Origin of the sequence: Hydrogenophaga taeniospiralis CCUG 15921 (assembly GCF_001592305.1) — a bacterium.
In the GTDB taxonomy this organism is placed as follows: domain Bacteria; phylum Pseudomonadota; class Gammaproteobacteria; order Burkholderiales; family Burkholderiaceae_C; genus Hydrogenophaga; species Hydrogenophaga taeniospiralis.
Genome location: NZ_BCWR01000014.1, coordinates 1 through 41,360, shown reverse-complemented (window position 1 = coordinate 41,360; position 41,360 = coordinate 1). Strand labels below are relative to the sequence as shown.

The 41,360-nt window shown below is 66.3% G+C and carries 39 protein-coding genes; 21 read left to right on the top strand and 18 right to left on the bottom strand.

Translation table 11 applies throughout. The annotated features are described in order from the left end of the window. Positions 1–133 precede the first annotated feature (133 nt). From HTA01S_RS25365 to HTA01S_RS25360, 3 genes are read left to right on the top strand one after another with little or no spacing between them, the layout of a single operon-like run. Positions 134–538: a hypothetical protein gene (locus HTA01S_RS25365; RefSeq protein ID WP_157572154.1), complete on the top strand. Its 405-nt coding sequence runs from the start codon at positions 134–136 to the stop codon at positions 536–538. 39 nt (positions 539–577) lie between these two features. Further along, entirely contained in the window at positions 578–1,036 is a 459-nt protein-coding gene (locus HTA01S_RS16820; protein WP_068173897.1) for a DUF2846 domain-containing protein, read from the top strand. 43 nt (positions 1,037–1,079) lie between these two features. Continuing rightward, positions 1,080–1,745, top strand: a complete 666-nt coding sequence (locus HTA01S_RS25360) for a hypothetical protein (RefSeq protein ID WP_157572153.1) — start codon at positions 1,080–1,082, stop codon at positions 1,743–1,745. A gap of 276 nt (positions 1,746–2,021) precedes the next feature. On the opposite strand, the gene HTA01S_RS16815 is transcribed toward HTA01S_RS25360, so the two are convergent. The 3 genes from HTA01S_RS16815 to flgA form a co-directional block, all read right to left on the bottom strand. Then, positions 2,022–2,387: a hypothetical protein gene (locus tag HTA01S_RS16815; RefSeq protein WP_068173896.1), complete on the bottom strand. Its 366-nt coding sequence runs from the start codon at positions 2,385–2,387 to the stop codon at positions 2,022–2,024. A gap of 35 nt (positions 2,388–2,422) precedes the next feature. Beyond that, complete coding sequence (gene flgM, locus HTA01S_RS16810; RefSeq protein WP_068173895.1) at positions 2,423–2,764, bottom strand: flagellar biosynthesis anti-sigma factor FlgM; 342 nt, start codon at positions 2,762–2,764, stop codon at positions 2,423–2,425. A 126-nt stretch (positions 2,765–2,890) separates the two neighbouring features. Further along, complete coding sequence (gene flgA / locus HTA01S_RS16805; protein ID WP_084236193.1) at positions 2,891–3,655, bottom strand: flagellar basal body P-ring formation chaperone FlgA; 765 nt, start codon at positions 3,653–3,655, stop codon at positions 2,891–2,893. 249 nt (positions 3,656–3,904) lie between these two features. On the opposite strand from flgA, the gene flgB reads away from it, so the two are divergent. The 16 genes from flgB (at position 3,905) to HTA01S_RS16730 (ending at position 19,263) form a co-directional block, all read left to right on the top strand. Further along, complete coding sequence (flgB, locus tag HTA01S_RS16800; RefSeq protein ID WP_068173894.1) at positions 3,905–4,306, top strand: flagellar basal body rod protein FlgB; 402 nt, start codon at positions 3,905–3,907, stop codon at positions 4,304–4,306. Positions 4,307–4,318: 12 nt separating this feature from the next. Then, entirely contained in the window at positions 4,319–4,723 is a 405-nt protein-coding gene (gene flgC / locus HTA01S_RS16795; RefSeq protein WP_068173893.1) for a flagellar basal body rod protein FlgC, read from the top strand. Between the two features lie 14 nt (positions 4,724–4,737). Beyond that, complete coding sequence (locus HTA01S_RS16790) at positions 4,738–5,400, top strand: flagellar hook assembly protein FlgD (RefSeq protein WP_068173892.1); 663 nt, start codon at positions 4,738–4,740, stop codon at positions 5,398–5,400. A 43-nt stretch (positions 5,401–5,443) separates the two neighbouring features. Next, positions 5,444–6,658 (top strand): flagellar hook protein FlgE, encoded by a 1,215-nt coding sequence (gene flgE / locus HTA01S_RS16785; RefSeq protein WP_068173891.1) that lies wholly within the window; start codon positions 5,444–5,446, stop codon positions 6,656–6,658. A 113-nt stretch (positions 6,659–6,771) separates the two neighbouring features. Then, positions 6,772–7,509 (top strand): flagellar basal-body rod protein FlgF, encoded by a 738-nt coding sequence (gene flgF, locus HTA01S_RS16780; RefSeq protein WP_068173890.1) that lies wholly within the window; start codon positions 6,772–6,774, stop codon positions 7,507–7,509. Between the two features lie 23 nt (positions 7,510–7,532). Further along, on the top strand, positions 7,533–8,315 hold the full coding sequence (flgG, locus tag HTA01S_RS16775; RefSeq protein WP_068173889.1) for a flagellar basal-body rod protein FlgG: 783 nt from the start codon (positions 7,533–7,535) through the stop codon (positions 8,313–8,315). A 17-nt stretch (positions 8,316–8,332) separates the two neighbouring features. Further along, positions 8,333–9,037 (top strand): flagellar basal body L-ring protein FlgH, encoded by a 705-nt coding sequence (locus HTA01S_RS16770; RefSeq protein ID WP_068173888.1) that lies wholly within the window; start codon positions 8,333–8,335, stop codon positions 9,035–9,037. Positions 9,038–9,083: 46 nt separating this feature from the next. Then, entirely contained in the window at positions 9,084–10,259 is a 1,176-nt protein-coding gene (locus HTA01S_RS16765) for a flagellar basal body P-ring protein FlgI (RefSeq protein WP_084236194.1), read from the top strand. Continuing rightward, entirely contained in the window at positions 10,256–11,161 is a 906-nt protein-coding gene (gene flgJ / locus HTA01S_RS16760; RefSeq protein ID WP_068173887.1) for a flagellar assembly peptidoglycan hydrolase FlgJ, read from the top strand. Before HTA01S_RS16765 ends, flgJ begins: the two co-directional genes overlap by 4 nt. A 36-nt stretch (positions 11,162–11,197) precedes the next feature. Then, complete coding sequence (gene flgK, locus HTA01S_RS16755; RefSeq protein ID WP_068173886.1) at positions 11,198–13,111, top strand: flagellar hook-associated protein FlgK; 1,914 nt, start codon at positions 11,198–11,200, stop codon at positions 13,109–13,111. A gap of 26 nt (positions 13,112–13,137) precedes the next feature. Then, positions 13,138–14,358, top strand: coding sequence for a flagellar hook-associated protein FlgL (gene flgL / locus HTA01S_RS16750; RefSeq protein ID WP_068173885.1), 1,221 nt, complete (start codon positions 13,138–13,140; stop codon positions 14,356–14,358). Between the two features lie 27 nt (positions 14,359–14,385). Continuing rightward, positions 14,386–15,609, top strand: coding sequence for an HDOD domain-containing protein (locus tag HTA01S_RS16745; protein ID WP_068173884.1), 1,224 nt, complete (start codon positions 14,386–14,388; stop codon positions 15,607–15,609). Between the two features lie 37 nt (positions 15,610–15,646). Beyond that, on the top strand, positions 15,647–16,387 hold the full coding sequence (gene queC / locus HTA01S_RS16740; RefSeq protein WP_068173883.1) for a 7-cyano-7-deazaguanine synthase QueC: 741 nt from the start codon (positions 15,647–15,649) through the stop codon (positions 16,385–16,387). Between the two features lie 105 nt (positions 16,388–16,492). Continuing rightward, positions 16,493–16,966: a YajG family lipoprotein gene (locus HTA01S_RS25355; RefSeq protein WP_157572152.1), complete on the top strand. Its 474-nt coding sequence runs from the start codon at positions 16,493–16,495 to the stop codon at positions 16,964–16,966. Positions 16,967–17,231: 265 nt separating this feature from the next. Next, positions 17,232–17,987, top strand: a complete 756-nt coding sequence (locus HTA01S_RS16735; RefSeq protein WP_068173882.1) for a hypothetical protein — start codon at positions 17,232–17,234, stop codon at positions 17,985–17,987. Between the two features lie 208 nt (positions 17,988–18,195). After that, positions 18,196–19,263 (top strand): serine hydrolase domain-containing protein, encoded by a 1,068-nt coding sequence (locus HTA01S_RS16730; protein WP_157572151.1) that lies wholly within the window; start codon positions 18,196–18,198, stop codon positions 19,261–19,263. 43 nt (positions 19,264–19,306) lie between these two features. Here HTA01S_RS16730 and HTA01S_RS16725 read toward each other — a convergent pair whose 3' ends face one another. The 6 genes from HTA01S_RS16725 to HTA01S_RS16700 form a co-directional block, all read right to left on the bottom strand. Continuing rightward, positions 19,307–20,236, bottom strand: coding sequence for a LysR family transcriptional regulator (locus HTA01S_RS16725; protein WP_068173880.1), 930 nt, complete (start codon positions 20,234–20,236; stop codon positions 19,307–19,309). Between the two features lie 92 nt (positions 20,237–20,328). Then, a complete protein-coding gene (locus tag HTA01S_RS16720) occupies positions 20,329–21,027 on the bottom strand; it encodes a Rossmann-fold NAD(P)-binding domain-containing protein (protein WP_157572150.1) in 699 nt (232 codons plus the stop codon). Between the two features lie 3 nt (positions 21,028–21,030). Continuing rightward, positions 21,031–21,837 carry an oxidoreductase gene (locus HTA01S_RS16715; RefSeq protein ID WP_068173878.1) on the bottom strand — a complete coding sequence of 269 codons (807 nt, stop codon included), beginning with the start codon at positions 21,835–21,837 and terminating at the stop codon, positions 21,031–21,033. Positions 21,838–21,878: 41 nt separating this feature from the next. Next, positions 21,879–24,947 carry an efflux RND transporter permease subunit gene (locus tag HTA01S_RS16710; protein ID WP_068173877.1) on the bottom strand — a complete coding sequence of 1,023 codons (3,069 nt, stop codon included), beginning with the start codon at positions 24,945–24,947 and terminating at the stop codon, positions 21,879–21,881. Beyond that, the gene (locus HTA01S_RS16705; protein WP_068173876.1) at positions 24,944–26,068 is read right to left on the bottom strand and encodes an efflux RND transporter periplasmic adaptor subunit; all 1,125 of its coding nucleotides are present in this window, start codon (positions 26,066–26,068) and stop codon (positions 24,944–24,946) included. The genes HTA01S_RS16710 and HTA01S_RS16705 overlap by 4 nt, the downstream gene beginning before the upstream one ends. Before the next feature lie 81 nt (positions 26,069–26,149). Then, positions 26,150–26,767, bottom strand: coding sequence for a TetR/AcrR family transcriptional regulator (locus tag HTA01S_RS16700; RefSeq protein ID WP_068173875.1), 618 nt, complete (start codon positions 26,765–26,767; stop codon positions 26,150–26,152). An 89-nt stretch (positions 26,768–26,856) separates the two neighbouring features. Here HTA01S_RS16700 and HTA01S_RS16695 point away from each other — a divergent pair, with 89 nt between their 5' ends. Together HTA01S_RS16695 and HTA01S_RS16690 are read left to right on the top strand one after the other, a co-directional pair. Next, positions 26,857–28,317, top strand: a complete 1,461-nt coding sequence (locus HTA01S_RS16695) for an efflux transporter outer membrane subunit (protein ID WP_068173874.1) — start codon at positions 26,857–26,859, stop codon at positions 28,315–28,317. 281 nt (positions 28,318–28,598) lie between these two features. Beyond that, the gene (locus HTA01S_RS16690) at positions 28,599–29,876 is read left to right on the top strand and encodes a glycerophosphodiester phosphodiesterase family protein (protein ID WP_084236192.1); all 1,278 of its coding nucleotides are present in this window, start codon (positions 28,599–28,601) and stop codon (positions 29,874–29,876) included. A gap of 4 nt (positions 29,877–29,880) precedes the next feature. On the opposite strand, the gene HTA01S_RS16685 is transcribed toward HTA01S_RS16690, so the two are convergent. From HTA01S_RS16685 to HTA01S_RS16645, 9 genes are all read right to left on the bottom strand, one after another. Then, positions 29,881–31,656: an ABC transporter ATP-binding protein/permease gene (locus HTA01S_RS16685; RefSeq protein WP_068173873.1), complete on the bottom strand. Its 1,776-nt coding sequence runs from the start codon at positions 31,654–31,656 to the stop codon at positions 29,881–29,883. A gap of 123 nt (positions 31,657–31,779) precedes the next feature. After that, positions 31,780–32,676, bottom strand: coding sequence for a 5'-nucleotidase (locus HTA01S_RS16680; protein WP_068173872.1), 897 nt, complete (start codon positions 32,674–32,676; stop codon positions 31,780–31,782). A 173-nt stretch (positions 32,677–32,849) separates the two neighbouring features. After that, positions 32,850–34,079, bottom strand: coding sequence for a type II secretion system inner membrane protein GspF (gene gspF, locus HTA01S_RS16675; RefSeq protein ID WP_068173871.1), 1,230 nt, complete (start codon positions 34,077–34,079; stop codon positions 32,850–32,852). Positions 34,080–34,245: 166 nt separating this feature from the next. Next, positions 34,246–35,688 carry a type II secretion system ATPase GspE gene (gene gspE / locus HTA01S_RS16670; protein ID WP_068173870.1) on the bottom strand — a complete coding sequence of 481 codons (1,443 nt, stop codon included), beginning with the start codon at positions 35,686–35,688 and terminating at the stop codon, positions 34,246–34,248. 10 nt (positions 35,689–35,698) lie between these two features. Continuing rightward, positions 35,699–37,909, bottom strand: coding sequence for a type II secretion system secretin GspD (gene gspD / locus HTA01S_RS16665; RefSeq protein WP_084236191.1), 2,211 nt, complete (start codon positions 37,907–37,909; stop codon positions 35,699–35,701). 36 nt (positions 37,910–37,945) lie between these two features. Next, the gene (gene gspN / locus HTA01S_RS16660) at positions 37,946–38,740 is read right to left on the bottom strand and encodes a type II secretion system protein N (RefSeq protein WP_068173869.1); all 795 of its coding nucleotides are present in this window, start codon (positions 38,738–38,740) and stop codon (positions 37,946–37,948) included. Continuing rightward, a complete protein-coding gene (gspM, locus tag HTA01S_RS16655; RefSeq protein WP_068173898.1) occupies positions 38,740–39,273 on the bottom strand; it encodes a type II secretion system protein GspM in 534 nt (177 codons plus the stop codon). Before gspM ends, gspN begins: the two co-directional genes overlap by 1 nt. 5 nt (positions 39,274–39,278) lie before the next feature. Next, on the bottom strand, positions 39,279–40,586 hold the full coding sequence (gspL, locus tag HTA01S_RS16650) for a type II secretion system protein GspL (protein WP_084236190.1): 1,308 nt from the start codon (positions 40,584–40,586) through the stop codon (positions 39,279–39,281). A gap of 94 nt (positions 40,587–40,680) precedes the next feature. After that, positions 40,681–41,214, bottom strand: coding sequence for a type II secretion system protein GspK (locus HTA01S_RS16645; RefSeq protein WP_068173867.1), 534 nt, complete (start codon positions 41,212–41,214; stop codon positions 40,681–40,683). Positions 41,215–41,360 lie beyond the last annotated feature (146 nt).

The following is a 41,360-nucleotide window of genomic DNA, read 5'->3' as shown; positions in this document are numbered from 1 at the left end:
ATCAAAATCGGCAGTTGTTCACACACCCAAAGAGTGGAGCTTCAATGTGGAGCGGAACTACACCTTCAGGGGTCAAGGTTGAGGGTTACCTTTCTCCAAACACAACTGTTTACCCGATCAAATAAAGGCCATCATGGATTTTGAGCTAAATTGGATTAGGGATGATCGAAGGAGTGTGTCAGTTATTCCTGTTTTTGGAGGGGGCTTGATTCCAGATTCAGATCCAAGGTTGTTTGTTGGCTTTCTTGAGGATACTGGAGGCTGTGACTATGATGTTAATATACCAGGCTTTATCGAATTAAAAAATAAAATCCATGAGTCGAAGTATGATGATTCGGTTGTTAAATCCTATTGCACCGAATCGTGGTGCGCCGAAGTCAAAGGTGATGTGACCAATATCTCGTTTGCCTACGATGAATCTTATTGCGAAAACATGGATACAGAACTTTTCTACAGAGTTCTGTGCGAATGGATCGATTTTGTCCAGCAAGGGCCGGGCGAAGATGGAGATTCACCCATCAGGAAATTTACCGTTTGAATAGCAACGACACCATTTTTTAACCCAAGGGAGTCCCTCATGAAATCTTCCCCCACCCGTCTTTCCTTCCTGGCCGCAGCAATGCTGGCCGCCAGCCTCGCCACCGGCTGCGCCTCAGTCAACATGGCCGACGCCACACAAGACGCTGCGCGCAAGACCTTCACCGCGCCAGCAGACAAAGCCGGCATCTACATCTACCGCAACGAAACCATGGGCGCGGCCGTCAAGATGCCGGTGACGGTGGACGGTCAGATGATTGGCCAGACGGCGGCCAACACCTACCTGTACAAGGAAGTGGCGCCGGGCAAACACAAGGTCGAGTCGCTGACCGAAGGCTCCGAGAACAAGATGGAAGTCGACGTGAAGGCCGGTACCCTGACCTACATCTGGCAGGAAGTGAAGATGGGCATGTGGGCTGCAGCGTCCAAACTGCACTTGGTCTCACCCGAGCAAGGGCAAAAGGGGGTCATGGAAACCAAGCTGGCGGTGACTCAATGACATTCTTTGAATCGTGCGTGCTTTGAATTGAAAAATATTGGATATGAAAAATTCACTGAGTCTTCTTTTTTCATTGCTTTTCGTCTCAGGCTGCACTATGACGATAATTGAAGAGCCGGTAACCGAAGAGATGCTGGTTCAAGGGGCGAATTTATCTCGAGCCCCGATACCAAAAGAAAAATCCTTGATTGAATTTACAACCAATGTGAGTATTCCTGTTGCGCTCGCTGAGTTGCAGGACAACACGGAATGCTCTTCTGTAAAATCAAAACCGATTGGCGTGGCAACAAAGGCATTTGATCCAGGTATGCCTGAAGACAATAAAAATCTCAATGGAAATGTTCGTTATCTAAAGGGTGTAGGTAACATGAAGTTTTCCGCTCGCCCGATTTCTCCGGAAAGAGTATATTTTCATGCTGATGCAGGTAAGGTGGTTACCTTCTCGGCTCTTGCGCAAATGGGGAGTTCAAATGGATATTACTCTCACAGCCGTTCTTGTGGTCCAGTGATGGTGCGTTTTTCCCCGAGAGAGGGTCGAAAATACCGTCTTGAATTTATCGGGCAGGCAAATAGCTGTACTATCCAGTTGCAAGAGATAAATAAAATAGAAATTACTGATTTGGAGCAAAAATACACTGTATGGTCATGCAAAAACGGGTCCGATAATTTGAGGCCAATTACCAAATCGCTGAGGACTTCCAGTCAATGAAGACGCGCGGCACTCTCAGTGGGTACTAAACCGAATCCTGAATGTCAGTGGGTCCTCGGGATGGAGGGGGGCATTTTGGGCCAGCCACCCGGTCTTGCCATTTTGAATAGACCCGCTCGGTCGATGCATCGAATATGGCCTTGACGGCAAACCCGATGTCGCCAGAGCACAGCCCAAAAACAGAAAAACCGGCCATCGCCGGTTTTTTTACGCCAGCCGATCAGGCCAGCCAGGCAACAAGAAGGAGAAGTGGCCCGCCCAGGGCGGGCCGGCCGCTCAGGCCGCGAGGAAGGCCCGGCCGGCGCCGCCGGTGGACGAGGGGCCGGCCATATGGCCGTAGGTGGGTTGGGCTTGCCCGGGCAGCAGGCTGTGCACGGCGCGCTGGCTCTGGGCGCTGGCGCGCAGCACGGCCTGGCGCAGGCGGCCCAGGCGCTGGGCGGCGCTGTGCATCTGCTCGCGCAGGGCGGCGTGGCCCGGTGCGCTGAAAACGGTGGCTTTGGGGGCTTTTTGCAGCACGCCCTGGACGCGGGCGCTGGCCCGTTCCACGCCCGTGGCGTCACCCTGCAGCAGCGCGGTCTCCAGCCCGTCGAGCTCGGTCTGCAACGAGGTCAACCAGGGGTGGGTGGCGGGCTGTGGGGTCATGGCCTGGGGCTTTCTTCAGGTGAAGGCGGGGGCTCTCAGGCGCGGTTGCCGCCGGCGCTGCTGCTGAGCATTTCAGCCGCGTTGGAGAGCATCTTGTCGGCGATGGCTTCGGCGTTGACCTGGAAAGTGCCGTTGGCGATGGCCTGTTTCATGGCCTCCACCTTTTCGGCGTTGAACACGTCGTTGCCCGACGCCGCGGAACCCTGCATGGCCGAGACGGTGGACGACGACAGCGTCACGGTCACGCCGGCCTGGGGCTGGGCCGCTGCACCCGCCGCTGCGGCGGCTTCGGCGCCCGCAGGGGGGCGCTCGGCGGCCTTCTGGGGGCCTCCGGCGACGGAACCGATGTAGGAATCCGGTGACGATTCGACTTTCATGATCACTCTCCAAACCCCAAAGTCAGGGCGTTGTGGAAAGACTATCGGCGCAAAAGCGGGGGGACTTTAGCCTTTTTGTGTTGATTTCTTCACGAAAACACCGCGCGGGTGGTGCCAGGAGGGTGCTCACAGCTGCACTTCCACGGTCTGGCCGTCGCGCACCAGGCCGGTGACCACCCGGCCACCCTGCAGCCGCACGCGCACCGACTGGCCGGTAACGCCAGCGCCCAGCGCCACGCCGCTGACGATGACGTGAAAGCCCGCGCCCGCGCTGCTCACGCGCACCTGCGCGCCGGGCCCGAAGGCGGGGATGGGCCGCACCATGTTGCTGCGCAGGGCCTGCCCGGGCTGCAGCGCGTAGACCGCCTGCTGGCCGACCCAGAGCGCGGGCGTGGCCAGCACGCTGGCGAACTGTTCGGCCCAGTCGATTTCGGCCACGTCGGCGTCTTCTTGAGTGAGCGTGGCCCCGGCGGCCACGGGGCGCTTGAGCACCCAGGCCGGGCCCCAGGCTTTCACCGTGATGGGCAGGTACACGTTCCACAGGGTGGCGCCTTCGAGGCAGCGCAGGCCGATGCGGCTGCGGCCCCACAGGCGCGTGCCGGCGGGCAGATAGGGTTCCACGCGCGAGCAGGGGGCCAGGCGCAGCCGGCTGTCGAGCCGGCCGATGACGACCTCGGGCCGCAGCGGAGCGCCGGCTTCCTGCCCCAGGCCCGAGGCCAGCGCGGGCTGCAGCCAGTCGCTGGCGATCTGCTCCAGCCCGGCGTTGTCTTGCGCGCGGGCGGGGTTGACGAACCAGAAGCTCAGGGCGAGCAGCGCGCCCGCGGCCAGCCAGCGGGGCAGGGCGCGCGCGGGCGACCGCAGCAGCGGGTGGGTGAGGGCTTTGGCTTGCATGGCGGTTCTCTCGGGGTGTGGGGCGGGTGGTGGGTCGCTCGCTCGGGTGTGGGTGGGAATGCAGGGGGGGCGGCGCATGCCGTCAGGTTTGCACTGTAGGCCGGCCGTGGGAACAGCAAAGCCATGAAATGCCCGCAAAAGCGGCGTTTGTTCGGGCCATTGCGCAGGCTCAAGTTTTCCCATACTTGCCTTCATCCCGGTGAAAGCCTGCGCTTTTGCCGCCCCGCCCACCCTGTCTGGAGCCGCACCATGCTTGAACAGATGACCGCACGCTTGGACTTCCATGCCAACGCGCTGGTGCTGCGCTCGCAGCGCCAGCAGGTGATCGCCAGCAACATCGCCAACGCCGACACGCCCGGCTATGTGGCGCGCGACTTCGATTTCGCCAAGGCGCTGCAAAACGCCTCGGGCGGCGCGTCGGGCGCGGGGGTGAGCGTCACCAGCGCGCAGCACATGCGCCTGGGCTCGGCCGACCCGCGCCAGCCGGACCTGGCCTACACGGTGCAGACCCAGCCCAGCCAGGACGGCAACTCGGTGGACCTGGACCGCGAGCGCGCCAACTTCGTGGACAACAGCATCCGCTACGAGTCCACGCTGCGGTTCATCAACTCGCACGTCAAGACGATGCTGAGTGCGATCACCGGCCAATAAGAGGAGTTCGCCATGTCGATGTTTTCCATCTTCGGTGTCTCGGGCAGCGCGATCAGCGCGCAGTCGCAGCGCCTCAACGTGGTGGCCAGCAACCTGGCCAACGCCGATGCCGTGGCCGGCCCGGATGGTCAGAGCTACAAGGCGCGGCAGGTGATGTTCCAGACCGTGCCCATGGGCGGCGCGGGCAGCGCGGGCGTGAAGGTGCAGGACATCCGCGAGAGCGAAGAGCCCGGCCGGCGCGTGCACAACCCGGGCCACCCCAGCGCCGACGCCGAGGGCTACGTGACCCATTCCAACGTGAACCCGGTGGAGGAGATGGTCAACATGATGTCGGCCTCGCGCTCCTACCAGAACAACGTCGAAGTCATGAACACGGCGAAATCGCTGCTGCTCAAAACGCTCCAGATGGGGCAGTGAAAGGCCTTTGAACCATGCTCACTTCAGCCCTTGACCTCAGCAACCTCGGCACCACCGTGGGCAGCACCACGGCGGTCAACAGCAACAACGCCACCGACCCGCAGGCCTCGCAGGACCGGTTCCTCAAATTGCTGGTCGCGCAGATCAACAACCAGGACCCGCTCAACCCGATGGACAACGCGCAGATGACGACCCAGATGGCGCAGATCAACACGGTCAGCGGCATCCAGGAACTCAACGCCACGCTCAAGGGCATGGCCGAGCAGAGCGCGGCCATGCAGTCGCTGCAAGGCACCTCGCTGATCGGGCGCGAGGCGCTGATCGACGGCGACCAGCTCACCTACGACGGCGCCATCGCCAAGGGTGCCGTGGCGCTCGACGGCGATGCCAGCCAGGTCTACGTGGACGTCATCGGCGCCAACGGCGCGGTGATCGACACCGTGGACATGGGCTCCCTGGGCGCCGGGCAACACGCGTTCGAGTGGGACTCCGGCGCCCTCGGCGCGGGTGCGGCCACCCGCTTCGAAGTGCGCGCCACCAGCGGCAGCGAAGCGGTCACCGCCACGCCGCTGTCGCGGCTGGAAATCTCGTCGGTTGGTTTTTCCTCGGGGGCTCTGAACCTGCAGCTGCAGAACGGCCGGACCCTCACCTACGACCAGGTCCGCGCCTTCATGTAAGGCCGATCCCCTTTCACCCCCACCCCCTCCAAAGGACATCACCATGGCATTCCAGCAAGGTCTCTCGGGTCTGAACAGCGCCAGCCGCAACCTGGACGTGATCGGCCACAACATCGCCAACGCCAACACCGTGGGCATGAAAGCCTCGCGCGCCGAGTTCGCCGAGCTCTACGCCAGTTCCATCAACGCCTCGGGCGGCGTCAATTCCGGCATCGGCGTGACGGTGGCCACCGTGTCGCAGATGTTCACCCAGGGCAACATCAGCGTGACCGGCAATGACATGGACGTGGCCATCAACGGCAACGGCTTCTTCGAGCTCGCCATGCCCGACGGCTCCATGGCCTATTCCCGCGCCGGCATGTTCAAGCTGGACCGCGATGGCAACATCATCACCAACACGGGCGGTCAGCTCATGGGCTACCCCACCGACGCGGCGGGCGTGCGCCAGGGCTTCGACTCGGTGCCGCTGACCCTGCCCACGGGCGGCCCGATCCCGGCCCAGCAGACCTCGGCGATCACGGCCGAGTTCAACCTGGACGCCAGCGCGCCCATCGCCGCCTCGGTGGTGCCGCCCACGCCGCTGGGCACCTACGCCACCTCGCTCAACGCCTTCGACCCCCAGGGCCTGGAGATCCCGGTCGGCCTGGTGTTCGACAAGATCGGCAACAACCAGTGGAACGTCTACACCAGCGTCAACAACTCCGATCCGGCCCTGTCGACCCCGTTCACCATCTCCTTCCTGGCCGACGGCTCGCTCGACCCGGCCAGCGTGATCCCGCAGCTGCAACTGGCCTCGCCCAACGACCCGACCCAGACCTTCAACGTGGACCTGGACTTCACCGGCGCCACGCAGTTCGGCGCCGACTTTGCGGTCTCCAACCTCACGCAGGACGGCTACCGCCCGGGTGAACTCACCAGCCTGGGCATCGACGAGTCGGGCGTGATCATGGCGCGTTATTCCAACGGCCAGTCGCAGGCCGCGGGCCAGATCTCGCTGGTGAACTTCCGCAACGTGCAGGGCCTGGTGCCCACCGGCGGCGGCAACTGGGTCACGACCTACGAGTCGGGCGAGCCGGTGCGCGGCGCGCCGGGCGAAGGCAAGCTCGGCGCCCTGCGCGCGGGCGCGCTGGAAGACTCCAACATTGACCTCACCGCCGAGCTGGTCAACATGATGACCGCGCAGCGCGCCTACCAGGCCAACGCGCAGACCATCAAGACGCAGGACCAGGTCCTCAGCACGTTGCTGAACATGAGGTAACACCCCTGCCACGCTTCGCGTGACCCCCTCCAGGGGGCGGCGCCAGCGGCCCGGCAAAGCCGGTTCCGCGGCACCTCGCGACGAATACCGGGAAAAGGAAAAGGAAGCTCACCATGGACCGCATGATCTACACCGCCATGACCGGCGCCAGTGCGTCGATGCACCGCCAGCAGGTGCTGGCGAACAACCTGGCCAATGCGTCCACGCCGGGCTTTCGCGCCGAGCTCTCCACGTTTCGCGCGGTGCCGGTGCGCGGCGACGGCGCCAGCACGCGGGTGTTCGCGCTCGAAGCCACCGCGGGCCATTCCGAGACGCCCGGCGCCATCAGCCAGACCGGGCGCGACCTCGATGTGGCCGCCCGCGGCAACGCTTACTTCGCGGTGCAGGGCCTGGACGGCACCGAGGCCTACACCCGCGCCGGCGCGCTGGAGGTCAACACCGACGGCACGCTGGTGAACGCGCAGGGCCTGCCCATGCTCAGCGACGGCGGCCCGCTGGTGGTGCCGCCCAACGCGACGCTGGGCATCGGCGAAGACGGCAGCGTCACCGCCCGCGTGGGCAACCAGCCGCCCCAGGTGCTGGGCCGGCTCAAGCTGGTCACGCCCGACGCCGACAACCGCCTGCAGCGCAGCGAAGACGGCCTGTTCCGTGGCCCGCAGGGCACGGCGCTGCCCGCCGACACGCAGGCCCGCATGCAGAGCGGCGCGCTCGAAGGCAGCAACGTGAACCCGATCGAAGCCATGGTCGGAATGATCGCCGTGGCGCGCCAGTTCGAAGTGCAGATGCGCATGCTGCAGAACGGCGAGAAGAACGACCAGACCGCTTCGCGGTTGCTGAGCTTGAACGGCTGATTCCCCCTTTCCAGGAGCACACCATGATCAATTCCCTCTGGATTTCCAAGACCGGCATGCAGGCCCAGCAGACGCAGCTGGACGTGATCTCCAACAACATGGCCAACGTGTCCACCAACGGGTTCAAGCGGGCCAACGCGGTGTTCGAGGACCTGATGTACCAGAACCTGCGCCAGGTCGGTGCGGCCGCCACCGAGCAGAACAACCTGCCCACCGGCCTGCAGATCGGCCTGGGCGTGCGCACCGTCGCCACCAGCCGCTCGTTCACCCAGGGCAGCCTGCAGCAGTCGGGCAACCAGCTGGATCTGGCCGTCAACGGCAGCGGCTTCCTGCAGGTCACCATGCCCGACGGCACCACCGGCTACACGCGCGACGGCAGCCTGCAGACCGACTCGCAGGGCCGGCTGGTCACCTCCAGCGGCTTCCCCGTCGCGGGCGACATCACCATCCCGGCCGAAGCGCAGAGCATCACCGTCGGCGCCGACGGCGTGGTCTCCGTCAAGCTGCCGGGCAACGCCACGCCGCAGCAGGTGGGCAGCATCGAACTCGCCGGCTTCATCAACCCCGCCGGCCTGGAGCCGCTGGGCCAGAACATGTACGCCGAGAGCGCGGCCTCGGGCAACCCCGTGACCGGTGCGCCCGGCGCCAACGGCCTGGGCAACCTGATGCAGGGCTACGTGGAAACCTCCAACGTCAACGTGGTGCAGGAGCTGGTGACCATGATCCAGACCCAGCGCGCCTACGAGATGAATTCCAAGGCCATTCAAACCTCTGACCAGATGCTCCAGCGGCTCGGCCAGCTGTGACCCCTCGAAAGCCCGACATGATCCGCACTTTCCTGAGCGACCTGTTCGTCCCCCTGGCCCGATGGGCCGCGCTGGGCGGCGCTCTTCTTTCCCTCACCGCCTGCATGACCAAGCCGGTCGATGTGGTGCCGGTGCGCCCCATCAACTACGCCGCCGCCGCGCCCGCCGCCCCCACCAACGGCAGCCTGTTCCAGGCCGCGCGTTACCGCCCGGCGTTTGAAGACCCGCGCGCGCGCCTGCCGGGCGACAGCCTCACGATCCAGATCACCGAGAAGGTCAGCGCCAGCCAGTCCTCGTCCTCGTCGATCGACCGCAGCGGCAAGGTCTCGGGTGGCATCTCGGCCATCCCGGGCATCAAGGCCAAGGAGCTGATGCGCGACCGCAATTTCGATCTGGGCGGCGAGTCCAGCAACCAGTTCTCCGGCAAGGGCGACAACGAAAACGCCAACAACTTCGCCGGCATCATCACCGTCACGGTGCAGGAAGTGCTGCCCAACGGCCACCTGCTGGTGGCCGGTGAAAAGCAGATCGGCGTCAACAGCAACGTGGACGTGCTGCGCTTCTCCGGCACGGTGGACCCGCGCCACATCCAGCCCGGCAACGTGGTGCCCTCCGCGCAGGTGGCCAACGCCCGCATCGAGTCCAAGGGACGCGGTCCGGTGGACGAAGCGCTCTCAATTGGCTGGTTGGGACGGTTCTTTTTGAACGTTTTCCCCTTCTGAGCCGGCCTAGCATGCAGGCATGACTTCCCGGTTGCAGGCCCCCACCATGAACACCCGCTCCACCCGCGCACGGCTCGCCCCCATCGCCCCTCGCCTGGAGGCCTGGCGCCGCCTGCTGGTCTGGAGCACGCTGCTGCTGGTCGGGGCGGTGTTGCTGGGCTGGCCGGCGCCGGCGCAGGCGATCCGCATCAAGGAAATCGCCGCGGTGCAGGGCGTGCGCAGCAACCAGCTGACCGGCTTTGGCCTGGTGGTGGGGCTGGACGGCACGGGCGACCAGACCACCCAGATGCCCTACACCGCGCAGGGCCTGAACAACTACCTGCAGCAGCTCGGCCTGACGCTGCCGGCCGACGGAAAGATGCAGCTCAAGAACGTGGCGGCGGTGCTGGTCACGGCGCAGCTGCCCGCGTTTGCCCAGCCCGGCCAGATGATCGACGTGACCGTGTCCTCCGTGGGCAACGCCAAGTCGCTGCGCGGCGGCACCCTCATCACCACGCCGCTCAAGGGCGCCGACGGCGAGATCTACGCGCTGGCCCAGGGCAACCTGCTGGTGGGCGGCGCGGGCGCGGCCGCCGGCGGCAGCAAGGTGCAGATCAACCACCTGAGCGCGGGGCGCATCCCCTCGGGCGCCCAGGTCGAGCGCAGCGTGCCCACGCCGTTCGCGCTGGGCAACACCATCGACCTGGGCCTGAACTCGGCCGACTTCCTGACCGCGCGCCGCGTGGCCGAGGCCGTCAACGCCCGCATGGGCGCGGGCACGGCCAGCGCGGTGGACGGTCGCGTGGTGCGCCTGCTCGCGCCGGCCAACACCGATGCACGCGTGCGCTTCCTGGCCGAGGTGGAAGAGCTGCAGCTCGAAGCCACGGTGCCGGCCGCGCGCGTGATCATCAACACCCGCACCGGCTCCATCGTCATGAACCAGGCGGTCACGCTCGGCCCCTGCGCGGTGGCCCACGGCAACCTCTCGGTGAGCATCAGCTCCACGCCGGTGATCAGCCAGCCCAACCCGCTCTCCACCGGTGGCCAGACCGTGGTGACCGAAAAGACCGATATCCAGATCAGCCAGGACAACGGCTCGCTGATCGAAATGAACGCCGCGCCCCAGCTCTCCGACCTGGTGCGCATGCTCAACGGCCTGGGTGCCACACCGCAGGATCTGCTGGCCATTCTTCAAGCGATCAAGGCCGCCGGCGCGATGAACGCCGAGCTGGAAGTCATTTGAACGCCCCCTTTTCGTCCACCCAGAGCCTCGCCAGCGATCCTGGCGCGCTCAATGCCCTGCGCTTCAGCGCGGGCCAGACGGGGGACAAGGGCAAGGCGGCGCTCAAGGAAACCGCCAAGCAGTTCGAGGCGTTGTTCATGCGTGAGCTCATCAAGAGCATGCGCGAGGCGACCATGAAGTCCAGCCTGATGGACGGGCAGGGCGGCCAGGGCGATCTGGGCACCGAGCTGCTCGACCAGCAACTCGCGGTGAAGCTCACCGGCATGCCCGGCGGGCTGTCCGAAGCCATCGAGCGCCAGCTCAGCCGCCAGACCGACGCCGCCGCGGCCACCCGAAGCGGTGCCGGGGTGGACCACAGCAAAAGCACTGGCGCCGAACCCGCCGCCGCGCCGCGCGCCGCCAGCACCGTGAGCCGGGCGCCGGCCGGGCAACGCCAGGCCGGCTTCGTGGCCGAACACAGCCAGGCCGCCGCGAGCGTGGCGCGCGAGTCCGGCATTCCCGCCAGCTTCATGATCGGCCAGGCCGGCCACGAAACCGGCTGGGGCAAGAGCGAGATCCGCCACCGCGACGGCTCGCCCTCGTACAACCTGTTCGGCATCAAGGCCACGCCGGCCTGGAAGGGCAAGGTCGCCGAGGTGGTGACCACCGAATACGTCAACGGCACGCCGCGCAAGACGGTGGCGAAATTCCGCGCCTACGATTCCTACGCCGAGTCCTTCCGCGACTACGCGCGCCTGATCAGCAAGAGCCCGCGCTACGACCGCGTGATGGACCAGCTCCACTCGGTGCAGGGTTTCGCCAGCGGCCTGCAACGCGCCGGCTACGCCACCGACCCGCAGTACGCGGCCAAGCTCAGCCGCTCCATCAACGTGGCCCTGAGCCTGCAGCGAGCACAGACATGACCACCCCGTTGCTTGCCCACTTCATGAGTCACTGACATGTCCTCCGCTCTGAACATCGGCGCCAACGCGCTGTCCACCAACCTGGCGGCGCTGCAGGTCATTGGCCACAACATCGCCAACGCCAACACCGCCGGCTACTCGCGCCAGACGGTCCACACCCAGAGCGCCGGCTACCAGCAGCTCGGCGGCAACTACTTCGGCAAGGGCGTGGAGCTGGGCACCGTCTCCCGCTTGCACGACGCCTACCTCACCCGCGAGGCGCAACTGGCCACCTCGGTGTCCGCGGCCGACACCGAGCGCCTGGCCAAGCTCACCAAGCTCGAATCGCTGTTTCCCACCGGCGAGAACGGGCTGGGCGCGGCCATGAACGACATGCTCAACGCCTGGGCGGACGTGGCCTCCGCGCCCTCCAACCAGTCGTCCCGCGTGGTGGTGATCGCCCGCGCCGACGAGCTGGCCGCCCGCCTGCGTGACACCGCCGGCCAGATGGACGCGTTGGCCTATGGCGCGCAGCAGCAGGTGGAAAGTTCGGTCACGGCGGTCAACCGCCTGGCGCAGGACATCGCCACCATCAACCAGCGCATCATCGACACGGCGGGCGCGCGCGGCGAGCCCAACGACCTGCTCGACCAGCGCGACGCCCTGCTCAGCGAGCTCAACCAGTATGTGCAGACCAGCACCGTGGCGGCCGACGATGGCAGCGTCAGCGTGTTCGTGGCCGGCAGCCAGCCGCTGGTGATGGGGCGCCAGGCCAATGCCCTGGTCACCACCCGCGACACCACCGACAACTCGCAGCTGCGCGTTTCGTTCGTGCAGGGCGGTGTGACGCGTGAGCTGCCCCAGACCGCGCTCGGTGGCCAGATCGGCGGCGACCTCGAATTCCTGAACGAAGATCTGCCCGAGATGCAGAACCTGCTCGGGCGCATGGCGCTGGCGCTCAACACCCAGGTGAACGCCCAGCACAACCTGGGCGTGGACCAGCTGGGCAACCCCGGCGGCGACTTCTTCGTGCCCGCGCCAGACGTCGCCGGCCTGCCCGCCGCCACCAACACCGGCACGGCGCAGATCCACAGCGAAGTCAGCGACCCGACCGCGCTGATGGCGTCGGACTACCGCATCCGCTTCGAGGCCGGCGGGGTCAGCATCCAGCGCCTGTCCGACGGTGTGAGCACCTCGTTCGCCAGCCTGCCCGCCGAGCTCGATGGCCTGAGCTTTGAGCTCGACGCCGGTGCCGGCGCGGTGGGCGACAGCTTCCTGGTGCGCCCCTACGTGAACGTGGCGCGCGCCATGAACCTGGCCATTGGCTCGCCCGACAGCCTGGCCGCCGCCAGCCCGGTGGCCGTGACACCGGGCATCGACAACGCCAGCGGCCTGAGCATCGAGAGCCTGTACGCCACCGAAGCCTCGGCCAACCTCACCGACCCGGTCAACATCACCTTCCTGGCCGACGGCAGCTTCACCGCCACCGGACTGGGCCCGGGCAACCCGCCGCCCGACAACGTCGGCCCACCCGCGAGCTACAACTACACGCCGGGCCAGCCGATCCAGTTCAACGGCTGGAGCCTCACGCTGCGCGGCAGCCCGAATGCGGGCGACAGCTTCGACATCGCCGCCGCCCCGGCGGGCAGCACCCAGCAGAACGCCGGCAACGCCAAGGCCATGCTGGCGCTGCGCGACCTGGCCACCTTCGAAGGCGTGGCGCTGGCCGACGGCTACACCAGCGTGTTGTCGCACCTCGGCACCCAGGTGCAGGGGGCGAAGTTCTCGGCCAGTTTCTCCGGCCAGCTGGCCACCAGCACCGAGAGCGCGCGCGCCGCGGTTTCGGGCGTCAACCTCGACGAAGAGGCCGCGCGGCTGCTGCAGTTCCAGCAGGCCTACCAGGCCTCGGCCAAATTCCTGCAGATCGCGCAGAGCAGTTTCGACACGCTGCTGCAGACCGTGGGTCGCTGAGCGAACGCACCACAAGGAACCCTGCCATGAGAGTCGCCACCGCCAACAGCTACGACAACACGATCGCCGCCCTGAACAAGCGCCAGGCCGAGCTGTCCACCCTGCAGGAACACATTTCCACCGGCAAGCGTGTGCAGCGCGCCAGCGACGACCCGGTGGCCGCCGTGCTCTCCGAAACCGCGCAGAACCGCCTGTCGCGGGTCGAGGCGGACAAACGTTCCCTCGAAGCCTCGGTCACCAGCCTGACCCAGGCCGAGAGCGCGCTGGGCGAAGCCGGCGAGCTGATCCAAGACGTGCGCGACCTGCTGGTGGCGGCCGGCAACGGCGGCTACGGCGGCAACGAATACAAGGACCTGGCCCAGCAGATCGAGGGCCTGCGCGAGCGCCTGCTCGGCGTGGTCAACCAGAAAGACAGCTTTGGCCGCACCCTCTTCGGCGGCCTGGGCGGCTCGTCCACACCCTTCGTCGAGCTCTACGGCCCCAGCGGCGCCGGGGTGGTTCGCTTTGACGGCCAGCGCGGACAGGAGGCCACCGGCGCCAACAGCCTGCCGCAGGCGCTGGACGGCAACGCGATCTGGATGCGCGTGCCCGAAGCCAACGGCACCTTCCGCCTGGACCTGCCGGCCGGCAACACCGGCAGCGTGCGCACGGACATGGGCCAGGTGACCAACCCCAGCGCGCTCACCGGAAACGACTACAGCATCAGCTTTGCCGAGGTGGCCGGCGTGATGCAGTACACCGTGACGAACACCACCACCGCCACGCCGGTGGCCGGCCAGGTCGGCGTGCCCTACACCTCGGGCAATACCGTCGAGTTCGACGGCATGTCCTTCCAGATGCTGGGCCAGCCCGCCAGCGGCGACACGGTGGAGCTGCTCCCGGTGACGGCGCCGACCGATCTGTTCCAGGTGATGCAGAACGCGGTGGACGCCCTGCGCGGCGCCAGCACCGGGCAGACCGCCCAGCTCACGCAGACGATCGGCCGCTCGCTCACCGAACTCGACGCCGGGCACGACCGCGTGCTGCTGGCGCGTGCCCAGGCCGGCGAATGGCTCAACCGCGGCGAGGCGGTCGATGGCGTGCTGTCCGACCGCGCTGTGGACCACGAGAGCGAGAAGTCGCGCCTCGAAGACCTGGACATGATCAAGGGAATTTCAGACTTCCAGAATCAGCAGGTGGGGCTGCAGGCCGCGCTGCAGTCGTATGCGCAGGTCCAGCGCCTGTCGCTCTTCCAGTACCTGGGATGACGCGGTTGGGCGCTGCCATGAAACACCATGAGCCAGACCATTCTTGACAGCATCGCACTGGGCTACCAGCCGGTGTGGAACCGGCGCCGCCAGCTCGCCGCGGTGCGCCTGCGTGTGCTCACGCAACACGCCGAAGCCGTCGACGGAACCCACCTGCTGCGCCTGCTGAGCGGGGGCTGGCCGGCGGCCGCGCCCACACTCATCTTCGCCATCTCGTCTCCCGTGCTGCTGCAGCAGGCGCTGACCAGCGATCCCGTACCCAACACCTGGATCGAAGTGCCGGGCGCGCTGTTCGACAGCACCGACGGCATGGCGCAACTGGCCCTGGCGGTGCGCCGCGGGCACCGCCTGCTGCGCCACGCTGACCTGGCCACCGTGCGCGGCGAGCTGGCCGCGCCGCTGGACGTGTGCAGCCTCTTGCGCGTGAGCGCCCAGGAAGTGCTCGAAACCCTGCGCCTGCGGCCCGCCACGCCCGGGGCCGTGCCCACGCAGCGCAGCCCCATCCTGCCGGGCCAGTTGTACGAAGGCGTGTGCAACCGTGCGCTGGCCGAGCACTGCCTGGACGAAGCCGGCGCCTGGGGCATCCTGGGCTGGCCCGACGACGACGTGCTGCACGCCTACCGGCACCAGCCCCTGGGCTGCGACGCCAGCGTGATCGCGCAGATCCGCCAGGCCATCGGGCTGGACAGTTCACTCGACCTCATCGAGCGCCTGGTGCGGCAAGACCCGGTGCTGGTCTACCGCCTGCTGCAGCTCGTCAACTCCGCCGCCTACGGCCTGCGCCACGAGATCGACTCGGTGCGCCACGCGCTCATGATGCTGGGCTTCACCGCGCTCAACCGCTGGCTCGCCGACCAACTGGCCGGCAGCACCAGCGACCCCGCGCTGCACCCGGTGCGCTACGCCCAGGTGATGTATTCGCGCCTGGCCCAGCACCTGCTGGAATCCGGCTCCACCGACAACCTGCGCGCCGAGGTCTACACCACCGCGCTGTTCTCGCAGCTCGACGTCTTGCTGCAGCTGCCCATGGCCGACCTGCTCAACCGGTTGCCCATGTCGGGCCGGGTGATGAGCGCCCTGCTGCGCCAGGAAGGCCCGTACCACGTCTTTCTGGACGTGGCGCGCGCCCAGGCCGACGTGGACCACCTGCACCGCCTGCCCGAAGTCTGCGAGCGCCACGAGATGAGCCTGGAGCACGCCAACCGCTCGCTCATCCGCATGCTCACCACCAGCCGCGACCAGGGCGCGTAGCCCGCATCGGCAGCCGCAGCCGCGCTACCATCGCGCGATGCAAAACCAGCCCCCCCACCACACCAGCGCACTCGTCCTGTTCTCGGGCGGCCAGGACTCCACCACCTGCCTGGCCCAGGCCCTCTCGCGCTACCCACGCGTCGAAACCCTGGGCTTCGACTACGGCCAGCGCCACAGCGTCGAGCTGCAGGCCCGCACCGTCGTGCTGCGCGAACTGCGCGAGCGCTTTCCCGCCTGGAGCGAGCGCCTGGGCGAAGACCACATGCTCGACCTCGCCGTGCTCGGCAAAGTGAGCGAAACCTCGCTCACGCGCGACATGGCCTTTCGCATGGAAGAAAGCGGCCTGCCCAACACCTTCGTGCCTGGGCGCAACCTGCTGTTCTTGACGCTCGCTGCCGCGCTCGCCTACCGCCGCGGCATCCAGGTCATCGTCACCGGCGTGTGCGAAACCGACTTCAGCGGCTACCCCGACTGCCGCGACGACACCATGAAAGCGCTGCAGGTCGCGCTCTCCCTCGGCATGGACCACCGCTTCCTGATCGACACCCCGCTGATGTGGATCGACAAAGCCGCCACCTGGCGCCTGGCCGAAGAACTGGGCCAAGCCTCGGGCGTGCCCGGCGGCGGGCAGGCACTGGTGGACCTGATCGTGGAACACACCCACACCTGCTACCTCGGCGACCGCGTGCACCGGCAGGACTGGGGCTATGGGTGCGGGAGCTGCCCGGCTTGTGGGTTGCGGGCGCGGGGGTGGGAGAGGTATCGCGCAGTGGGGTGAGGCACTTTGGCGTCTCGTACTTCGGAATCGGTGGGATGTGATTCGCTGCGGGCTTTATCGAATCTGTTATATCGGTACTTTTTCTCAGCGCACTGGGTCAAAGCAATGACTTCAAAACAGTTCAGTTTTCAGCAATTTCCCTGCACTGTATTTGGCAAGTCGTCTGGCATATCCGGTGACTTGCCGGATGCACCACAGTCAAGCTTTATGAGACCTTTCCGCATTCTCACGTTGCTCGTTGCTGTATTTTTGTTGGGTGGTTGCCAACTTGAACTGGCCCCTTTTGCCACGGCCACGGTCTCTCGGTTTGTTTCAGGCCAGCCCACGAAAACCGCCAACCTGTCCCCCGAACAAGTAAGTTCTCTTGCTTCATGGTTTGCCGAGCATCCTTCAGGCTGGTCACACAGTGTTGTTGGCTATGTGCCGGCTCTTGAGGTTCGTCTAAAACACGCTGGCGGTGAAACATCAGTCGTAAATGTCATGCCTTCCAAGGTCGTCATCTACAACCGTAGTGGCCAACTGGAGCAAAACTTCTCGGTGTCCTCCATAGCTGGTCTTCTTGCGGTCATCGGGGGGTAGTGGTGGTTGCCAAGGATGTAGTGCTTGCGCTCCCAAACGCCGAACTCCACGTCATTGTTGTTCGCGATGAACCGTGAATCAGGGTCGGATTTCGATCGCTATCAAATAGAGAGCTATTTGATGCCTGAATCAACCTCCGCGGCCTGATGAAGCAAGCCGATCAGCTCAACGCCATGGCGATACGGAAGAACATGCCCATGCCCCGGTCTATGGCTGGCCATGCGGGTTTTGTACGGTTTCGGTTGGCATCAACAAATAGCAATCCATGCCCAGTCACGTCATACAACGACAGGCCACTCCTGCGGAACTGGAGTTCTTGGCCAATCTCCTCCGAAGCTCGGCAACCACCGCTCGTCGTTGGAAGGAGGGCATCGAGAACGCCTTGGTGCTGTGGGCTACCAGTTTGCTCTGCGTTGTCGTGATCTGGCTGGCTGCTGCGTGGGTTGTTCGCAAGGTGGTCAATGTGGAGTGCGGGTTGTCGAGTCCCGCCGGGGTGTGGATGGTCGCGGTTGCCATTCCCTTGTGTGGCATCTTTGCGGCAGTTTCCAGCGTGCGCTGGGTCAGGGGCTGGAAAGACTATCGGCCGCTGCTTCGCGCTGACCTGGAAGAAGCGCTGGTCCAGGAGGAACACTATGTCTTCACGGAAGCCAAGCGGTTTCAAGAGCCGGAGCACGGCGGCCTGATCTATTTCTTGCGCACGCCCGAGGACCAGGTTTTTGCATTGTTCGATCACGAGAGCCAGGACCTGGGCGTGCATGAGCAAGATCCCCTGACGAGCAGATTCCGCCCCATGTCGGCGCTTGTCATGGTTCGTGCCCTCAAGACGGGGTTTGTCGTCGGCAAGAGCTTCGCGGGTGCGCCCTTGGAAGCAGGCGACCCCGTGACGCTCGACGTTGATCCCCAGCACTGGCCCGAGAGTGAGTGCTACTGCGATATTCCCTGGGCTGCGCTGGAGTCTCGGTTGGGCCCAGCGGCGGCTGAGACGCGCACATCCAAAAGCGCTCCATATGATGGCGCCTGACCCGGGCACTGTGTCTTCATGACCGGCTCAGCTCAAACTTGCCAGCCCACCTGTCATGCCCCCTTCACGGACCCGGCGGATGATCCATCGGTCGGGCGCACGCCGCCGACGTCACGTCTCACCACACACCATTCGTTCATCCCACCGGAGGGGAATCCCCAGATGAATCGGGGTCGGATTTCAGTTTCGATTGATTGAAGGGGTGGACATGTCCATTTCACGCCGTGAACTCCTGATAGCCGGGGCAGCAGCCCCCTTCCTCGCCGCCTGCGCGACCGACCTGACTCAGTACGCCGAGCAACCGTTTCCCGCACTCGCGGCCAAGCTGGGGGTCTGCGCGGCGAGCTACGCCACCTTGAGCGATGGAAAGCCCAACCCTTCGGTGATGGCGTCGGGCTGCTCGCCAGCGGCGCCTGTGGGTGCTGACGCGGTGTTCCAGGCGGCTTCGCTCACCAAACCGGTCATCGCCTTCGTGGCGCTGCAACTGGTGCGCGAGGGCCGGCTTGATGTGCGCGCACCGGTGTCGCGCTATTTGCCCGACGGCTACACCCACCGCCAGAACCCTTTCGGTGGCCCGCAGGACCGGCGTGTCGATGCGGTGCCCGCGAGCACGCTGGCGCGCATCCCGCTGGGCACCTTGCTCAACCACAGTTCCGGCTTGCCGAACTGGACGCGCGGCCCGCTGGCGCCCGAGTTCGAGCCGGGCTCGCGCTGGCAGTATTCCGGCGAGGGTTATGTGCTGCTGCAGGCCGTCATCAGCGCCGTGACGGGGCAGGACATCGAATCGGTGGTGGCACAGCGTGTGTTCGAACCGCTGGGCATGCGGCATTCCCGCCTGCGGCTGACGGACGACATCCGTGCGCAGGTGCTGGACGGCACTTCGCGGCTCGGCGGTCGGGTGCGGTTTGACATGCGCGAGCCCAACGCCGCGGCGTCGCTCTACACCACGGCGGCGGACTACGCGCGCCTGCTGGCGGCCTGGCTGGCGGACCCCACCTTGCTGGCCCTGGTGATGGAGCAGGCGGTTTCCACCGATGTGGCGCTGGGGCTGGCCTGGGGCAAGGGCTGGGGCATCGAGACGGCGGCCGGCGGCCCCTACCTCTGGCAGTGGGGCAACAACCCGGGGTTCCGGGCCTTTGCCATGGTTTCGGTGGCTTCCCGCAACGGCTTTGTCTTGTTGACCAACAGCGAACGCGGCATGCCCCTGGCCGCTTCGCTGGCGCACGCCACCGTTCCGGCCGAACACGGGGTGTTTCGTTTCAGTGCGCTGGGTTGAATGCAACGCTCACGGGCTGACTCATCAATACAGCGTTGGCCCATCACGTGACCGCTTGCGACTGCATCGCGGCCACCTTCCGGACGTGCTGGACGAAGAACTCTAGGAAGGCGCGCGTGCGAAGGGGTAGAAATCGCCGGCTGGGCATGGTGGCAACGAGCCGCAGTCCGTCAACGCTGACCCATGGAGCGAGCACACGACGCAGTTGCCCGCCATGCGCGCGGGCAGTCAAAGCCAAGTCGGGCAGCAGGGTGAGGCCAGCGCCCGCCAACGCGGCTTGATACGCTGTCTCGTCGTCATTCGACATGACGGACCATCCAGGTTCGACATCGATGCGGCGATCATCTTCAGCAGGGTTGGTGAGCGTGATCGCGTGCAGACGGGTCCCAGGGGGCCGCAGCCGCACCATGCGATGTCGGGACAGATCCTCCGGCACCTCGGGAATCCCATGGGTCTGTAGATACGGCACGGAGCCGCAGAGGACGTAGTTCATGACGAGCACGGGGCGGACGACGGCGTCGGCATCCAGCTGATCGTCCTGCCCCACGATGGACAAATCGAAGTGGTGCAGTTCCTGTGCCGGGTGGTCAGAGGTGTGGATCTCGACTTGCACCTCGGGATACCGCCGTTGAAAGTCGGCCACGCAGGGCGCCAGCAGATTCACAGCCACCAGCGAAGTCGTGGTCACGCGCAAATTGCCTGAAATCTCGCTCGAATGCGCCCGAACCTGCTCTTCCGCCTCCTCGATTTCCGAGAGGATCAGACGCAGCCGCGACAGGTAGCCCTCGCCCGCCTGGGTGAGAGACATCTTCCTTGTTGTTCGATGCAGCAGCCGAACGCCGAGCGACTGCTCAAGGTCTTGGATCAGGCGGGTGACGACCGCTGGCGTGAGATCCATCGTGCGTGCGGCTGCGGCAAAGCCGCCTTCGTCCACCACACACTGGAAGACGCGCATCGATTGAAGGTGGTCCATGGCGATCTCCCTGGCAACTAGCGTTTCTGGCGAACGGAGGCGTTACGGTTGCACTGCGAGCGGCCGCCCGATGCTGGCGTCAGTCATTGCTTTCACTTGGTTGTCTCCCGCCGGTCCGGAAAGAAGTGGTCCTGGTATCGCCCGAAGGCGACACCGTCATCGGGGCGATGACCCGCTTCGATCTGAGTGAGCAGACGCATTGCAATGTGGCCTGCCAGCGCGCGCTGGTCTTCGAGTACCTGCTCACCCTGGCCGACGACAAGTTGTGCGCTCAAAAAAAGAAGCTGCGTCTGTTGTGCGGCAAGTCGATCCCGCAGTCCTTCGGCCAACAGCCATTCCGCAAAAGGGCGCGAGGACATCGGCGCTGTGTTTCCCAGCGGTTGTTCGGCGTGCAACGCGGACAAAACGTTGACCACAGCACCTCCCCCGTTGTCTCGTAACACCGGCGCAAGTGCATCGATCCCCTTCAGGACGCTTCCAACTGTGGGCGATCGCTGGTCCAGCGTCTCAACGCCTTCAGCCCCAGGCGTTGGGTCGCTGAATGGCCCGGAGACCAGACAATTGATGAGAAGGTTGACGTCGGTCAGTTTCCGGGCGAGCTCTCCAGATCGCCGCTGATGGGCAAGATCCACGACCCGGGGTGCAGCGCCTGGGGACAGGCTATCGCCGCAGTCGACATAGGCGTCTGCGTACACCTTGGCCGCATCCCGCGCGATCAGACCTCGCACGATGGCCGCACCAATGGCACTGTCGGCGCCCACCACCAGGGCAACTGATCGCGCGAGCATCATGTTTCAGACCAGGCCAAACGATTTTCGCAGGCCCTTCCCGACCGGGCCAGCCGGCATGAAGCGGCGCAACTTGGCGAGCAAAGACGCTTCGCCTTTGGGCGTGTGGCGCATCATCCAAGTGCCCAATGCGGCATTGACGATCGTGTCGGCCACGCCTTCGGGCATGGGCGCTTTTTGCACGTTGTGCTGGATCGCCTGCGAAACGATGCCAAGTTCTTTGCTGTAGTCAGCGATCCTGTCGACCGTCTGGGGCGCATTGAGGTCCAGGTTGGTTTTGGTGAAGGAGGGTTCGACCAGCGCCACACGGATGCCGAATTGGCGCACCTCGTGATCCAGGGTCTCGGACAGTCCTTCCACGGCGTGTTTGGAGGCCGAATAGAGCGCCATGTACGGTGCAGGCAGAAATCCCAGCACCGAGCTGACATTGACGATGCGGCCAGTTCGCTGCGTGCGCATGTGTGGCAGCACTGCCTTGATCACGCGCAAGAGGCCGAAGAGGTTGGTGTCGAACAGCGTCTGGGCTTCGGCAATCGACGTTTCCTCCGCAGCGCCCAGCAGGGTGACACCCGCGCTGTTGACCAGCACGTCGATGCGCTTGGCTTGGGCGATGATGGTCTGGATGGCGCGCTCAATCGACGCTTCGTCTCGGATGTCCATCTCAATGAGAGCAACGCCCGGTATGGCTTGCGCTTTGGCCGTATTGCGCACGGTGCCGAACACCCGGCAACCCTGCTGGGCAAACTTCATGGCGGCGGCACGGCCGATGCCTGATGACACGCCGGTGACGACGACAACTTTTGAATTCGACATGGCAGTTCCTTTTTTGATGTGAGTGAATGGGAGTGGAGCGATCAGCTTGGTGAAGGGGCTGGCCGGATCCTGAACCAGATGGAATACATGGCGGGCAGGAACACCAGCGTCAGGACCGTTCCGGCAAAGGTGCCGCCAATCAGCGTGTAGGCCAGCGTTCCCCAGAACACCGAGTGGGTCAGCGGGATGAAGGCCAGGATCGCAGCCAGGGCGGTCAGGATCACCGGGCGCGCACGTTGCACGGTCGCTTCGATCACCGCGCGGTATGGATCGAGCCCGGCCTGTTCGTTTTCACGAATCTGCCCGAGCAATATCAGCGTGTTGCGCATCAGGATGCCCGACAACGCGATCAAGCCAACCAGTGCATTGATACCGAAAGGCTGCTGGAACAGCAGCAGGGTCGGCACCACGCCGATCAGTCCCAGCGGACTGGTCAGGAAGACCATCACCATGCCCGCCATTGAGCGCACCTGCAGAATGATGATGAGCAGGGTGATGGCCAGCATGATGGGGAAGATCGGCAGCATGGCGAGCGTCGCCTTGCCGGATTCTTCGATCGAGCCCGCTTCCACGATCTGGTACCCACTCGGCAGCGTGTCCATGATGGGCTGGAGCTGCTGGGTGATGGCCGTGGACACGTCTGGCGGCTGCAAGCCTTCGGCGATGTCACCCCGCACGGTGATGGTCGGTACACGGTCGCGTCGGCGCACGATGGGCTCTTCCATGCGAACCTCAACCTTGCCCACCTGCGACAGCGGGATGCGCTGCCCTTGGGCGCCTGCCAGGGTGAAATCGTCGATCTTGGCCGGATCGAGCCGGTGGTTGCCCGCCGAGCGCGCCACCACCTGCACCGTGCGAATGTCCTCACGCACCGCAGTCACCGGAACGCCGCTGAGCAGGAACTGCAGTTGTTGCGCCACGGAGCTGGAGGTCAGCCCGACGGCTTGCAATCGGTCCTGCTGCAGGCGCAAGTGCAGCGTGGGCACGCGCACGCCCCAATCCGTGTTGACCGTGCGCATCAGCGGGCTGGCGTCCATGACATGCTGCACGTCGTTGGCAATCTGACGCAGCTTGTCTGGGTCCGGTCCAGTGACCCGATAGGCCACCGGATACGGCGAATAAGGACCAAACACCAGCTGGGTGACGCGCAGACGTGCCTCGGGAGCCAGGCCATCGGAAATGGCCTGCCGCAGCCGGTGTTTCAACGTCTCACGCTCCTCCTGGTTGTCTGTGCGCACCACGATCTTGGCGAACGACGGATCGGGCAGCTCCGGGCCCATTGAGAAGTAGAAGCGCGGTGCACCCTGGCCGACGTAGGCGGTGACGATCCTGGCTTCCTCTTGTTGGGCCAGCCAGGCCTCCACCTTTTCCGCCGCAGCGCTGGTCTGGGTGATCGACGTGCCATAAGGCATCTGCACTTCCACCAATACTTCAGGGCGATCGGAAATGGGGAAGAACTGCTTCTTGACCACCGCCATGCCCAGCACCGACACCACAAATAGGCTGATCACCGTGCCGGCGACGATCCATTTGCGTGCAATGACGCGCCCCAGCAGTCGGCGGAAGCGGTTGTAGCGTGGCGTGTCGTAGATGGCCTCGTGACCGCCTTCGACCTTTTTGAAGTCGGGCAACAGCTTGATCCCGAGATACGGCGTGAACACCACAGCCACCACCCACGAGGCGATGAGCGCGATGCCCACGATCCAGAACATGTTGCTGGTGTATTCACCCGCCGTGGATCGGGCGAAGCCGTTGGGCATGAAGCCGACGGCCGTGACCAGCGTGCCCGAGAGCATGGGTGCCGCGGTATGGCTCCAGGCATAGGCCGAGGCCGCGATACGGTCATAGCCCTCTTCCATCTTCACCACCATCATCTCGATGGCGATGATGGCGTCGTCCACCAGCAGACCGAGCGCCAGGATCAGCGACCCCAGTGTGATGCGGTCGAAGTTCTTGCCGGTGGCCAGCATCACGGCGAAGACGACGGCCAGTGTCAACGGAACCGCCGCTGCGACCACGAGACCGACGCGCCAGCCCATGCTCACGAAACTCACCAGCATGACCACCAGCACCGCGGCGAAGAACTTGACCATGAACTCATCGACCGCCGAGCCGATGTTCACCGCCTGGTCGGTCACTTTGGCCAGACTCATGCCCAGCGGTTGCTCGGCGTTGATCGCCGTCACCTCGCTGTCCAGCGCCTTGCCCAGATCGAGCCCGTTCCAGCCGTCGCGCATGACGACGCCCAGCAACAGCGCCGGTTCGCCGCCGTTGCGAATCATGAACGTTGCCGGATCTTCATAACCGCGCTTCACCGTGGCGATGTCCGACAGTTTCAGCGTGCGCCCCTGCGCCACCACGGGCGTGTTGCGAATTTTCTGCAGCTCATCAAAGGCACCGTCCAGTCGAATGAACACCTCCGGCCCCTGGGTCTCGATCGATCCGGCGGGCGTCAAGGCGTTCTGGGCGCCCAGCGCAGCGAACACCTCTTGCGGGCTGATACCCAAAGTCGCCAGACGCTCGTGCGAGAACTCGACGAAGATGCGTTCCGACTGTTCGCCAACGATGTTGACCTTCTTCACACCCGGCACATGCAGCAGGCGCTGGCGCTGGGTTTCCGCGTCGCGCACGAGTTCGCGCTGCGGCACGCCCTTGGCCTTGAGGGCATACAAGGCGAAGGTGACATCGGAATACTCGTCATTGACAAACGGCCCCATCACGCCAGGCGGCAGATTGCGCACCTCGTCGCCGACCTTCTTGCGGGCCTGGTAGAACTCGTCCTGCACTTCCGACGGCGGGGTGCTGTCCAGCAAGGTCAGCGTGGTGAAGGCCAGTCCAGGACGGGTGTAGGTCTCGCTGCGTTCGTACCAGCGCAACTCCTGCAAGCGCTTTTCGAGCTTCTCGGCGACCTGGTCCTGCATCTCCTGCGCGGTGGCGCCGGGCCAGACCGTGATGATCGTCATCACCTTGATCGTGAAAGAGGGGTCCTCCGCCCGACCCAGCTTCAAGAAGGACATGACCCCGCCCAGCGAGATCAGGATGATCAGGAACAGCGTGATGGCGCGTTCGCGCACAGCGAGCGCCGACAGATTGAAACGGCCTTCGCTCACGGACGCGCTCCCTCAGTCGCCTTGGCCACCTTGGCAACTGCGCCCCCCGCCACACGGACCTGTTCACCTTCTCGCAACAGATGGGCACCCAGTGCGACGATCCGTTCACCTTGTTTGATCTGACCCGCGATGGTTGCCCCGGCGTCGTCCATGCGCTGAACGGTGACCGGGCGCCAGGACACTTTTTCCGGCTCACCCTGGACCACCCAGACGCCCGGACCCTTGCCCGCATCAAACACCGCACCCATCGGCACGTGCAGACCGTCTTGGCCTGAGGCATGCCCATCCGGAATCTGGATGACCACCGTGGTTCCCAGTGGTGCGCTGGTCAGTTCTCCATCCAGCACATACCGCGCCTCGAAGGTGCGCGTGAGGCGATCTGCCGAATTGGAGAGCTGACGCAGCTTGGCTGGAGCAACTTCCCCTTCCTTGCCGAACAGCGTGGCCTGCGCCACGGAACCGATGGCGGGACGCAGGGTTTCCGGCAACTGGATCAGCGCCTCGCGACGACCGGCATGGGCCAGCCGGATCACGGTCTGACCTGCATTGACGACCTGGCCCGGTTCAGCCAGCGTCTCCATGATCACGCCGTCGCCATCGGCCACCAGCTCGGTGTAGCGGCTCGCATTGCGAGCGACATCGGCTTGTGCCTCAGCGGCCCTGAGTTGCGCCTGGGCGGCATCTGAAGCCGCTTTGACCTGGTCATAGGCCGATGCAGAAATGGCTCCCGTACCGCGCAGGTCCCGGTAGCGTGCCTCATCGTCTGCCGTCTGACGGGCCCGGGCTCGCGCCGCAACGACCGCCTCTTGCTGGGCATTCACCGCCAGTTTCAGATCGGCGGAATCGATGCGCATCAGCGGCTGGCCGCGTTTGACGCTTTGACCGGCGTCCACCAGCCGCTCCAGCACCTTGCCAGCGACTCGAAAGCCCAAGTCGCTCTGCACCCGTGCCGCCACGGTACCGGTGAAAGAACGCGAGACAGCGGTCGCCTGTTGAACGGTCGCCGTGCGCACCAAGGGCGCATCGGTGCGCGGATCGGTTGCGGTCGCTTCGCCGCAAGCGATCAGCGCCAACGGCAGTGCACAAATGAATAGAGGTGTAACAAGGCGGAGCCGGGGCATGAAGGTCCCTTTGACAAAGTGATCAGGACCTTCATTATGCGTCTAGTGACTATATTGGTCAATAGTCACAATCAAATTGTGTCACGGAGACAAACTGCGGAGCACCAAGCTGGAGAGCTGGGCCGGCGCCTCCTCGGCGTAATCAAAGCTGTGCTGCAGAATCAATGGGTTGAGGTAAGGACGCATCACCAGGTAGATCGCCATCATGGTTTCGTCCAGCGGGGTCTTGCGCTCAAAGTCACCACTTTGTCGACCCTCTTGCAAGATGTCCCGCAACATCGCTTGAATGCGCTCTTCATGTGCGAGCGTGACCTGCCAGCGCTCCGTCGCAGCGGATATCGCAATCTCATAGAGCTTGCGATCCTGGAAAAACAGACGCATGCTCGACTCGACGATGGCTTTGAACAGGCGTCGCAGCTTCTCGGGCGGCCTGTCGGCCTGATCAACCGCCGCTCTCACCTCGGCCTCAATCTCACCCAGACAGTTTCCACAGATCACCTCACCAACGGCCTGCTTGGATTCGAAGAACTTGTAGATGTAGGCCTTTGAAAAGCCGATGACCTTCGCAAGGTCCGAAACGGTCGTTTTTTCGTAACCGTAGCGGCTGAAATGCTCTGTAGCGGCGGCAATGATCTGGTTGCGCACCTCGTGGTCAACGGGACCGCGTGCCGAAGCAAGGGAAGTACTTGTTTTCTTCATGCGCTCTAGCTTACGCCAGTCGAGTGGACTAGACAACCAGTGACTGTTTGGTATTATGGTCACTATTTGATGTCACTGGAAGAAACCATATGCTGCCCAAACACACCTTTACCGCGCTCCTTGTGGCCAGCCTGTCCACAGGCTGCGCGGTTGGCCCCGACTACACCCGGCCCGACATGCCCCTGCCGGAGCGGTTCCAGGGCCAGACTGCCGCAGATCACCGACTGGCGAAAGCCAGCGCCGACCTCGCCACTTGGTGGACGGGGTTTGGCGACACGCAACTGACGCGATTCGTAACCCTTGCGTTGGAACAGAACCTGGATCTTGCGCAGGCGTCCGCGCGCGTGACCCAATCGCGTGCCGGGCTGGGCGCAGCCAACGCCGCGTTGCTGCCTTCCGGCCAGGTGACCGGCCAGGCGGCCAGGGCTTACCAGTCCGTGGAAACCCCGTTGGGGCAAGTCTTGAGTTCGACGCCCGGTTTCGACCGGTACGGCAATGCTTACGACGCCAATCTGGGTGCGAGCTGGGAACTGGATGTGTTCGGCGGCCTGCGCCGGGGACGGGAAGCAGCCATCGCCGATTACCAGTCCTCGGAGGCCGGTGCGGTGGCCACTCGATTGGCCGTGGCGGCACAGACGGCCGACATCTACATCACCATCCGCGGATTGCAGGCGCGCCTGGACATTGTTCGCCGGCAGGTGCAGACGCAGCAGAAACTGCTCTCCACCATCAAGCTTCTTCATGGCAAGGGGTTGGCGGCCGAGCTTCAGATGAATCAGTCCGAAGGCGCTCTTGCACAGGTCCGTGCTTCGGTCCCTGCGCTTGAGGCGGGTTTGGAAGTGGCCCTGAATGCGCTGGACGTGATGCTGGGCTCACCACCCGGAACGCATCGGGCGGAGATGATCAAGGCCGGCGACATCCCGACAGCGCCACAGATCGCCGCCACCGGGTCGCCGGGTGAACTGCTCCGGCGTCGGCCCGATCTGATCGTGGCCGAGCGTCGTTTGGCTGCATCCAGCGCACGCATTGGGGTCGCCATCGCCGAGTACTACCCCAAGCTCTCTCTAGGCGGGCTGATCGGCAGCGCGACATCGGTATCGAGCAGCCATCTGTTCACCAGTGGTGCCGGCCAGGCCGCCGGCATGCTTGGCCTGCGTTGGCGGCTGTTCGATTTCGGCCGCATCAACGCGCAGATCGAGCAGGCCAAGGGACAGGAGGCCGAGATGTTGGCCACCTATCGGCTTGCCGCCCTGCGGGCGACCGAGGACGTGGAAAACGCCTTGTCGGCCTTGGTCAAACGTGAAGAGCAGGCCGCTGCGCTGACTCAGGGTGTGGACGCGCTTGGTCGCGCTCGAGGCGCTTCGTTCGCAGCGTACCAAAAGGGGGTTGTCAGCCTGATTGAAGTCTTGCAGGCCGATCAAAACCTGTTGCAAGCGTCCGATGCGCGAGTTCAGGCACAAACGGAATCGGCGCGCGCGGCCGTCATGGCATTCAAGGCGCTGGGCGGCGGCTGGCAACCCAGCGAACGCGAAGCAATTGCCAAAAAGTGAGTTCCCAGCAAAGGATTCGGTCGATCCTCACCGGCCACGATACCGGCGATGATCAGCCGCATGAAGGCGGGGGCGCCCGCTCGAACTGACATGGCGCACCAGACGAGCGCGCATGCACGACGGACCGCTCAGCACCGTGGTCAGGGCCCGGTGCAGCGACCACCGCGAAAGCTGTCATTCCTCCTTCACGGACCTGGCGGATGATCCATCGGTCGGGCGCACGCCGCCGCCGACACGTCTCACCACACATCATTCGTTCATCCCACCGGAGGGGAATCCCCATGTCGTTCTTGCCCCGCATTCTGGGTCTGGCCGTGCTCGGTCTGGCCGCCGCGTCGGCGCTGGCCCAGTCGCCGTCCGCCACCCCAAGCCGCCCGTCGCACGGCAGCGCCGAGCGCCCGAGCCATGTCCAGCTGGGTCCGCGCCCGTTCTTTCTGGTTGACGAGATGGCCGATGGCCCGCTCAAGCGCGAGCTGCAGCAGTGCGCGCGGCGCGGTGATTTCAAACCGCGTGGTTTCTCCATCGGTCACCGCGGTGCGCCGATGCAGTTCCCCGAGCACACACGCGAGTCCTACGTGGCGGCCGCACGCATGGGCGCCGGTATCCTCGAATGCGACGTGACCTTCACCAAGGACAAGGAACTGGTCTGCCGCCACGCGCAGAACGACCTGCACACGACGACCAACATCCTGGTCACGCCGCTGGCGGCCAAGTGCACGCAGCCTTTCGTGCCCGCCGTGCTCGACGCCGAGGGCAAGGTGGTGACGCCGGCCAAGGCCGAGTGCCGCACCAGCGACATCACACTGGCCGAGTTCAAGACCCTGCGCGGCAAGATGGACGCCTCCAACCCGGCCGCGCGCACGCCCGAGCAGTACCTGGGCGGCACGGCCAACTGGCGCACCGACCTGTACTCGGGGCCGACCAGTGGCACGCTGCTGACGCACGCCGAGAGCATTGAGCTGTTCAAACAGCTGGGCGTGAAGATGACGCCCGAACTCAAGAGCACCAGCGTGACCATGCCGTTTGACGGCTTCACGCAGCAGGCCTACGCGCAGAAGATGCTGGACGAGTACAAGCGGGCCGGCGTGGCGCCGAGCCATGTGTTCGCTCAGTCGTTCAACATCGACGACCTGCTGTACTGGGTGAAGCACGAGCCGGCGTTTGGCCGGCAGGCGGTCTACCTGGACGACGCCGATTCGCCCAAAGACCTGCCCGATCTCGCCACCCTCAAAGGGTACAAGGCGCAGGGCATCCAGATCTGGGCGCCGCCGTTGTTTGCGCTGCTGACCGCCGAAGGCGGCAAGATCGTGGCCTCACAGGCGGCGAAGGATGCCAAGGCGGCGGGTCTGGGGCTGATCACCTGGACGCTGGAGCGCTCGGGCGTGCTGGCCGATGGCAACAACGGTTGGTACCAACAGACCTTCGACAGCGCCGTGAAGAATGAAGGCGACATGCTCACCGCGCTGCACGTGCTGGCACAGGACGTGGGCGTGATGGGCGTGTTCTCCGACTGGCCCGCCACGACCACCTTCTATGCGAACTGCATGAACCTGCGCTGAGGCCTCAGCTCGCCACGAGCTTGAAGCGGCTCTCGCCGCCCGCGGAATCCTCCAGCGTCCACTGCTGCGCGTGAAACGCCCCCACCGCTGGGCTGTGGGCGATGGAGATCAGGGCACCGTCCTGCTCGGCCACCAAGGCGCGCAGCCGCTGGTACAGCGTGGCCTCGGCGGCTTCGTCGAGCGCGCTGGTGCCTTCGTCCACAAACAGCCAGCGCGGCTTTTTGAGCAAGGCGCGGGCGATGGCCAGGCGCTGCTGTTCGCCGCCCGAGAGCTTCTGGCCCCAGGTGTCTTCGGTGTCCAGCACGTCGGCCAGGCGCGGCAGCAGCGCGTCGCGCAGGGCCTGTTGCAGTTCGGTGTCGCTGTAGCGCTCAGGCGCGGCGGGGTAGGCCAGCGCGGTGCGCAGCGCGCCGTTGGGGAAGTAAGGCTTTTGCGGCAGGAACATGACGCGCGCGTCGAAGTCGGCCGGCAGGTGCAGGCGACCCTTGGCCCAGGGCCAGATGCCGGCCAGCGCGCGGAACAGGGTGGACTTGCCGCTGCCCGAAGGGCCTTTCACCAGCAGAGTGTCGCCCGCCGACAGCGTGAGGCCGCTGCCGCTGAGCAGCGCCACCTGGCCTGGCAGCGCGATGTGCAGATCGTCCACGCGGAGGTGGTCGCTCTGGGTGGCGTCTTGGGTGTGGGCCAGCTCGGCCTGTTGCAGCGCCAGGAAGCTCTCTTCGAAGCTGATGATCCGGTCGGTGGTGGCGCGCCAGGCGGCCAGGCTGCTGTAGTTGTCCACGAACCACGAGAGCGAGTCCTGCACGCGCCCGAAGGCCGATGAAATCTGCATCAGCTCGCCGAGCTGGATGGCGCCGCTGAAGAAGCGCGGCGCCGCCACGATGAAGGGGAACACCACGGCGGCCTGGCCGTAGAAGGTGTTGAACCAGATGAGGCGCTTCTGCGCCTTGATCAGGCGCAGGTAGTTGCCCAGCAGGGTGGTGAAGCGCCCGCCCAGCTGTGTGCGCTCCACCGGTTCGCCCCGGTCCAGCGCGATGGACTCGCTGTATTCGCGCACCCGAATCAGGTGGTGGCGGAAGTCGGCTTCATAGCGCTGCTGGCGGAAATTCAGCGCGATCTGCGGGCGGCCGATGTAGTGCGTGAGCAAGCTGCCGGCCAGCGCGTAGGCCACCGCCATCCAGACCATGAAGCCGGGGATCACGTACGAGCCGCCGTTGAAGTCGAAGGTGAAGCTGCCGGAGAGGCCCCAGAGGATGCCGACAAAACTCACCAGGGTGACCACGGCGTTCATCAGGCCCATGGTCAACCCGACGGTGTCGCCGGTGAACAGGTTCAGGTCTTCGGCGATGCGCTGGTCCGGGTTGTCGGGCGGTGCGTCGGCCTGTTTGGAAAAGCGCGCCAGCTCCAGCTGGTAGAAGGCCTTGTTGGACAACCAGCGGTCCAGGTAGTGGGCGGTCATCCAGTTGCGCCAGCGCAGCTGGAGCAACTGCGTCAGGTAGAAGCGGTAGACCGCGATGACGATGAACGCGAAGGCGAGGTAGGTGAAGCGACCCAGCTCGCGCCAGAAGACCGGCTGGTCTTTGTTCTGCAGCGCGTCGTAGAAACCGCGGTTCCACTCGTTGAGCAGCACCAGCATGTAGACCGCGGCCAGATTGAGCGCGACGATGGCCGCGAGCAGGGCGCGCGCCTTCCATTTTTCTTCGGAACTGAAATAGGGCAGGGCCAGGCGGCCCACCTTGCCAGCGAACTGGCGGAAGCTTTTGAGTTTGGAGAGGGGTTCTGTCATGGGAAGTCTCTCAACGGGTGGAGTGAGGTGTCTTGAAAACAGGCTGCGGTAGAACCGGCTTCGCCGGGCCACTCGCAGCGTCCCCTTGAGGGGAAGACGCGCGCAGCGCTGCGCCGGGGTGGGTCATGTGTTCGAGATGCCGCTGGCCACATGCCCGGCGGGCACGTGCAGCGCGGCCGACTCGATATGGCCGGTCTGGTCGTCGAAGAAGAAGTCGGGTTCGAACTCGCGCAGGAACTCGCCCTTGGGCAGGCCGCCAAGGAACATGGCCTCGTCGACCTCGATGTTCCAGTTCATCAGCGTGCGGATGGCGCGCTCGTGCGCCGGGGCGCTGCGCGCGGTCACCAGCGCGGTGCGGATGCGCATGGCGCTCGTGCCTTCGGCCTGCAGCCGGTGCAGGGCTTCGAGCAGGGGCTTGAACGGGCCGCCCGCCAGGGGTTGCCCGGCCTTGCTGGCCTCGTGGGCCTGGAAGGCCGACAGGCCTTCGGCCTGGAACACGCGCTCGGCTTCGTCTGAGAACAGCACGGCGTCGCCGTCGAAGGCAATGCGCACCTCGTGCGGGTGGGCGTCGCTGGCGTGCACCGACAGCGGATACACCTGCGCGGCGGGCACGCCGGCGTCGAGCGCGGCGCGCACGTCGGCCAGGTGGGTGGAGAGGAACAGGTTGGCGCGCAGCGGGCGCAGGTAGCGCCAGGGGGGCTGGCCGCGCGTGAAGCTGCCACGCTGGATGGGCAGGCCGTAGTGCTGCGCCGAGCGGAACACGCGCATGCCCGAGACCGGGTCGTTGCGCGAGAGGATCACCACCTCGACGCGCTGGGCCGTGGCGTCGTTGAAGGCCAGCAGCTTGTGCACCAGCGAAAACGCCACCCCGGGCTGCGCCGGTTGCTCCAGCCGGTCCAGCTGCAGCTGCATGTAAGCCCGGTCGTCGCCGGTCTCGAACAGGCGGTTTTCTTCTTCAAAGTCGAACAGCGCCCGCGAAGAAATCGCGACCACCAGTTGACCATCGAGTGTTGCAGCCATGGGTGAGGGCCTCGGAGTAGAAGACGAACAGGAATGGCGAAGCGTAGCCGAACAGCGAAGAGGTGCGACAAGAGAGGGGCAGCCCCGCCCAGAATGCGGCGGAACCGGCTCCGCCGGGCCGCTCGCATTGCCCCCCTTGGGGGGTGACGCGCCCTTAGGCGCGGCGCGGGGGGTCACTTCACCAGCTGATTCAGCTGAATGATCGGCATCAACACCGCCAGCACGATCAGCATCACCACCGCGCCCATGCCCACGATGAGAAGCGGCTCCAGGATGGTGGCCAGGTGCATGGCGCGGCGCTGCACCTCGGCGCCGAGCTGTTTGGCGGCGCGCCCGAGCATGGTGGGCAACTGGCCGGTCTGCTCGCCCAGGCGGGCGAACATGGCCACCAGGGGCGGGAAGCGCTTCTTGCTGGCGATGGCCGAGGCCAGTGGCGCGCCCTCGCGCACCAGCACCAGCGCGTCCAGCGCGTCGGCGCGCATGGCCTGGTTGCTCAGGGTTTCGGCCGCGGTCTGCAGCGCGCGCAGGATGGGCACGCCTGCGGCCGCCAGCATGGCCAGCGTGGCCGCGAAACGCGCCGCGTTGTAGCCGCGCGCGAGCTTGCCCACCAGGGGCAGGCGCAGCCAGGCGGCGTCCATGCGCAGGCGCAGCGCGGGCTGGCGCCGCGCCATCACCAGCGCGCCCGCGGCGGCGATCAGCAGGCCCAGCAGGAGCCAGCCGTAGCTGCGCACGAAGTCGCTGATGGCCAGCATCATCACGGTCAGGATAGGCAGGGCGCGTTTGCTGCCGGCGAACACGCCTGCCACCTGGGGCACCACGTAGCTGACCAGGAACACCACGATGACGATCGCCACCAGCGTGACGATGGCCGGGTAGAGCGAGGCGGCGATGAGCTTGTTCTTGAGCGCCTCGCGCTCCTCCAGGTCGTCGGCCAGGCGCTCCAGCACGGTGCCGAGCTGGCCGCTCTGTTCGCCCGCGGCGATCACGGCGGTGTAGATGTCGGAGAACTCGCGCGGGTGTGCGCTGAGGGCGCGGGCAAACGGCGAGCCGGCGTTGACCTCGGAGCGCAGGGAGGCCATGAGGTTGCGCTGGGCGTCGTTCTCGGCCTCTTCGGTCAAGGCGGCCAGCGCGCGCTCCAGCGGCAGGCCTGCGGCCACCAGCCCGGCGATCTGCCGGGTCCAGACCGCCAGCGCGGTGGCGTTGAAAACCCGCCCGCCCCAGAGCGTGATGTTGAGGCCACCCGCGCGCGCGCGGCTGCCCGCGCCGGTGGCGGGTTCAACCAGGATCGGCACCAGCGCGCGCGCGCGCAGCATGCCCCGCGCCGCCCGCGCCGTGTCCGCGTCGATCAGACCTTTCTGTGTGGCGCCCTGGGCATCCAGGGCTTCAAAGGAATAGGCAGGCATGGAGGAGGTTCAGCAGATCATTGGACGTGTTGCACCGAGCACCTACCCCACAACCAGGCACTGCACCGGCGCGCGGTGCCCGAGCCCGGAAACACCACGGAACCGGCTTTGCCGGGCCGTAGGTGTTGCCCCCGGGGGGGTGACGCGAAGCGGCGCGGGGGGAGCATCAGTCCCTTGTCACGCTGATCACCTCGGCCGCCGAGGTGATGCCCGCGTCGACCAGGTGCTGGCCGTCCTCGCGCATGGAGCGCAGGCCGGCCGCTTGCGCCGTCGCGATGAGCTCGCTTTCGGCGGCGCGGTTGTGGATCAGGCTGCGCATCGGGTCGTCGCAGACCAGCAGCTCGTAGATGCCGGTGCGGCCCTTGTAGCCCACATGGTTGCAGTGCTCGCAGCCCACGGCCCGCCAGTGCCCCTGCTCGTCTTGCTCGCGGCAGTGCACGCACAGCTTGCGCACCAGGCGCTGGGCCAGCACGCCCAGCAGCGAGCTGCTGAGCAGGAAGGGCTCCACGCCCATGTCGGTCAGGCGCGTGACGGCGCTGGCCGCGTCGTTGGTGTGCAGGGTGGCCAGCACCAGGTGGCCGGTGAGCGAGGCCTGGATGGCGATCTGCGCGGTCTCGAAGTCGCGGATCTCGCCGATCATGATCACGTCGGGGTCCTGCCGCAGGATGGCGCGCAGCGCCTTGGCGAAGTCGAGGTCGATCTTGGGGTTGACCTGGGTCTGCCCCACGCCGGCCAGCTCGTATTCGATCGGGTCTTCCACCGTCATGATGTTGAGCGTGCTCGCGTCCAGCCGCTGCAGCCCGGCGTAGAGCGTGGTGGTCTTGCCCGAGCCGGTGGGGCCGGTGACCAGGATGATGCCGTGCGGTTGCGTCAGCAGGTGCTTGAAGCGGGTGAGCACGTCGCCCTGCATGCCCACGGCTTCCAGATTGAGCTTGCTCTCGCTCTTGTCGAGCAGGCGCAGCACCGCGCGCTCGCCGTGCGCGCTGGGCAGGGTGGACACGCGCACGTCCACCGCGCGCGTGCCGATGCGCAGCGAGATGCGGCCGTCCTGCGGCAGGCGCTTTTCGGAGATGTCGAGCTCGGCCATGATCTTCAGGCGCGAGATCAGCGCGGCGTGCAGGGCGCGGTTGGGCCGCACCACCTCGCGCAGCGTGCCGTCGACCCGGAAGCGCACGCTGGAGTGGCGCTCGTAGGGTTCGATGTGGATGTCGCTCGCGCCGTCGCGCGCAGCCTGCGTGAGCAGGGCGTTGAGCATGCGGATGATGGGCGCGTCGTCGGCGGTTTCCAGCAGGTCTTCGATGGCCGGCAGCTCCTGCATCATGCGGCTCAGATCGGCATCGCTCTGCACTTCGCTCACCACCGCCGCCGCGCTCGATTCGCCCTGGGCATAGGCCGCGCTGATGCGCTGGGCCAGGGTGTCGCCCGCCTCCCATTGCAGCTCGCGCACGTCGTGGCAGCGCAGGATCTCGGACAGCGCCGAGAGGCGCCGCGTCTGCACGGCGGGGTCGCTCACGGCGCTGTGGCTGCCCAGCAGGGTCAGGCCCTCGCCGCTGTCTTCCAGCAGCCAGAGGTGCTCGCGCGCGAAGGCATAGGGCAAGGGGTACTTCATGGCGCGGCGCTCACTGCGCGGGCGTGCCCAGGGGCTCGGGCGTGACGGGTGCGGCGGGCGCGGGGGTGGCGGGCGCTGGCTGTGCCGCGGGGGCCCTCTGCGGTGCCATCACCGGCGCATCGTTGATCTGGAGCACGCTGCTGGGCGCGGGTTGCACGTCCTTCTGCACCGAGCGCATGAGTTCGTAGCGGTCCAGCGAGAGGCTGCTGGTCTGGCGCGCATCGCGCAGCACCACCGGGCGCAGGAAGACCATCAGGTTGGTCTTCTTGCGGCTGCGGGTCTCGCTCTTGAACAGGTTGCCGAAGAAGGGCACGTCGCCCAGGCCAGGCACCTTGTCCTGGTTGCCGGCGTATTCGTCCTGCAGCAGGCCGCCGAGCACCACGATGGCGCCGTCGTCGACCAGCACCGTGGACTCGATGGTGCGCTTGTTGGTGATCAGCCCGGTGCTGGAGTTGATCGAGGACGCCTGCACGCTGCTGACCTCCTGGTAGATGGTCATCTTGATGGTGCCGTTCTCGCTGATCTGCGGCTTGACGCGCAGGGTCAGGCCCACGTCCTTGCGCTCGATGGTCTGGAACGGGTTGACCGAACCCTCGTTGCTGCCGGTGTTGGTGAACTGGCCAGTCACGAAGGGCACGTTCTGGCCGATCACGATCTTGGCTTCCTCGTTGTCGAGCGTGAGCAGGTTGGGGGTGGAGAGGATGTTGCCGTCGCCGTTCTGCTGCAGGAAGCGCGCCAGGAAACCCAGGATGTAGACCCCGTCCTTGCGCTGGGCCGCGCCAATGTTCAAGCCGGCGCCGGGCGCTTTCACACTGCCGTAGTCGCCCTCGGCGATGGCCAGGGTGTTGGTCAGGATGTTGTTGCCGTTGGTACCGAAGTTGGTGCCCATCAGGCCGATCAGGCTGTTGCCCACCTGGCCCAGCGGGCCTTGCCACTGGATGCCGAACTCGGCCGCCTTGTCGGCGTTGACCTCGGCGATCAGGCTCTCCACATAGACCTGGGCCCGGCGCCCGTCGAGCTGGTCGATCACGGCGCGCAGCTGCCGGTACTGGGGCTCGGGCGCGGTGATGATGAGCGCGTTGGTGGCCGGGTCGGCCTGGATCTGGCCCCCGGTAGACGGCGCCGCGCTCGCGGCCACAGGGGTGGTCGAGGCGCTGGAGCCGGTGGCGCCGGCCGTGGTGGTGGCAGATCGCATCTGAGGGGTCGACGGGCTGCTGGACGCGCCGCCGGTCGCTGCGCCACCCGAGCCGGCGGCCATGGCCGCGCGCAGCGTGGTGGCCAGTGCGGTGGCGTCGGCGTTCTTCAGGTAGACCACGTGGATGTTGCCTGCCGCGCTCTCCGCAGTGGGCTGGTCCAGCTTGTCCACCAGGGAGCGCACCAGTGCCAGACGGGCCGGGTTGGCCGCGCGCAGCACCAGGCTGTTGCTGCGCGGCTCGGCCACCAGGGTGGTCTTGTACGACTGGTCGGCCTGCGCGGCGCCGGCGGGCGCGCCGCTGGTGCCCGAGTCGATCAGGCGCTGCACCAGCGGCGCCAGGTCCGCGGCGATGGCGTGGCGCAGCGGGATGATCTCCACATCGGTCGCGCCTGAGACGTCCAGCGCGTTGATGATGCGGCCGATGCGCCGCAGGTTGTCGGCGTAGTCCGTGATGATCAGCGAGTTGTTGCCCGGGTTGACGTTGATCGTGTTGTTCGGCCCGATCAGCGGGCGCAGCACCGGCACCAGGTTGTTCGCCGCTTCATGGTTGAGGCGGAAGATCTGGGTGACGATCTGGTTGGACGACGAGAGCGACGCCACCGGCCCCGCGTTCACCGGGTTGCCCAGCAGCTTGGCGTCGGCCTCAGGCACGACCTTGTACAGGCCGTCGGTGTCCACCAGCGAAAAACCCTGCAGGCGCAGCGCGGCGCCGAACTGGTTGAGCGCGACGGCGGGCGGCACGGGCCGGTCCGTCGCGAGGTTGATCGTGCCTTTGACGCGCGGATCGACCACCACGTTGCGGCCGGTGATGGTGGCCATGGTGCGCGCCACGGCTTCGATCTCGGCGTTCACGAAATTGAGCGTCACCGGTTCGCTGGCGCGGCCCTGGGCGTGGGCCGCCGGCCAGGGCAGGGGGCTCCAGGCCAGGCCGACGAGCAGCGCGAGCGCCGTGAGCGTGCGGCCCGCGGCCGGCGTCCGGGGTGTGCCGGTGCGGTCGGGCGTGGCGCGGTGAGAGTGCAGAGTCATGATTTGATCCTATCGCGAAGTCCGGGGCGCGGGTCCCTAGCCGATGTTGAGGAGCGAGCGCGGGCCGTCCCGGCGCCCCAGGATGTTGAGCAGGTTGCTCAGCGCCGCCTCGCGGCCGGGCGCGGCCCGGGCTTCGCCCTGGAAGCGCAGGCGGCCCGCGATCCATTGGCCGTTGCCCTTGAGTCGCAGGTCGCCGCGCAGGGTGTTGAGCGCCAGGGTGGCGCTGCGCCCTTCGTCGGCCGATTGCAGTTCCAACCGGTAGCTGCCCAGCGGGCGCAGCGTGGACACGCGCGAGGCCACGTCCAGCGCGTTCACGGTGAGCGTGCCCTGGAAGCGGGTGCCGCTGCCGGACCACAGCACCTTCAAGCCGGGCGAGCGCAGCCCCAGCTGGCCTTCCAGGCGCAGGGTGTTCCAGGGGGTTCCCAGGCCCGCGAGCAGGTCCGCCGGCCACTGGCTGTCGAACGCCGCCACGCGCAGTTCGGCGCCCCTGAGGCCCAGGACGGCGGTGAGGGACAGGGGCTCGGGTGTGCAGCACGGCGCGCCCAGTCGCACGGCCAGGGCAGGCCGGGCGCCGGCCAGGGTGGGGTTCAGGCGCCAGACCACCCCCTGAGGCAGGGCGGTCTGGCCCCGGCTGCCCTCGCCGCCGGTGAACAGCAGGTCGGCCTGGCCGCGCCAGACGGTGCCGCGCGCGTTGACCAGTTGCAACTGCCCCTGGGTGGCCCACTGCAGCGCCTGCCCCAGCCAGCGCGCCGGCGCGAACAGCAGCAGCGCCAGCGCCAGGCCGAGCCCGGCGCCCAGCCCTGCCATGCGGGTGGCCGAACGGTGCTGCATCAGTTGGCCAACCCCAGCCCCGGGCTGGTGAGCACCATCTGGCCGCTCCAGCCGGCGGGGTTGTCCGTGCGGTTGAGCTGGGCCTGCACCGGCAGCAGCCGGGCGTTGACCCGCACCTGGGTCATCCAGCGCGCCAGCGCTTCGGGTGTGGTGCCCTTGAAGGTCAGGGTGACGCGGTCGCCCATCACCGCAAACTCGGCCGTGCCCCCAGCAGCGGCGTTGGCCTCTTGCAGCGCGCGCAGCACGGCATCGCGGCCCGGCGGCTGGCCGGTGTTCTGGGCGCGCAGGGCTTCTGCGGTGGCGGCCAGGCCACGCATGCGGGCCAGTTGCTGGTCGAGCCGGGCGTGCTGTTCGGGCGCCTGGCGCAGCGTGGTCAGCGCGGGCGACAGCGCCAGCCACCAGAGCAGCCCCAGGCCCAGCACCCAGGCGGCGACGGTCACGGCGCGCCGTTCGCGGGGCGAGAGGCGGGCCAGCGTGGTGTGCAGCCGCTGGCCGATGGCGGCCAGCGCGGAGAAGCGGGAGGGTTCGGGCATGCGGTTCACCGGGGTTCTGCGCGCAGGGTGAGCACGTCGCCGTCCAGCGCGGCGCGCCAGCCGTTGCGCTCCAGCGTCTGCTGCAACTGGCGCAGTTGTTCTTCGGGGGCGGACCAGGCCGCGAAGCGGGCTTCACCGGGGGTGAATTCGATGGAGCGGGGGGCGATCGGCGCCCCGGTGGACGACTGGGCCAGCGCGCCGAGCAGGGCCTCCAGGTCACCGGCTGAGAGCGCGCCGTTGGCCTGCAGCAGGCTGGCGAGTTCGCGCTGCATCTGCAGGGGCGCGTCCAGCACCAGCGTCACCTTGGGGAAGGTCTGCTGCAGGGTCTGGCGGACCGCCTGTTCCTTGCGGTCGAGGCTGCGGCGTTCGTACCAGGCGGTGGCGTTGAGCCCGATCAATTGCATGGCCACGAGCGCGGCCAGCCCCCAGCGGGCGGGCCGCCAGGCCGGCGCGCTGCGCCATTGGCGCAGGCTTTGCAGCCAGCGCTGCTGGCGGCGCGAGCTCGAAGACAGGCTCAGGTCGAATTGGGCCAGGTTCCAGCTGGTCTGGCTGCTGCGCAGCAGCCACGACGACAGGGGCACCAGCTCGAAACGTTGCCCCAGGGCCTGTTCGGCCAGGGCCACCACGGCGGGGTCGGCCATCCAGCGGGCCTGGGTGGGTGGGGTCTCGGGGTGCAAACCGGGAACGCCTGGCCCGGTGGCGGTTGCGTCCGGCCCTGCGGCGCCCGGGCCCGGTTCGTTGAGGCTGCCGGTGGTGGACTCGCGCAAGGGGATGCAGCTCACGCCGCGCGCGCTGGCGCTGGCCAGCCAGGGCCGTTCGGCACCCATGTGGGCCCAGTGGATCACGTCGGCGGGTGTGTCGGTGGCGCCGGCGTCCTGCGGCGTGCCCTGGCCCAGGGGCGCCAGGGCCGGGACGATGCGCGACACCGGTCGCCCTGCCGCCTCCAGTGTCCGCAGCCAGCCTTGCAGCCAGGCCTTGTGGCAGGCCGCCACCCACACCGTGCGGCCCGGGCGGCCGCCCGGCTCCAAGGCGAAATGCAGTTGCTCGGTGTCGCCGAGCAGGCGTTCTTCGAGCATGCCGTCCAGCACGGCGCGCAGCTTGCCGGCGGCCACCTTGGGCAGGGCGAGCTGGTTCCAGGACACGGCACGCGGGGGCAGTACCAGCACCACGTCATCGTCACGCGGCAGCAGCGAAACCGCGCATTGGCCGTGTTCCGCCACCTGCTGGCCCAGGGCCGAGCCGACCCAGTCCAGCAGGGCCGTCGGTCCGGGTTCGGTTGCGACCGAAAAGTGGGCAGGGGTGAGGATCAACACGGGGGAAGGGGCCGACAGGCGGAGCGGTGCAGGGGCATGAGGCGCTCCATTCTAGAGAAGCGGCGCGGCGCCCCGGCCGATCGGGCGTGTGGGCTCATGGGCGTGCCATGCGTTCGCGCCAGAGCACCCGCACGTTCAGGGCGTTGCGCACCACCAGCGAACGCTCTTCGATCACGGTGTCGTCCAGCCGCAGGCGGCCACGCACTTCGAAGAAGCGGCTTCGCACGCCATGGGCCTCGTCCGTGAGCTGGGCCGCCACGCCCGGCACCATGCGCCCGGCGTCGCGCAGATTCTTGAACGGGTCGCGCTCCCTCTGGGCCACCATTTGCTGCGCCATGGCCAGGTCCAGTCCGGGCACGCTGGCGCTCAGGGCCTGGGCGCTGGCGGTGTTGATGTTGAGTTGCGTGCGCTCGGGCAGCACCGTCACGTGCGGCTCCAGCGCCACCAGGCTGGCGTGGCTCAGGCCGAGCCAGCTCAGTTGCGACAGCCGCTTGGGGATCAGCGCGGAGCGCGATGGCATGGGGTCGTTGGCCGCGAGCCGGGAGGTGTTGAGCAGCGCCTCGACCGCCGCGTTGAGTTCGGCCGCGGGCAGGTCCAGCAGCTGGTAGAGACGTTGAAAGCTCGCCACGTCGTCCGCAGAGACCTCGATCGTGGTCCCGGTCCCTGATCCCGATCCCGATCCCGAACCTGAACCTGAACCTGAACCTGAACCTGAACCTGAACCTGAACCTGAACCTGAACCTGAACCTGAACCTGAACCTGAACCTGAACCTG

Excerpts from the sequence above, each read along its gene's own strand:
- flgB (WP_068173894.1), top strand. The coding sequence starts at position 3,905 with ATGCTTGAACAGATGACCGCACGCTTGGACTTCCATGCCAACGCGCTG.
- HTA01S_RS16680 (WP_068173872.1), bottom strand. The coding sequence starts at position 32,676 with ATGGCTGCAACACTCGATGGTCAACTGGTGGTCGCGATTTCTTCGCGG.
- HTA01S_RS16735 (WP_068173882.1), top strand. The coding sequence starts at position 17,232 with ATGCCCAGTCACGTCATACAACGACAGGCCACTCCTGCGGAACTGGAG.
- HTA01S_RS16765 (WP_084236194.1), top strand. The coding sequence starts at position 9,084 with ATGAACACCCGCTCCACCCGCGCACGGCTCGCCCCCATCGCCCCTCGC.
- HTA01S_RS16815 (WP_068173896.1), bottom strand. The coding sequence starts at position 2,387 with ATGACCCCACAGCCCGCCACCCACCCCTGGTTGACCTCGTTGCAGACC.
- flgE (WP_068173891.1), top strand. The coding sequence starts at position 5,444 with ATGGCATTCCAGCAAGGTCTCTCGGGTCTGAACAGCGCCAGCCGCAAC.
- flgK (WP_068173886.1), top strand. The coding sequence starts at position 11,198 with ATGTCCTCCGCTCTGAACATCGGCGCCAACGCGCTGTCCACCAACCTG.
- flgA (WP_084236193.1), bottom strand. The coding sequence starts at position 3,655 with ATGCAAGCCAAAGCCCTCACCCACCCGCTGCTGCGGTCGCCCGCGCGC.
- flgG (WP_068173889.1), top strand. The coding sequence starts at position 7,533 with ATGATCAATTCCCTCTGGATTTCCAAGACCGGCATGCAGGCCCAGCAG.
- HTA01S_RS25365 (WP_157572154.1), top strand. The coding sequence starts at position 134 with ATGGATTTTGAGCTAAATTGGATTAGGGATGATCGAAGGAGTGTGTCA.
- flgC (WP_068173893.1), top strand. The coding sequence starts at position 4,319 with ATGTCGATGTTTTCCATCTTCGGTGTCTCGGGCAGCGCGATCAGCGCG.
- flgF (WP_068173890.1), top strand. The coding sequence starts at position 6,772 with ATGGACCGCATGATCTACACCGCCATGACCGGCGCCAGTGCGTCGATG.
- HTA01S_RS25355 (WP_157572152.1), top strand. The coding sequence starts at position 16,493 with ATGACTTCAAAACAGTTCAGTTTTCAGCAATTTCCCTGCACTGTATTT.
- gspD (WP_084236191.1), bottom strand. The coding sequence starts at position 37,909 with ATGACTCTGCACTCTCACCGCGCCACGCCCGACCGCACCGGCACACCC.
- queC (WP_068173883.1), top strand. The coding sequence starts at position 15,647 with ATGCAAAACCAGCCCCCCCACCACACCAGCGCACTCGTCCTGTTCTCG.
- HTA01S_RS16700 (WP_068173875.1), bottom strand. The coding sequence starts at position 26,767 with ATGAAGAAAACAAGTACTTCCCTTGCTTCGGCACGCGGTCCCGTTGAC.
- HTA01S_RS16720 (WP_157572150.1), bottom strand. The coding sequence starts at position 21,027 with ATGATGCTCGCGCGATCAGTTGCCCTGGTGGTGGGCGCCGACAGTGCC.
- HTA01S_RS16715 (WP_068173878.1), bottom strand. The coding sequence starts at position 21,837 with ATGTCGAATTCAAAAGTTGTCGTCGTCACCGGCGTGTCATCAGGCATC.
- flgL (WP_068173885.1), top strand. The coding sequence starts at position 13,138 with ATGAGAGTCGCCACCGCCAACAGCTACGACAACACGATCGCCGCCCTG.
- HTA01S_RS16745 (WP_068173884.1), top strand. The coding sequence starts at position 14,386 with ATGAGCCAGACCATTCTTGACAGCATCGCACTGGGCTACCAGCCGGTG.
- HTA01S_RS16705 (WP_068173876.1), bottom strand. The coding sequence starts at position 26,068 with ATGCCCCGGCTCCGCCTTGTTACACCTCTATTCATTTGTGCACTGCCG.
- HTA01S_RS16770 (WP_068173888.1), top strand. The coding sequence starts at position 8,333 with ATGATCCGCACTTTCCTGAGCGACCTGTTCGTCCCCCTGGCCCGATGG.
- HTA01S_RS16730 (WP_157572151.1), top strand. The coding sequence starts at position 18,196 with ATGTCCATTTCACGCCGTGAACTCCTGATAGCCGGGGCAGCAGCCCCC.
- HTA01S_RS16685 (WP_068173873.1), bottom strand. The coding sequence starts at position 31,656 with ATGACAGAACCCCTCTCCAAACTCAAAAGCTTCCGCCAGTTCGCTGGC.
- gspE (WP_068173870.1), bottom strand. The coding sequence starts at position 35,688 with ATGAAGTACCCCTTGCCCTATGCCTTCGCGCGCGAGCACCTCTGGCTG.
- HTA01S_RS25360 (WP_157572153.1), top strand. The coding sequence starts at position 1,080 with ATGAAAAATTCACTGAGTCTTCTTTTTTCATTGCTTTTCGTCTCAGGC.
- gspM (WP_068173898.1), bottom strand. The coding sequence starts at position 39,273 with ATGCCCGAACCCTCCCGCTTCTCCGCGCTGGCCGCCATCGGCCAGCGG.
- gspF (WP_068173871.1), bottom strand. The coding sequence starts at position 34,079 with ATGCCTGCCTATTCCTTTGAAGCCCTGGATGCCCAGGGCGCCACACAG.
- HTA01S_RS16725 (WP_068173880.1), bottom strand. The coding sequence starts at position 20,236 with ATGGACCACCTTCAATCGATGCGCGTCTTCCAGTGTGTGGTGGACGAA.
- HTA01S_RS16695 (WP_068173874.1), top strand. The coding sequence starts at position 26,857 with ATGCTGCCCAAACACACCTTTACCGCGCTCCTTGTGGCCAGCCTGTCC.
- HTA01S_RS16790 (WP_068173892.1), top strand. The coding sequence starts at position 4,738 with ATGCTCACTTCAGCCCTTGACCTCAGCAACCTCGGCACCACCGTGGGC.
- flgM (WP_068173895.1), bottom strand. The coding sequence starts at position 2,764 with ATGAAAGTCGAATCGTCACCGGATTCCTACATCGGTTCCGTCGCCGGA.
- HTA01S_RS16690 (WP_084236192.1), top strand. The coding sequence starts at position 28,599 with ATGTCGTTCTTGCCCCGCATTCTGGGTCTGGCCGTGCTCGGTCTGGCC.
- gspN (WP_068173869.1), bottom strand. The coding sequence starts at position 38,740 with ATGCAGCACCGTTCGGCCACCCGCATGGCAGGGCTGGGCGCCGGGCTC.
- HTA01S_RS16820 (WP_068173897.1), top strand. The coding sequence starts at position 578 with ATGAAATCTTCCCCCACCCGTCTTTCCTTCCTGGCCGCAGCAATGCTG.